This is a genomic window from Paenibacillus sp. MCAF9 (genome assembly GCF_052114265.1).
Taxonomy (GTDB): Bacteria; Bacillota; Bacilli; order Paenibacillales; family Paenibacillaceae; genus Pristimantibacillus.
The window spans coordinates 346,029-403,699 of sequence record NZ_JBFREL010000003.1; the positions used below are offsets into that span (position 1 = coordinate 346,029).

General features: G+C 45.2%; 40 protein-coding genes (1 of these 40 only partly in view). 10 read left to right on the top strand and 30 right to left on the bottom strand.

The window, feature by feature from the left end; genetic code table 11:
• Positions 1 to 547: 547 nt before the first annotated feature.
• From AB4Z45_RS07040 to AB4Z45_RS07055, 4 genes are all read right to left on the bottom strand, one after another.
• Positions 548 to 1,792 (bottom strand): MFS transporter, encoded by a 1,245-nt coding sequence (locus tag AB4Z45_RS07040; protein ID WP_441908471.1) that lies wholly within the window; start codon positions 1,790 to 1,792, stop codon positions 548 to 550.
• Between the two features lie 34 nt (positions 1,793 to 1,826).
• The gene (locus tag AB4Z45_RS07045) at positions 1,827 to 3,182 is read right to left on the bottom strand and encodes a DUF2087 domain-containing protein (RefSeq protein WP_441908472.1); all 1,356 of its coding nucleotides are present in this window, start codon (positions 3,180 to 3,182) and stop codon (positions 1,827 to 1,829) included.
• Positions 3,183 to 3,326: 144 nt separating this feature from the next.
• A complete protein-coding gene (locus tag AB4Z45_RS07050) occupies positions 3,327 to 4,553 on the bottom strand; it encodes an MFS transporter (protein ID WP_441908473.1) in 1,227 nt (408 codons plus the stop codon).
• Between the two features lie 70 nt (positions 4,554 to 4,623).
• Positions 4,624 to 5,721, bottom strand: a complete 1,098-nt coding sequence (locus AB4Z45_RS07055) for a lactonase family protein (RefSeq protein WP_441908474.1) — start codon at positions 5,719 to 5,721, stop codon at positions 4,624 to 4,626.
• 167 nt (positions 5,722 to 5,888) lie between these two features.
• Here AB4Z45_RS07055 and AB4Z45_RS07060 point away from each other — a divergent pair, with 167 nt between their 5' ends.
• From AB4Z45_RS07060 to AB4Z45_RS07075, 4 genes are all read left to right on the top strand, one after another.
• Complete coding sequence (locus AB4Z45_RS07060; RefSeq protein ID WP_441908475.1) at positions 5,889 to 6,251, top strand: LytTR family transcriptional regulator DNA-binding domain-containing protein; 363 nt, start codon at positions 5,889 to 5,891, stop codon at positions 6,249 to 6,251.
• 144 nt (positions 6,252 to 6,395) lie between these two features.
• Positions 6,396 to 7,394: an aldose 1-epimerase gene (locus AB4Z45_RS07065; RefSeq protein ID WP_441908476.1), complete on the top strand. Its 999-nt coding sequence runs from the start codon at positions 6,396 to 6,398 to the stop codon at positions 7,392 to 7,394.
• 176 nt (positions 7,395 to 7,570) lie between these two features.
• Positions 7,571 to 8,047, top strand: a complete 477-nt coding sequence (locus tag AB4Z45_RS07070; protein ID WP_441908477.1) for a hypothetical protein — start codon at positions 7,571 to 7,573, stop codon at positions 8,045 to 8,047.
• Complete coding sequence (locus AB4Z45_RS07075; protein WP_076268977.1) at positions 8,044 to 8,733, top strand: AIM24 family protein; 690 nt, start codon at positions 8,044 to 8,046, stop codon at positions 8,731 to 8,733. The genes AB4Z45_RS07070 and AB4Z45_RS07075 overlap by 4 nt, the downstream gene beginning before the upstream one ends.
• 50 nt (positions 8,734 to 8,783) lie before the next feature.
• Here the strand turns inward: AB4Z45_RS07075 and AB4Z45_RS07080 are convergent, their stop codons facing one another.
• The 6 genes from AB4Z45_RS07080 to AB4Z45_RS07105 form a co-directional block, all read right to left on the bottom strand.
• Entirely contained in the window at positions 8,784 to 11,891 is a 3,108-nt protein-coding gene (locus tag AB4Z45_RS07080) for a glycoside hydrolase family 2 TIM barrel-domain containing protein (RefSeq protein ID WP_441908478.1), read from the bottom strand.
• Between the two features lie 219 nt (positions 11,892 to 12,110).
• Complete coding sequence (locus AB4Z45_RS07085; protein WP_441908479.1) at positions 12,111 to 13,916, bottom strand: ABC transporter ATP-binding protein; 1,806 nt, start codon at positions 13,914 to 13,916, stop codon at positions 12,111 to 12,113.
• A 140-nt stretch (positions 13,917 to 14,056) separates the two neighbouring features.
• The gene (locus AB4Z45_RS07090; RefSeq protein ID WP_339204658.1) at positions 14,057 to 14,821 is read right to left on the bottom strand and encodes a response regulator transcription factor; all 765 of its coding nucleotides are present in this window, start codon (positions 14,819 to 14,821) and stop codon (positions 14,057 to 14,059) included.
• Between the two features lie 81 nt (positions 14,822 to 14,902).
• Positions 14,903 to 15,733 carry a carbohydrate ABC transporter permease gene (locus AB4Z45_RS07095; RefSeq protein ID WP_076268980.1) on the bottom strand — a complete coding sequence of 277 codons (831 nt, stop codon included), beginning with the start codon at positions 15,731 to 15,733 and terminating at the stop codon, positions 14,903 to 14,905.
• Between the two features lie 3 nt (positions 15,734 to 15,736).
• A complete protein-coding gene (locus AB4Z45_RS07100; RefSeq protein ID WP_076268981.1) occupies positions 15,737 to 16,627 on the bottom strand; it encodes a carbohydrate ABC transporter permease in 891 nt (296 codons plus the stop codon).
• A gap of 86 nt (positions 16,628 to 16,713) precedes the next feature.
• Complete coding sequence (locus tag AB4Z45_RS07105; protein ID WP_441908480.1) at positions 16,714 to 18,027, bottom strand: ABC transporter substrate-binding protein; 1,314 nt, start codon at positions 18,025 to 18,027, stop codon at positions 16,714 to 16,716.
• Positions 18,028 to 18,342: 315 nt separating this feature from the next.
• Between AB4Z45_RS07105 and AB4Z45_RS07110 the strand changes: the two genes are divergently transcribed.
• From AB4Z45_RS07110 to AB4Z45_RS07120, 3 genes are read left to right on the top strand one after another with little or no spacing between them, the layout of a single operon-like run.
• On the top strand, positions 18,343 to 19,317 hold the full coding sequence (locus tag AB4Z45_RS07110) for a glycoside hydrolase family 113 (RefSeq protein ID WP_441908481.1): 975 nt from the start codon (positions 18,343 to 18,345) through the stop codon (positions 19,315 to 19,317).
• Positions 19,314 to 20,525 carry an AGE family epimerase/isomerase gene (locus AB4Z45_RS07115; RefSeq protein WP_441908482.1) on the top strand — a complete coding sequence of 404 codons (1,212 nt, stop codon included), beginning with the start codon at positions 19,314 to 19,316 and terminating at the stop codon, positions 20,523 to 20,525. The genes AB4Z45_RS07110 and AB4Z45_RS07115 overlap by 4 nt, the downstream gene beginning before the upstream one ends.
• Positions 20,526 to 20,539: 14 nt before the next feature.
• Positions 20,540 to 21,709 (top strand): glycoside hydrolase family 130 protein, encoded by a 1,170-nt coding sequence (locus AB4Z45_RS07120; protein ID WP_441908483.1) that lies wholly within the window; start codon positions 20,540 to 20,542, stop codon positions 21,707 to 21,709.
• A 113-nt stretch (positions 21,710 to 21,822) separates the two neighbouring features.
• On the opposite strand, the gene AB4Z45_RS07125 is transcribed toward AB4Z45_RS07120, so the two are convergent.
• The gene (locus AB4Z45_RS07125) at positions 21,823 to 23,142 is read right to left on the bottom strand and encodes a DUF4179 domain-containing protein (RefSeq protein WP_441908484.1); all 1,320 of its coding nucleotides are present in this window, start codon (positions 23,140 to 23,142) and stop codon (positions 21,823 to 21,825) included.
• A complete protein-coding gene (locus tag AB4Z45_RS07130) occupies positions 23,069 to 23,671 on the bottom strand; it encodes an RNA polymerase sigma factor (protein WP_441908485.1) in 603 nt (200 codons plus the stop codon). The genes AB4Z45_RS07125 and AB4Z45_RS07130 overlap by 74 nt, the downstream gene beginning before the upstream one ends.
• Positions 23,672 to 23,962: 291 nt before the next feature.
• On the opposite strand from AB4Z45_RS07130, the gene AB4Z45_RS07135 reads away from it, so the two are divergent.
• Positions 23,963 to 24,475 (top strand): acyl-CoA thioesterase, encoded by a 513-nt coding sequence (locus tag AB4Z45_RS07135; protein WP_441908612.1) that lies wholly within the window; start codon positions 23,963 to 23,965, stop codon positions 24,473 to 24,475.
• A gap of 13 nt (positions 24,476 to 24,488) precedes the next feature.
• On the opposite strand, the gene AB4Z45_RS07140 is transcribed toward AB4Z45_RS07135, so the two are convergent.
• The 11 genes from AB4Z45_RS07140 to AB4Z45_RS07190 form a co-directional block, all read right to left on the bottom strand.
• The gene (locus AB4Z45_RS07140) at positions 24,489 to 25,691 is read right to left on the bottom strand and encodes a benzoate/H(+) symporter BenE family transporter (RefSeq protein WP_441908486.1); all 1,203 of its coding nucleotides are present in this window, start codon (positions 25,689 to 25,691) and stop codon (positions 24,489 to 24,491) included.
• Between the two features lie 1,030 nt (positions 25,692 to 26,721).
• The gene (locus AB4Z45_RS07145; protein WP_441908487.1) at positions 26,722 to 28,908 is read right to left on the bottom strand and encodes a hypothetical protein; all 2,187 of its coding nucleotides are present in this window, start codon (positions 28,906 to 28,908) and stop codon (positions 26,722 to 26,724) included.
• A gap of 15 nt (positions 28,909 to 28,923) precedes the next feature.
• Positions 28,924 to 30,600 (bottom strand): extracellular solute-binding protein, encoded by a 1,677-nt coding sequence (locus tag AB4Z45_RS07150; RefSeq protein WP_441908488.1) that lies wholly within the window; start codon positions 30,598 to 30,600, stop codon positions 28,924 to 28,926.
• A 54-nt stretch (positions 30,601 to 30,654) separates the two neighbouring features.
• Complete coding sequence (locus tag AB4Z45_RS07155; RefSeq protein WP_339204670.1) at positions 30,655 to 31,551, bottom strand: carbohydrate ABC transporter permease; 897 nt, start codon at positions 31,549 to 31,551, stop codon at positions 30,655 to 30,657.
• Positions 31,552 to 31,564: 13 nt separating this feature from the next.
• Positions 31,565 to 32,476: an ABC transporter permease gene (locus AB4Z45_RS07160; RefSeq protein ID WP_076268992.1), complete on the bottom strand. Its 912-nt coding sequence runs from the start codon at positions 32,474 to 32,476 to the stop codon at positions 31,565 to 31,567.
• A 5-nt stretch (positions 32,477 to 32,481) separates the two neighbouring features.
• Positions 32,482 to 35,556, bottom strand: coding sequence for an alpha-mannosidase (locus tag AB4Z45_RS07165; protein WP_441908489.1), 3,075 nt, complete (start codon positions 35,554 to 35,556; stop codon positions 32,482 to 32,484).
• A 254-nt stretch (positions 35,557 to 35,810) separates the two neighbouring features.
• Positions 35,811 to 36,968 carry a GntR family transcriptional regulator gene (locus AB4Z45_RS07170; RefSeq protein WP_441908490.1) on the bottom strand — a complete coding sequence of 386 codons (1,158 nt, stop codon included), beginning with the start codon at positions 36,966 to 36,968 and terminating at the stop codon, positions 35,811 to 35,813.
• 312 nt (positions 36,969 to 37,280) lie between these two features.
• Positions 37,281 to 38,354, bottom strand: a complete 1,074-nt coding sequence (locus AB4Z45_RS07175) for a LacI family DNA-binding transcriptional regulator (protein ID WP_441908491.1) — start codon at positions 38,352 to 38,354, stop codon at positions 37,281 to 37,283.
• A gap of 12 nt (positions 38,355 to 38,366) precedes the next feature.
• The gene (locus tag AB4Z45_RS07180; protein WP_441908492.1) at positions 38,367 to 39,656 is read right to left on the bottom strand and encodes an ABC transporter substrate-binding protein; all 1,290 of its coding nucleotides are present in this window, start codon (positions 39,654 to 39,656) and stop codon (positions 38,367 to 38,369) included.
• Positions 39,657 to 39,673: 17 nt separating this feature from the next.
• Entirely contained in the window at positions 39,674 to 41,524 is a 1,851-nt protein-coding gene (locus tag AB4Z45_RS07185) for a cache domain-containing sensor histidine kinase (RefSeq protein WP_441908493.1), read from the bottom strand.
• A 20-nt stretch (positions 41,525 to 41,544) separates the two neighbouring features.
• Positions 41,545 to 42,306 carry an SDR family NAD(P)-dependent oxidoreductase gene (locus AB4Z45_RS07190; RefSeq protein ID WP_076268998.1) on the bottom strand — a complete coding sequence of 254 codons (762 nt, stop codon included), beginning with the start codon at positions 42,304 to 42,306 and terminating at the stop codon, positions 41,545 to 41,547.
• 290 nt (positions 42,307 to 42,596) lie between these two features.
• Here AB4Z45_RS07190 and AB4Z45_RS07195 point away from each other — a divergent pair, with 290 nt between their 5' ends.
• The gene (locus tag AB4Z45_RS07195; RefSeq protein WP_441908494.1) at positions 42,597 to 43,529 is read left to right on the top strand and encodes an ArsR/SmtB family transcription factor; all 933 of its coding nucleotides are present in this window, start codon (positions 42,597 to 42,599) and stop codon (positions 43,527 to 43,529) included.
• Positions 43,530 to 43,596: 67 nt separating this feature from the next.
• On the opposite strand, the gene AB4Z45_RS07200 is transcribed toward AB4Z45_RS07195, so the two are convergent.
• The 7 genes from AB4Z45_RS07200 to AB4Z45_RS07230 all read right to left on the bottom strand — a co-directional run bounded on the left by AB4Z45_RS07200 (position 43,597) and on the right by AB4Z45_RS07230 (position 56,651).
• Positions 43,597 to 47,748, bottom strand: coding sequence for a DUF4855 domain-containing protein (locus AB4Z45_RS07200; protein WP_441908495.1), 4,152 nt, complete (start codon positions 47,746 to 47,748; stop codon positions 43,597 to 43,599).
• A 520-nt stretch (positions 47,749 to 48,268) separates the two neighbouring features.
• A complete protein-coding gene (locus AB4Z45_RS07205) occupies positions 48,269 to 49,543 on the bottom strand; it encodes a Gfo/Idh/MocA family protein (protein WP_441908496.1) in 1,275 nt (424 codons plus the stop codon).
• 89 nt (positions 49,544 to 49,632) lie between these two features.
• Positions 49,633 to 51,324: a response regulator transcription factor gene (locus tag AB4Z45_RS07210; protein ID WP_441908497.1), complete on the bottom strand. Its 1,692-nt coding sequence runs from the start codon at positions 51,322 to 51,324 to the stop codon at positions 49,633 to 49,635.
• Between the two features lie 13 nt (positions 51,325 to 51,337).
• Positions 51,338 to 53,071: a sensor histidine kinase gene (locus tag AB4Z45_RS07215; protein ID WP_441908498.1), complete on the bottom strand. Its 1,734-nt coding sequence runs from the start codon at positions 53,069 to 53,071 to the stop codon at positions 51,338 to 51,340.
• Between the two features lie 39 nt (positions 53,072 to 53,110).
• The gene (locus tag AB4Z45_RS07220) at positions 53,111 to 53,935 is read right to left on the bottom strand and encodes a carbohydrate ABC transporter permease (protein WP_372239007.1); all 825 of its coding nucleotides are present in this window, start codon (positions 53,933 to 53,935) and stop codon (positions 53,111 to 53,113) included.
• Between the two features lie 93 nt (positions 53,936 to 54,028).
• Positions 54,029 to 54,916: an ABC transporter permease gene (locus AB4Z45_RS07225; RefSeq protein ID WP_179089829.1), complete on the bottom strand. Its 888-nt coding sequence runs from the start codon at positions 54,914 to 54,916 to the stop codon at positions 54,029 to 54,031.
• A gap of 94 nt (positions 54,917 to 55,010) precedes the next feature.
• A complete protein-coding gene (locus AB4Z45_RS07230) occupies positions 55,011 to 56,651 on the bottom strand; it encodes an extracellular solute-binding protein (protein WP_441908499.1) in 1,641 nt (546 codons plus the stop codon).
• Between the two features lie 376 nt (positions 56,652 to 57,027).
• On the opposite strand from AB4Z45_RS07230, the gene argH reads away from it, so the two are divergent.
• Positions 57,028 to 57,671 carry the 5' portion of an argininosuccinate lyase gene (gene argH, locus AB4Z45_RS07235; protein ID WP_441908500.1) on the top strand. Its footprint extends 868 nt past the window's final position, so only the first 644 of its 1,512 coding nucleotides appear in the window; it begins with the start codon at positions 57,028 to 57,030; its stop codon lies beyond the right edge, outside the window.

Below are 57,671 nucleotides of genomic sequence, written 5' to 3' on the forward strand. Positions count from 1 at the left end.
ATTTTTAACACATTTTTTTACAGCAACATCATAATCATTCTTCTTGCCCGTCTCTTTCCCCTTCTTTTCTTATCCCCTTTTCCCTCCAAAGTTTCCCGTATTTCGACAACATTCCTTCCCCCCATCAGCAGGCCACTCTCCCAAGAAACACTGCTGAAGCAACGCAAAAAAGCACGCCCCTCCCTCTATCGAGGGAATAAGCGTGCTTCGCTATCCTACATATCAACTACAGCAAATGTTACTTCACACCGGAGAATCTGTCAATATATAGGTTTAATCACTTCTATCGTTAATGTTTTTTGATTTTATTATATTCTGCTGCTTTTGATTCTTTTTATAATATTTCATAATAAAAGATAAATTTAACGCTTTGAAATTCACACATCTTTTATAGATTACCAATCAACAACGAAAATAGATTTAGTGTTTTCCGAAATCTATTTTGCGTACGCACATTTTTGCTTTAACAAAAAAATACAGAGCAATGAGGTTTATTCCCCATCCATGCTCTGTATCCCTATTCATTATGAATATGCTTTCTCTCCAACTAAGAACTAGACTGAACAACAAGCGGTTTATGCTTGAACAACGGAACTAGGAGCAGCATTCCCAAAAACATAATCGATCCTGCGACGCAATAAATGCCGACGAGCGGAAACACCGTTTTGAGCTGTCCGGCAACAAGCGTCATAATAACCATCATCCCCATAAACATCGGGGTAAGCACGCCATTTACCCGTCCCGTATAGGACTCCTCTGAATATTGCAAAATCATTGTGCTAATACCGATTTGAATCATCGGGAAACCTAAACCGCTAATAAATTGCAGCACTAATGTAATGGGTATGCTTGTTGATAAGCCTACACCAATCATACAAAGCGAGCTCATCAATAGGCCAATTGCGAGCAGCTTTTGCGGAGCTACTTTTTTTGCTATAACCATGACAGCCCCGCCGCCAACCAGCATCGCTATCCCGTTAACCATCAGAATATATTGCAAAAACTCCTTAGGCTGACCCAGACGTTCAAGCACGATGAACAAGCCAAGCGTCTGGGCAATTCCGACCGCCGTACCCGCTAATGCAAACGTGCCTCCAAGTGCTTTCAAGACTGGACTGCGCCATACATACTTGAATCCATCCTTGAACTCTTTCCAAAAATGTTTCTCCAATGCAGCGTCCGTTTTCTCCACTTCACGATCACGCGGAATTCTGAACAAAACGACAGCGGAGAGCAAGAACGCTACGCCCATGACTCCAATGGAAACTTCGATGCCGAACTTTTGATACGATATGACACCAAGTGACGGACCAAGCACCATGAATATCGCCATAAGCGATTGGAACATCGCCATCGCCGATTGCAATTGCTCTGCCGGAATATGCTGCTTAAACAGCTTCATAGCAGAGGGCTGTGAAAATTGCGATAGGATTGCCGATACAAACGTTGCAAAATACACCATATGCCATGAACCGTAAAGCAATGTAATCAGTACAACAAACACAGACAACGCTGATAAAAAGTCACACCAAATCATCGTGAGCCTCGGCTTCCAGCGATCTGCAAACGTTCCTCCGATAAACGAGAATACGAAAATCGGTAAAAATTCCACGAAGCCCATCAAACTAATCGCAAACGGGTCCTCGTTCGTCTTGTCTGTCACATACATCAGAATAGCGAAGTTCCTTACCCAAATTCCAATTTGAAGCAAAACGTTTGAAAATATAATCGTTTGAAAAAACTTATTCCGAAGCAATCTTTCTCCCGCTCCTGTTACTTCTTTAGCAGACATTGCAATCAGCACTCTCCCTCAACCAAAAAATGATTTATTTCTCCACCTTCTCGGCTGGGCCATGATAACCCTTTTCACCATAAGGCTGCAGCTTCTCGGCCCATATCTCCTTTAAATCGTTGACTTCTCTGTTGTATTGTCGCACCATGTCAACGGGTTGACGGCCTTCCGGGTCCAATACGTCTTTATAATCATAACGAATCTTTTGTTCCAATTTAACGGTCTCTAGAACGAGAAAAGAAAAGTTTTCACCGCCAAATTGCTTCCATTCCTTCTGCAGCTCCTTATTCGCATGTCCATTCATATTCAGTACAAACTGCTCTTTTCCCCAAAGGGCATCTAAATTTGTGGAGCTTCCTAAATAAATTTTTCCGTTCACATTATTTTTGATCTGAAAAACACCCATCTGCCGCTCACGCTCTTGGTATTCAGCTGTCATCTGCTTCCTCTTTGCCTTATCCATTTTTGGCTCACCCTTTCGTTCTTCCTCTTGCTCTTTAGCCTGAGCTTTCTGTTTGTCCGTTTTTCCTTGCTTGCCTTTAGCAGATTTCTTTGCGGCTGTCATTTGCTCAAATTGCTCGGTCGACCCACTCTGTTCAAGCTCATTTTTCTTAATTCCCGAACCCTTCACCCAATACACTTTGCCATCATCCTTACGATCCAAGTAGCCATAATCGATCAGATAGCGGCGCAGTGTTGCATAATCCTCTTCCCAAAAAGAAATTAACCGCTCATTCACTTCTTTCTCCGTATAGCGAACTCCGCTTTTGAAATAAGAGGCGATATGACGCAGCACTGCTACTTTACGTTTCTCCTTGCGCGGAAATGAAGCGAGCGGACCTTCAGGACCATCGGGAAAATATTGCTTCAAAAGATCTGCGTATTCATCCTCTGTAATCGCATAACGTTCATCTATTTGTGTAGCCGTCCGATGTACAGGCACGAATCGCGGAGCCGCAGTGTTGCCATGGTCCATCATTTCAATAATCGCAAGCAGCAGCTTTGCTTGCTTGGCCTTCTCCTTCAGCACGAAACGATGATTCCGAATGGTCGAAGCGCTGCCTATTCCAGTACGGCTCATCATTTCGTTGTCAGTCAGTTGATCGGCAAAACCTTGAATAAGCTCCTTCTGCAAGTCGGTCAGACCCGTCTGCCGCTTATCCAGCTCAAGTAAATAATCAAGCATGGAGCCATGCTCCTGCTGGACATGATAGGCTGCATATTTACGCGCCTCATACCAGCGTCCTGACTGCTCATCCCGGAAAATCTCTCCGTCCTCAAAACGTTCTCCGCAAATAAGGCAATAATAAAATTCTTCGGCTTCCTCATATACATAACCCTGCTTCAGTTCTTCTACCGACGCCGACCAAAAACGCTCTTCAGCAACCATTTATCCAAACACCTCTCAATAACGTCTACTTATTTTATAAACATTATATAATTACGTTTGGTTTTTATCAAATATTATTTTCAACAAAAAAAGTCGCCTTAAGGAAATATCCTTAAAGCGACTATTCTGTCATTCCTATTCAAGTTACACCGATTCTTTCCTATCCTTTGGCAGCATAAGCGCCAGCAAGCCCATCAGCGGCAACACGCTGCAAGCGACCATAACAAAGCTGAGTGAACGGGCATCCGCCAAATATCCGAGAACAACCGCACCAAGTCCACCCATGCCAAAAGCAAGACCTGTTATAAGCCCTGAAGCCGTGCCTACCTTGCTGGGCATTAGCTCCTGCGCATACACGACGCTGACCGAGAATCCGGATTGCAAAACAAAACCAAGCACTACGATTACTGGATATACCCAGGCTAGAGGGAGATGCGGCAGAATGAGAGCGAATGGTGCTGCACCTAGAATGGAGATCAGCATCATTTTTTTGCGTCCGATCCGATCCGCCAATATACCGCCAAGAAAGGTGCCGGCAACACCAGCTGCCATAAATAGAAATAATGGAATCTGTGCTTGCTTAATCGTCAAATGATAGGCTTCCACCACATAAAACTGATAAAAGTTACCGATCGCTGCCGCATACCAGGATCGTGCAAATACGATCACGAACAAGATAGCAAGTGCAAACGCAACAACCTTGGGTGCAAGAGCGGGCTTCGCGCTGCCTGCCGCTTTGCGCTGCATTTTGCCATCATGTACAGCTAACTGCGTCTTATACCAAGGAACGACTTTCGTCAAAATAATAATGGCTGTAGCAGCAAGCAGTGTCCCCCATATAGCGCCCTTCTGTCCAAACGGCAGGAAGATCAGCATCGTCATCAACGGACCGAGCATTTGACCAAAATTACCGCCAACCTGATAGATTGACTGGGAGAATGCTCTGCGATTGCCTGCAGCCAAATGAACAACCCGAGAGCCCTCAGGATGGAACACGGCTGAGCCAAGCCCCACAAACACAACCGCGAGCAGCACCAAGTAGAAGTTCGGTGCGAAAGCTAAGCCAACCATCCCGAGCATGCTGGCACACATCCCGACAAGAAGCATCCAAGGCGCAGGCCTCTTATCCGAGATCAAGCCCACAACAGGCTGCATAACGGATGAAGTCATATTGAGTGTAAAAGCAATCCAGCCGATTTGTGCCAAGCTTAACCGCAGAGATTGCTCCAATACGGGAAACAGCGCGGATACAACCGATTGCATCATATCATTCATGAGATGAACGGAGCTGATACAAATCAGTATCGAGTATACAGTAGCAGATTTTATCGCTTCTTTATTGATTTTTCTCGTATCTTGCTGTGCAGACATGTTTAGTAGGACCTGCCTTTCTTAACGAAAAACACTCGTTGCCCTCAACGAAGCGTGCAGCAAGCATGAACTAAGCTATTGCAAACTTCATGCAAACAGGACTAGGCAGCTCAAGCTCCGAATCCAGCTTGGACAGCAGCCCGCTTTCCGCATCTACTGAAAATACAGTAATATTGCCAGTCTTCTGATGAGCAACGAGCAAATGATCGCCGCTTGGCGTAAGGACAAAATTTCGCGGCGACTCTCCGCCGCAATCGATATGCTGAATAAGCGAGAGCTGTCCGTTTCCTTGATCCACTGCAAATACAGCAATACTATTATGACCACGGTTAGAGCTGTATAAATAACGTCCCGAAACTCCTAAATGAATATCCGCTGAATCGTTATATCCATTGTAGTCCGCTGGCAATGCTGATATCACCTGGTTTGCTGTTAATGCGCCCAGTTCCGCATCCACATCAAATTGTGTAATCGTCGAATCCAGCTCATTCATCACGTAGCCTGCTTTTAAATGAGGATGGAAAATCAAGTGACGTGGACCAGCACCGCGGTGGACCTTGCTAATCCCATGAGGAATAAGCGAGCGCCGTTCCTCATCAAAGCGATAAATAACGATCGCATCGATACCCAAATCGACTGCACATACATAAGAAGAACCAAACGGAATGATGCAATGAGCATGCGGTGCATCCTGCCTTGCAGCGTTTGGACCGAGCTCACCGGCATTTTGCTGAACAGATGTTGCCTCCTCCAGCCCGCCATCAGCCTTAATCGGTAATAATGCAACGTTTCCGCCTGTATAATTGGCAGCTAAGAGCACCTGCCCCGCATTGTCCGTGCTAATGTAGCAAGGATGAGCGCCATATGTAAGCAAGCGGTTGCCTGTAGTTTTCAGCAATCCCGTTGCTTTATCAATCTCAAACGAAGCGACTGAGCCGCCGCTAGCATCACCGGTTGCTTCAGTTTCACTAGCCGCATATAAGCTGCCGCCATTAGGATTTAAAGTCAAATAAGAAGCGTTTTCGAGCCCGCTAAGTCGCTGCAATATAGATAACTCGCCTGTCGTTTCGTCAAACGTACACACATGAATCGTTGATTCCTCCGCTGTTCCATATGACCCGATATAAAGGACGTTTATGGGTGTCCGTAGTTCCTTTAAATTGCTCATTTTTAACCCTACCTCTCTGACTTTTTGGCTTTACAGTGACCATAGCATAAGCGGCTTCATCAAACAATGTCTTTTTTTTATAAAAGACTTCACAAATACTATTGTGACATGTTACAATGTAAGCGCTAACAAATTCAGCGATTCACATTTCTAAAGGGGGAATTGAGATGATGAATGTTGTAATGAGCGAACGGAATGTGTATGAGGATTTCGAGTTGGAGACAGACGTGCTCTATTTCAAGCTCGGTATGCAAGGACTCGTAAGCTTCCATGGCAGAAACTATAATATAAAGAGACGAATGACTGCCGAACAGATCCGCCAGTTGACTAACGAACGCAGCTTCTATCAAGTCAGCTCTAATTGCTACATCAATATCGGAAAAATCAAGACGATTGATGCTGGTACGATTTATTTTGACTCCGAAATAACAGACTCTAAGCAAGTAACCGTAAATCGCCGCAAGCAATTCGTCATCCAACAGCTGTTCTCACAGCGTGCTTCAAGCAAAGAATATCGGATAACAAAATAGTTGTACATACAACCGCCCCATTTTCCGCTATTATCGGAATAGGGCGGTTGTTTGTTGTCTACTGTCCTGCTATTCTAAAGTTGAATATTAATATATTTTTTGCACAAATGAAGTCAATTATTAATCACTTTTAGGAGGACTACCATGTCTACGCAAGGACAAGCATTTGAAAAATTATTTCATGATGAGCAAGCTGTATGGCTGCAATGGGGCGCATATGAAGCTGCTGTATTGCCTGCTGTTGGTGCCAATCTTATTGCGTTTCGCGATAAAGCAAACAACTATACCTTCCTTCGCGAACCATCCCTAGAGGAAATGGATAGCTTCAGAGAGAATCCGGGCATTCACGGCATCCCAGTTCTGTTTCCCCCAAACCGTTATGAAGATGGTACTTTTACATGGAACGGCAGAACGTATAACTTTCCAGTTAACGAAGCAAAAACGGGCAACCATTTGCACGGATTTTTCCATACAGCAGCTTGGAGTGTCGAGGATTTTAGCACAAACAAAACGGAAAGCTACGTATCGCTCAAAATTTCAATCGATGAAAGCCACCCGATCTACACGTATTTGCCGCATCGCTTCACTATTAAACTTCGTTATGCGTTAAATGATACTGGTCTACTGCAGCATGTATCGGTACATAATGAAGGAACGGACGTTATGCCTTGCCTGATCGCTTTCCATACAACGATCAATGCACCGTTCGCAGCGAATAGTACAGCAGATGATTACCGCTTCACGCTAACAACCGGCAAACGCTGGGAGCTTAACGAGCGGATGCTGCCAACAGGCAATTACCAGACGCTAGTTGCAGACGAGGAAGCCATGAAAACAACAGGCATCTCTCCGTTCTGGGAGCCGATGGACAATCACTATACAACCGAGCCGCAAAATGGCCGCAACGCGATGGAGCTCACCGATACACGCAATGGCGTAACGCTAGTCTACGATATCGGAACGGCTTACAAGCAGTGGATGATTTGGAACAACAACGCTACGCCAGGCTTCTTCTGTCCGGAGCCGCAGTTGAATCTCGTCAATGCGCCAAATGTGAACTTGCCAGCTGAGCAAATCGGGCTTGTCTCACTTGAGCCAGGCGGCATTTGGGAAGAAACAAGCCGCTTGTACGTTAGAAAATAGGAACTGATCAAGGATAGCAGCCATTTCGCTGCTATCCTTTTTTTTATGTAGAAATAGATTTTTAACGAAGCCGAATCATTTTTTCCATCCAAATACAGGACAGGAGTGACTATTGTCGAGAAAGGCTGTAAAATGTAAGCATTAGCCCCTCTTATGTCGAAAACTGAAGGGAGAATATGATGCGGCAATCATTATGGAAAGCACTTGTCATTACAAGCTTCTTATCCTTTATTCTCATCATCATTCCACAATCAACTGTCCACGCAGGTTTAATTGATCGAATCAAAGACATTTACAATACACCTGAGAAAATAAGCGAGCTCCAGCAGCAGTATATTGAAGCTACAGAAGCACTTGCTAAGCAGCAGCAGCAGCTTGAGGAATCCGCAAAGGCTGCGGCAGCGTATGCAATGAAGCAACAGGAGCTGCTTGAACAAAACAATCAGCTTATCGCGCAAAATGCCGAGCTGCAAGCTGAGATGGATCGCATGAAGCAGGACAAACAATCCTTTATCAGCAAGCTTATTAATACTGTCATTATAATCGCAGCTGTTTTTGTTGCTTATATCGTATCCCTGAGAGTTTGGCGTTATGTCGTATGGCGCAAGCAGCGCAGCACAAGCAGTAGAGACAGCAGAGGAATTAGCGGATGAAAATAACCGTTCCTGCCCAAGTCGGCCATGTGCATCTCACCCTTGATACTGCGGACAAGCTTCATGTTCTGCATCCAAAATCAATCATCGCCTTTCAAGGCGATCCGCAAAATCGCGAGGATCGCTTCATGGATTTAGCTGGCATGTATCGCAAGAAACGCTGGATTCGCTCCCTTATTTCTGGTCCGGCCGAATTCATTGTCGGCTTGCCTGCAGGCTGCTCGCTCGAAACGCTGCACATCGATGAGAAAAGCGACTTGCTGTTTGATTTCAGGCATATTATCTTTTTCTCGGACGGCATGAAGCTAAAGTCTGTCGTGCAGAAGCTCAAAAACGCATGGATTACGAAGGAATTTGTGCGAATGCGATTTTCCGGGCCGGGCTTGCTCGGAATCATTACCGCTGGTGATGTGAAATCCATTCAGCTCCATCCGGATCGTCCTTTGTATGTTGAGACTGGAGCACTCGTCGCATATCCAGAGCATGCTTCCATCCAGCTTTCTGTTTACGGCAACAAGCTCGCAAGCCAGCATATGAATGTGCAGTGGGAAATTCGCGGCACCGGCCCAGTACTTATCCAAACAGGCTCCCGCGACGCCGAGCTTGAGGAGCAGCTGCAAAACGGCGGTTTTATCAAAAGAATTCTTCGCGAAGTGCTGCCGTTTGGCGGCATCTATATCAAATAAAACAGAGGCCAGCCGACCGTCAGCAGACGGAAGACAAGCCTCTTTTTATTTCAAACCCCTTTAATTGAAAACTGATGAGAGTAAGCTTGGTTCGCAAACAGGATGTATTCCTTCTCCGGAAGCTGTCCCCAGCTGTCATGTCCGCCCACGCCGGTTTGCTTATGGTTGACGCGTACAACCGTTTTGTTGCTTGGCGGCAGCAGATGAATATGATCATGCGCCTCCAGCTCCAATGGCGTATAAGGCAGTACATTTAATTCAAAATGTGGCGCACCCTTCAGCACGATACCCTCGCCCTTTGCATTCGTAACCGCAGCATGGCGAACGTCCATCTTATTGCCGCATTCCTGTGGCCTGATATATGGTACGAGCTGATCCTGAACGCTGCCAGCGTAAAGCCCAAGCTTGCCTCCCGTCTGGCGATCCCAATACGTCTCGTCTGGACCTTTGCCATACCAGCTTACTTGATCAAATGATGCCGGCATCTGGAAGAGCATGCCGATTTCCGGAATTTCCGGTAAATCCGCTCCAGGCTGCAGCTTCTCGTATACATTGATCTCACCATCTCCACTTATTGTGTAAATTAACGACAGCATGGATTCCGTTGTAGTAGGCAAGCTATACTGCACATGAATTGTTACACTGCTTGCCTCAAGCTCCCAAGTCATCGCTTGCAGAACGCGCTCTGTCCCCGCTTCACGCCATGTTGCACAGCGCATATGCTGCTGATTGCCGCGATCATTATCCGTGTAGGCACGCCAGAAGTTCGGAGTCAATCCTTGCAATAACCGCTCTGAGCCATTCCATTCGTAGGAAGTAAGGCTGCCATTTGCTAGATCAAATTGCGCAGTGAAGCATTCACCGCTAACGAGCAGCGCCGCTGCCGATTGTTCAACACGAACAGCAGGCTTAGCTGGCGCAAGACCAATAATCGGCTCAATAGGTGCAGGCAGCACGAATTGCTCAAACGCGATTTCATGACCCGCTTCGGCCCACAGAGTTTGCTCCTTCAGCAGCAGCTGTACCGTTAATATAGCCTCTTCCGAAATGGAAGAAAGCTTAGGCAGCGTATAAGGAATCGTTATCGTTTCCTCACTCTCAGGTTGTGCGGTCGCTTCTACCGTGCCTGCTTCCACAGAAACTCCGTTAATCGCTACTTGCCAAGCAAGCGTAAAGCTATTTAAAGCACTGAATAGATGACGATTGGTCACCTTAATGGTGCCATTCTTCAGATCAATCTCTTCAAACTTAGCATTTTGGTATACCTTCTTCACCTCTTGAAGCTTAGGCGACACTGTACGATCTGCGAAAATAAGGCCGTTGCCGCAGAAATTGCCGTCATGCGGCGATTCGCCAAAGTCGCCTCCATACATCATTTTCACTGTGCCGCTCTCGTCTGTTACTCGAATGGCTTGATCAATCCAATCCCATATGAATCCGCCCTGCAACACAGGATACTTCTCAAAAACCTCCCAATACACATGCAAGCCCCCGCAGGAATTGCCCATCGCATGACTGTATTCGCATAAAATATAAGGTTTTTGCGGATTGCTTCTCGCATACTGTTCAACGCCCTGAGGGCTGGTGTACATATGGCTTTCGATATCAGAAGCAGCATCCGATTCGCGGTAGTGAAATGCTCCCTCATAATGAACGACGCGCGACGGGTCAGCTTCACGTAAAAAATCATGCATTTTTATGAAATTGTCTCCGCCAAATGATTCATTTCCAAGCGACCAGATGACGATAGACGCATGATTTTTGTCTCTTTGCAGCATCGAATTGCAGCGATCGAGCACAGCCCCTGTCCATTCCGGTCTGCTTCCAGGCACCGTAGTGCCAAGTTCCTTCTGTCCATAAGTCCAAGAACCATGGGTTTCCAGATTCGTTTCATCAATGACATACAACCCATATTCATCACAAAGCCTATACCAGAGCGAGTTGTTCGGATAATGTGAGGTGCGGACGGCATTGATATTATATTGCTTCATCAGTTCAATATCTTTGCGCATATCCGCTTCATTAATCGCACGGCCTGTATCGCATGAGAATTCATGACGATTTACCCCTTTGAACATGATCCGGCGTCCATTGATTTGCATCAGGCCATCTTTGATCTCAAACTTGCGGAAGCCGACCTTGCAGCTTATCGCTTCAAGCAGCGTGCCGTCCTCTGATTTCAAGCTTAGTATCAGTGTATATAAATTCGGCTGCTCAGCACTCCATTTGAGCGGATTAGAAACAGCGGCGCGCAGTTGAACAGAAGTGAGATCCTCTCCTTCCACCTGCGTCTGGATCGTCAGCGGGCTTGGAAATACGGCAGCTCGATTCACATTATATAGCGCTGCCTCCAACGTTATTTTGCCAATTGGCCTTACAAAATAGTTAAGCAGCTTCGCATCAACAATCAGCTCTGCGTCAAGGCACTGCTCATCAAGCTCTGTATGTACAAAATAATCATAGATATGCGCCTCTGGAGTGGAGTACAAATAGACATCTCGGAAAATACCGCTCATTCGCCAAAAATCCTGATCCTCCAGCCAGCTTGCGTCGCTCCAACGATAAACCTCTACGGCCAGCTTATTCTCTCCGACTGCAAGGTAAGGGGTTAGATCGAACTCGGAAGGTGTAAACGTATCTTGGCTAAAACCAACAAGCTCTCCATTCAGCCATACGTAGAAAGCCGACTCCACACCTTGGAAGCTGATAAATACAGGTTTACCATCCCACTCGGTAGGTACTGTAAAAGTACGAGCATATGAACCAACTGGATTATATGCAGTAGGGGCAAACGGCGGCTTTATGTCCTCGTTGCCATCCCAAGGATATCTAACATTCGTATATTGCGGATAATCATAGCCCTGCAGCTGCCAATGCGCAGGAACCGTAATGCTGTCCCACTGGCTATGATCATAATCGGCTTCATAAAAGTTGGCGATTCGTGATTCGGCATTCGCTGCAAACGCAAATTTCCACTGGCCGTTCAGCGACAAATAATTCGAAGACTTGTTATGATCGCCACCCCATGCCTCCTCTATCGTATTGAAGGGCATTAATGAAGCATGCGCATCCATACGGTTCAACCGATAAATTTCAGGGTTATTGTTCCACTCCGGGTAACCGTTGGCCGGCGGCGTATATACTAGATTTTTTCGCATAAAATCAAGCACCTCATCACTATTAATGGATATTATATTCACATTATAAGGCATTGCTATTTCTCATATCATAAAACAATTTTCATATCCTCTATAAAAATATGAACATTACGATACAAACGGTGCTCGTGATTGGAAGCGTAAAACAAAAAAAAGCTGACCGAGGTAAAAACACCCGATCAGCCTTAACCGCCATATCTAGAAGCAGACCCGCCTCTCCTAGAGCTGCAGCTGCTTCAAATTATAAAACTCGCCTTTGCTTGCCATCAGCTCATCGAAAGTGCCGACCTCAACAATACGTCCATGCTTCATGACGACAATACGATCTGCATCACGAATCGTGGACAGGCGGTGAGCGACAATAAATGTCGTCCGGCCTTTAATTAGCTCCTGCATCGCCTTCTGAACATGAAATTCTGACTCGTTGTCGAGTGCAGAGGTTGCTTCATCCAAAATAATAATTTTTGGCTCGCGTACAAGCGCACGTGCAATCGCAATCCGCTGACGCTGGCCGCCAGACAGCTTGCCGCCATGTTCGCCAACCATTGTATCGAGGCCGTCCGGCAGCTGCCCGATAAACTCGGATAGATTAGCCATCTCAACAACACGATTCACCTGCTCATCGGTTATATCGCGAAGGCCATACGTAATATTGTCTCGAATTGTACCTGAGAACAAAATATTCGTTTGCGGCACGACCGCCAAATGCTTGCGATAGCTGCGCAGATCAATATCTGCCAAATCAATGCCGTCCATCATTACTTTCCCGCCCGTTGGCTGCAGGAAGCCGATAACTAGATTGAGCACTGTTGATTTGCCTGCGCCGGATGCGCCAACAAATGCAATGCATTCGCCTGCTTCAACTTCGAGGGTAACATCCTCAAGCACATGATGTTCACTGCCCGGATATGAAAGCTCTACACCCTCGAAAGAAAATTCGCCTCGTACATCGGCAACTTTTCTTTTGCCGCTATTATTTTCAATATCGGTCGATACCAAAATCTCTTTAATGGAATGAATTGATTCAAGACCTTTTGCAATTTGCGGATAAATGTTAATGAGGCCAGTAACGGAAGCCAAAATCATCGCAAAAAAACCTTGGTACATAACGACGTCGCCAACCTGAATTTGCCCATTGTAAGCTAAGTATGCCGTAAAAATTAAACAAAGCACCTGAAAAATTTGAAACGTCACCCAGTTTGTTGAGCCAAAATACGCCTCCACCAAATCAAGCCGATACCCTTTGCCTTGAATGTTGTTCAGCGTCTGGTCAATACGTGCGATCTCAACCTTCTCCAGACCGTGTGCGCGCGTAATCGGAATCATCTCGACCATCTCTGACACGCGAGAGGACATTTGTTCTATTTCTTTACGGAATTCCTTGTTCGACTTACGGATTTTACGCCTGAAAATCGTTACAATCGTTATGGACATTGGAATGGTCAGTATAAAAAATAAAGACACAATCCAGCTGCTGTTCAGCGTTATAATAAACGATACGATAATGTTAACGACAGCCGGCGCCAAAGCAATCATGAACTGCTTTGACATCATCTCAACCGCTTCGACATCGCGCAGCACCTTCGATTGCAGCTTGCCGGCAGGCAGCTCCCTATGTTGATTAATGGACAACTGCTGCAGCTTGCGCACAAGCGCGCTGCGAAGTCCCGCTTCTACATATCTTACTGCACGGCTCAAAAAAGATATGTAAGCGGCGTGGGTTGGTATGTTCTGCAGGATGACGATCAAAATAATAACAAAGTTAATCCAAATGCCGCTTAGCGGATACTTTGCTGGATTCGTCGCAATGTTGATAATATTAGCTGTTACAATCGGCAGCACATAAATGGGCGCGCTTTTGATGAACAAAAATAATAATGAAATCAATAGATTGGCAAAGTTGCCTTTGTATAATGACAATAAAAACTTCAACGGGCTGGCATTTTCCTCTAGTGCCGCGTTTTCAAATGTGCTCGCTAGTCCTTTTGCAGCACCAAGCTGAGTTTTTACAACCCTCTCTGACATTTCTCTCTCCATCCTTCTGCAGCTCTGCATGCTGTCCAACCATTCTTAATTCGGCAAGCTACCGCATCATCTTACGCTCATTCCACCTTCCTGTAAATGTGCGATATTGCACTTCTTATATTCAATTTTGTTCATCGGCACTAGTGGTGCTTGGCTTTATAATCCTTAGGCGTTTCACCGACCATTTTCTTAAAAAGCTTGTTAAAGTAAACTGGATCACTATAGCCGACCAGCTGAGATATTTCGTAATTTTTCAAATTTGGATGATCGCTCAAAAACTGCTTTGCCTTCTCTATCCGAATGTCGATCAAATAGTCTGTCAGCGTCATGCCCGTCTCCTGCTTAAATAAGCGGCTCAAATAATTGGCGCTCATGCCGACGGTGTCAGCGATACGCTCCATTTCAAAGTTTTTGCCGTATTCTTGCTCCAAAATCGTTTTCATTTGCTCAATAACATGATGCTCTTTTTCCTTCGAGATTGTCTCTTGTGCTGGAGCAGATACCGTTGATTCCGATGTTTGCCCATTTTCGCTGCGCTCCTGCTCAATCTTAACCAGTATGTCGTACAAGTTCGCCTTGTCCACCGGCTTGAGCAAATAATCCCGCACGCCCGAGCGAAGAGCCTTGCGCGCATATTCAAATTCACTAAAACCGCTGAGCACAATCGTATCAATCGACTTATCGCGCAAGTGCTCAATAAGGCGCAAACCGTCCATCATCGGCATCTTTATATCGGTAATCAGCACATCCAGCTCGCCTTCACTGAGCTTCGAAATTTGCGCCCAAGCGTCCATTCCGTTGCTGTAGGAGCCGATAACTTTAATGTCCAAATCCATTTTCGTTAATATTTTTTCTAGACCCAGCCTTATGAATTCTTCATCATCCGCGATCATAATGTTCAACAATCCTGCTCGCTCCTCCCCGCGTGTTCCTCATCTAGTTTGTGCTAAAATCAGTACATCTGCAATGAAAAGAAAGCGGACGGTTTATTTAACCGCACCGCTTGTCACACCCGCGAAAATATATTTTTGCAAGAACACATAAAGAATTGCGGTAGGAATCATAATGATAAGAATGGCTGAGGATATCATTTGCCAGTCCCCGCTGTTGACCCCGAAGAAGCGCATGAGTGACGTTGATACGACAACATGTTCGGCTCTAGGCAGATACAGGAGCGGAATAAACATGTCATTATAGATGCTGATTGTTTTCAAAATAATGATTGTCGCTGTCGCTGGCGCAAGCAGCGGGAAGATGATGGAGCGGAAAATACGAATCAATGAGGCACCTTCGATCATCGCGCTTTCATCTAGTTCATAAGGGATATTTCTAATGAATTGCAGATAAATGTAGATTTGCAAAATATCTGCGCCTACATAGATTAGTACAGGTCCCATCAAATTATTCGTTAAGCCAAGCGCCTGAATCGTTTTGTAGTTGACGACTTGCGTTGTAATAGCTGGAATAATCGTGGCGAATAGGAACAAGCCGACCAGCGGGCCTTTAAATTTGAAATTGAAGCGCCCGACGGCATAACAGAACGCCGATCCGATCAATATGTTCAAGATTAGCGTAATCGCGATAATGAACAGCGTATTCCCGAACGCATGGAGCATATCCGCCTGCTTGAAGGCTTGCGCAAAGTTTTTAAAATAGAGAAAGCTATCCGGCATGGCGATCGTCGATTTCGTGTGAAATTCATCCTTCGTCTTAAAAGCATTGACGACGATGATATAAGGCGGGAACAAAATCGCAAACGCAGCCAATAGAAGGCTTAAATACTTGATTGTGTCCCAGAGCTTATTGGATTTATTCATCGATTATTCCCCCTTTCCTTTCAACAAAAACCGCTGAATCGATAATACAATAACAACAAAGAGTAACAAGACGACGCTCATTGCGGATGCCAAGCCATAGTTGTTGAACTGAAAAGCGGTCTCAACAATTTTCATAACGAAGGTTTCACTCGATCCTGCCGGCCCGCCCTTAGTTAAAATATAAGGCAGATCAAACACCTCTAAAGCGCCGGTTACCGTTAGGAACAAATTGAGCTCGATAATTTTGTAAATGTTCGGCAGCGTGATACTAATAAATTTTTGCCAGCCGTTTGCCCCGTCAATCGATGCCGCTTCGTAAATATCACTTGGAATCGATTGAAGCGCCGCCAAATAAATGACCATATTAAATCCCATAAAGCGCCAGAAGCCAATAGAAGCAAGCGTATAGTTTACAAAAGAACCACTGCCGAGCCAGCTTGTTTTGGAGAGTGCATCAAAGCCGAGCTGTCCTAGCAAATAGTTTAATGATCCGTTTGTCGTATCGAATACGTAACCGAATAAGTATGCTACAGCAACGCCATTTAGGATGTACGGTAAAAAAAGCAGCAGCCTGAAAAAGTTTTTCCCCTTCAGCTTGCTGTTCAGCACCACTGCGAAATAAATCGCGGCGATATTTTGTACGATTCCAACAGCGAAATAGGCAAAGTTATGTTTGAAGACGCCAAATATAGCTGGATTTGAAAATACTTCTTTGTAGTTCGACCAACCGATCCATGGTTTGTTTTGACTTAAGCCGTCCCAGCTCGTAAAGCTTAATCGGATGAGTTCCATTGCCGGATAATAGGCGAATGTCAGCAGCAGCAGCAGCGGCAATGCGACGAAGCCAATAATGACATAGTTCTTCTGTGTTTTAAAAGGCAATCTGCTAAACATGAGACAACCCCATCCTCCCTGCGTCTTTCTAATCGGAAGGTGCAGGATAGACAACCGTTAAAGGTAATCCATCCTGCACGCAGCCCTTACAATCCTAAATCTTTTTTCGCTTTCGCCCACGCTGTATTCACTTTATCCAATACCTTTTGCGGGTCTTTAGCTAATACGAATTCTTGTACAACTGCAGCTTGATCAAGCTGCGCTTTGTTTTGAATTTCTGTCGCTGCATCTACTGGTGCAGCTGGCTCGAAAAATTTAGGGGTAAAGCTGTTGAATTCCGAAAGCTGTGGAAGCTTCGATTCTTTGGCTTTCAAAGTAGGAATGAAACCTGCGAAATCATCATAACCGGATTCTTCGATCATCCATTGTACGAATGCTTTGCCTGCTTCAACATTGCCGTTTTTGTTAACTGCATAGAAGAAATCCGGGTTAAGCGGTGCTTTCGCTTCGCCAGTGTTGTCGACCGGGAATGGGAAGAAGCCAATGTCCTCAGCAGGAGCGCCGTTTTCGATTACTTGGTTAATTACCCAGTTGCCAAGGAGATACATACCGAATTTGCCGGTTGCTACGTCTTTTTTCGATTGCTCCCAGTTCGTCGAGTTCACGTCTGTTTCCAGGAAACCTTTTGTGTACAGCTCACGAAGAATTCCCCATGATTTGCCGTAAGCATTGTCAAGCGTATACGGTGTTTCGGATTCAGCACGTTTGTTTTGGTGATCAGAAGCTCCGCCGATTAGCGTTGGAACATCGTATACCCAAGTATCAAGCGGCCATTTATCTTTGAAGTTTGATGCAAGCGGCACGATGCCTGCGTCTTTAAGCTTTTGCGATGCAGCTAGAAATTCGTCGTATGTTTTTGGAAGAGCTGTAATGCCTGCTTTCTCGAATGCTTTCTTGTTGTATACGATACCGACAGTTGATCCGCCGGAAGATACACCATACATTTTGCCTTCTTGCGCTTTCAAATCTTTGAAGTGAATTTCACCTGAGAATGCAATGTCATCAAGCGGAGCGAAATAATTAGGCAGCTCTGCATTTGGAATCGTTGGTACAAATACGACATCAGGGAAATCTCCGGAAGCAATGCGGATTTTCAACGTCTTATCATAGTCCGTAATCGCTTCAAATTTAAGATCAACGCCAGGGTATTTGTCTTCAAAACGTTTTTCGTAATCGACGTACTGTTTGTCAATCATGTCGGTACGGTTTGTTAAGAATACAACCTCACCTTTAATGTTTGACGCTTCCTCTGTTCCACCGTTCTCCGGTTTGTTCGTTGCGGTGTTATCCGTGCTCGGCTTGTTCGTAGGTGAATTCGTGCTTGCGTTATTGCCACCACATGCAGCTAACGATGTTAGCATAACTACAGAAACAAGTGCTAACGAAATGACTTTTTTCATTTTCTAAATCCCCCTCAGCTCGTTTTGATTCCGCTTACATTTCGATAATACCTCATAAAATGTGGTTCTAAAATGGTTTAAAATATGATTTATAGTCTTCAACTGTCATTTTGTGAAAACGCTTTTTTACGCATATTCACTCATTATTGTGCATACGCATGCCGCTTTCCGTGTTATTAAATGAAGCAATTTTATAAGGTTGCCTGCTGTTCAAGAAAGGTATTGCAAACAAGACTAGAATCATGTTTACTTGTTATATAACAAAAATATTATTAGCAATAACAAAAATACCAAATATAAAGTGAGGCGACTCCAATGACAACTAAAGCAGCCTATATAGGCGGAATGACATGGGGCTGGACAGGCATTCGAGGTACATGGACTGGCGAAAAAGCGGATCGTTCGATGGAATTAATGGCCGAGCGGTTAAGCGTGAACTGGACAGCTATTGCACTTGGCGCACTTCAAGATAATGCCCACTCTACCGAAATTAAGTTTCGCGAGGCGCCTACGGTTACCGATGAGGAAGTTCTTAGTGCCATTCACAAAGCGAAAGAACTAGGCCTTAACGTTTGTTTGAAGCCGGTCGTCAATTGTGCGGATGGCACATGGCGTGCACATATTAATTTCTTTGATCTCGATGTGCCTTGCGAGCCAAAATGGTCTGATTGGTTCGCTTCTTATACAACATTCATCTTGCACTATGCCAAAATTGCTGAAGAAACAGGTTGCGAAATGTTTTGTGTTGGATGCGAAATGGTTCAAACCGATCGCAGAGAAACGGAATGGCGTGAGCTCATCGCAAAAGTTCGCAAAGTTTATTCCGGCATCGTTACGTACAACTGCGACAAATATCAAGAAGGCCAAATTAAATGGTGGGATGCTGTTGATGTCATTTCTTCAAGCGGCTATTACCCTATCGATGCTTGGGAAGAGCAGCTGAACCGAATTGAAAAGGTCGTATCCGAATACGACAAGCCTTTTTTCTTCATGGAAGCTGGCTGCCCTAGCCGCGAGGGCTCGCAGTATATTCCGAACGATTGGGGACTTGCCGGCGCGCCTAGCGAAGAGGTTCAGCGTCAGTTCTACGAGACGATGTTCTCCCATACGGACAAGCGTGATTGGGTTGGCGGCTTTATGCTTTGGGATTGGCCGGCGAGACTATATGAAGAGGGCGATGCGAGTGCCAACGACGATTATTGTATGTATGGCAAGCAAGCAGAACAAACGGTTCGTCAATATTATGCAGCCAAAATAGCTGAATCGAGTGACGGAGGTTTGGGCGAATGAACGTAAATAACGAGCAGTGGCTGGCAAGCATCAAGCAGGAGCTGGAATCTAACATTCTCGACTTTTGGATGAAGCATACGATCGATGAGCAAAAAGGCGGTTTCTACGGCAATATCAGCAGAGATTTAACCGTTAACGATGAAGCTGGCAAAAGCCTGGTGCTTAACACACGAATCTTGTGGACCTTTGCCTCCGCTTATCGCATGACTGGCAATGAAGCTTACCTCGAAATGGCTGACCGTGCCTATCGATATGTAAATAAATACTTTGTAGATCAAGAATACGGCGGATTATACTGGATGGTCGACGCAGCTGGCAGCCCAGCCGAAACGAAAAAGCAGGTATACGGTCAAGCCTTTGCTATTTATGCTTACTCCGAGTATTACCGCGCTACCGGGAATGAAGCTGCGCTTCAGAAAGCGATCTCATTATTTCATACGCTTGAGAAATATAGCTACGATGAGCAATATAAAGGTTATTTCGAGGCTCTTACACGCGAGTGGCTGGAAACCGACGATAATAGCCTGAGTGAAAAGGATTTGAATGAGAAGAAATCCATGAATACTCATCTCCACATCATGGAGGGTTATACGAACCTTTACAGGGTATGGAAGTCGGATGTGCTGCATGCCAAGCTGAAAGAACTAATCGAAATCACAATAAAACATATTATTAACCCAGATAACGCGCACTTTATCCTTTTCTTCGATGAGAAATGGAACGGCAGATCTGAGCACATTTCTTACGGTCACGATATCGAGGGCAGCTGGCTGCTGGTCGAGGCGGCTGAGGTGCTTGGAGATGCAGCATTGCTGGCTGAAGCCAAAGCGATCGCCATTCGAATGGCAGAAGCGACGCTGAATGAAGGCGTTGACGAGGACGGCGGTCTTCTTAATGAGGCAGGTCCAGATGGAATCATCGATTCGCACAAGGATTGGTGGCCGCAAGCAGAAGCTGTTGTTGGTTTCTATAATGCTTATCAAATGACGGGCGATGAGAAATACCTTGAGGCTGCCTTAAAATCTTGGCAGTTCATTGAAAATTTTATCGTCGACAAACAGTTTGGCGAATGGCACTGGAGCGTAACTCGCGATGGAGCTCCAAGCGACAACTTACAAAAGGTCAGCCCTTGGAAATGCCCTTATCATAATGGTCGTGCATGCTTTGAAATGATCGAACGCTTGTCTGGTACAGCAACTTCACACTAATGGAGGTTTATTCAATGAGTAAATTTAATGAACGCAAGCAAATGCTAACGGACCGTTATGAGGCACTAGTACAGCGTAAAAACGAGCCTGCAGAAGTTAGCAACGGCGTTTTTGATCGTTACGTACACCCCGTTCTAACAGCAGAACATGCTCCGCTGATTTGGAAATATGATTTTAATCCTGAGACGAACCCTTATTTCATGGAGCGCCTCGGCGTTCATTGCGTATTCAATCCAGGCGCAATCTTCTTAAATGGCAAATTCCATCTCGTAGCGCGCGTTGAAGGCAATGATCGCAAATCATTTTTCGCCATTGCAGAGAGTGACAGCCCCGTTGATGGTTTCCGCTTCTGGAACCACCCTATTTTGCTTCCTGAAACAAGCGATCCCGATATTAACGTCTATGATATGCGCCTCGTTCAACATGAGGACGGCTGGATTTATGGTCTGTTCTGCACAGAGAGGAAAGATCCTTCCGCTCCAAAAGGAGATCTGTCGAGCGCGATTGCACAATGCGGTATCGTAAGAACAAAGGATTTGAAGCAATGGGAGCGCCTTGCTGATCTAAAAACAGCGTCCAACCAACAGCGCAACGTCGTGCTTCACCCTGAATTTGTTGACGGAAAATACGCCTTCTATACGCGCCCACAGGACGGCTTTATCGATACGGGTTCAGGCGGCGGTATTGGCTGGGGACTATCCGATACGATCGAGAACGCTGTTGTAGAGCGTGAGATCATTATTGACGAACGCCATTATCATACAATTAAAGAAGTGAAAAACGGTCAAGGTCCCGCTCCAATTAAGACGGACAAAGGCTGGATTCATATTGCTCACGGCGTTCGCAACACCGCGGCAGGCTTGCGTTATGTACTTTATGCATTCCTATCCGACTTGCAGGAGCCTAACAAAGTAACGCATCGTCCAGGTGGCCACTTGCTTGCGCCAGAAGGCATTGAACGTGTCGGCGACGTATCGAACGTAGCTTTCTGCAACGGTGTTATCGCACAAGATAACGGCAACGTTTATATTTACTACGCTTCCTCCGACACACGCTGTCACGTTGCTGCAACTACCGTTGATCAACTGCTCGACTATTGCTTAAACACACCGGAAGATACGCTTCGCTCCTACGCATGTGTAGAGCAGCGCATCGCTTTAATTGATCGCAACTTGCAGCTATAATCCTCTTCGCCATAACAAGGTACTTTAGTCGTTCCAGCCTATAAGAAAGGGCTTCCCAGAGAGCAGCATTTCTGCTTTTGGGAAGCCCTTTTACATTTATTGTTTGATACAAATTACTTTTTGATTTCCATAGGAATAGAGATGGTCTTATCGTAGGTTTTAATATAGGAAAATCCGTTAAGCAGCAGCTGTTCGGGTTCCTCCTCCGTGTTAAAAGAAAACGTCTGCTCCCACAAGATGTTGCCATTTTTCAAATCCCACGGGCGTGATGAGGAAATGGATGAGACAGGAACTACAGTATCACCCGATTGAACAGATAAGTTTTCCGTTTCCAAGATTGTAAATTGTTTTCTGGCGATAACGATATCATAACCTGTATCGGTTTTTGTGACGCTGCGAATCCATAGCTTTTCATCCCCAATCTTTATGGACAGATCTGATGGTGAAGCTAAGGAAATCGGTTCTTCTATTTTCTGATAACCAGCAAAATTTTCAAGTACGAGCTCGATGGTTTCCAGCTTGTCTGTCGGCAGCACATCAAATTCAAGTTCAAATGCCGCCTTGCCCTTTTCACCCGAATAATCCGACTGCATTCCCCATGATTTCACTTCCGTTCCATTCACATAAAGTTTTGTTTTGCCGGAGAACCTCGGGTATCCCCCATCATTCATTTCATAATGTCCCTTTACGATGGTAGAAGTAGGTGAAGCTGTGATGGAATCATAGTGGACCGTTCCCTCATCGACCGAAACGGATTTTGAGATGTTCTCTTTAAGCATGCTTTTCATCGCTTTATTCGCTTCAAACTTGAAGGAGACTGGGTATGATGCCCGTTCCCCATTTTCAAGCCACTCACTAAATGTAACGGTTAAAGTTCTAGAGAATGGACTAACCGGTTCAAATTTATAGACGCCCTCGTACTGGGTCTCGTCTTTGCTATAATTGCCGCTTCCTTCTTTGGGATCGGAATCCGTCAAGAATCCTTCCATTTGACCCACGTTGTAACGCAGTGAACTATTGTCAGTAAATACAGAGCCTTCGGGTCTATCAATGCTATAATACATAAGCAAAGCGTTATCGTCCGCAATAACCCCGTTGATGGTTATGACAGTACCGTCCTCTAGCGTTTTGCTTTTGTTGACCGATTGTCCGTAGCCTTGCTCCGCTACTTCAGAGAAGCTAAGAGAGTTCAGCTCAATTTTGTTAAACAGCTTGCCTCCGTAATAAGCGAATGCAGGATATTGATAAGTTCCGACAATCAGCAGAAATGCTGCAGCTGATGCTGCGACCCATGACATCGCTCTATTCAGCTTTCTTGTCTTCGTGGGAACATGCTCAAGTGCATTGCGAAGTCTGTCCTCAAGTCCTGACGGTGCCTGCACGATATTCAAGGTCTGTTTGTGCTCCTGCAATCTCTCCTCGATCGTTTTCATTACGATCCCCTCCGATCATCGCTTTCAATTTTTGAATACCTTGCGAAATTCTTGATTTGATTGTGCCAATCGGCGAACAAGTCATGTCCGCAATCGTCTGATACGGGAGATCATGTACGTAACGAAGCTCGATGGCTTCCCGCTGCTGTGCATTTAGATTCGAGAGCAGCACCTGCATGTTCATCGCAGACTCCGTATTGCGATAAGGGTTATCTTCAGTTAATCCAGTAAAGCATGACTCACCCTCGTCTCCCAGTGGAACAAATCGTTCTTTTTGGCGGAGTAGTTTTTTGCAACGATTGACGAGAATGGTTTTGCTCCAGCTGTAGAAGGCTTCGCTCTTTTGCAATTGATCCAGCTTTTCATAAAGCGTAACAATCATATCTGCCATGGCATCCATCGCGTCATGCTCATTTCTTAAATAGCTATAGGCAAGACGATAATAAGCGTCCTGATCGGCTATGATTAGTTGTAATAAAGCTTCTTTGTTGCCTTTTTGAGCTTGTTTGACAAGACGGCTTACATTCATGTTCTCACCCCTTTCATAGATAAGAGATCGCAGAGGCTATTAAAGTTCATTTTGCGCAAAAAAAAATCTCAACTACCACTTACGTTTGTTATTACGGGGGATTCAGTACCGAAAATGTTAATGTTCAGTTGTTAAAGCTCAGCCAAGAGTAACTATATATAAAGGGTTGCACATACTAATCAAGCATTATATGTGGAACCCTTTTAAGTTTTATTTTAGAAGCATAACCTATCCATAAAGGGGAGAAAATACCCAAAGATCAGCCACTTTGTAGAAAGTTGTGTGAATGCTTTGGAAAATAAATATGTCAAAGAAACGCGATCCTTTAAGGTTTCGAGAGTATTCCCAACCGATGTAAACAATCATAATACGTTGTTCGGCGGCAAACTTATGTCTTATATCGATGATATCGCTTCGATATCCGCTTCCAAATTATGCAGAGTTACCGCGGTAACCGCTTCGACGGATTCCGTTGATTTCTTGCATCCAATCCGGCCAACAGATTCCGTTTCCCTAGAGTCCTTCGTTACTTGGACGGGCAAAAGTTCCATCGAGGTTTTTGTGAAAGTAATACGAGAAGATTTAAGAAGCGGCGAGCGAAAAATAGCAGCAACCTCTTTTCTTACTTTCGTTGCCCTAGATGAACAAAATAAGACAATACTTGTACCTCGTATTGTCCCTGAAACGGAAGAAGAAATTAAATTATATGAAACGGCCGAGCATCGTACGGCAATGAGGAAGCAGCGCAGAGAAGAGAGCAAAAAGTTTGCAGAATTTTTGCTGACGAAGTTTCCATGGGAATAATCGTCCCCTTTTATTACTGTTTATTTTGACGAACAGCATCCTTGCTATTGCGGCGTGTTCCCTCGCCCAGCAATTTCATCGTAACCATACCGATTGCCAAGCACCAAACAGGGGCAGAAACGCCGAGAAAGGCGACATTTGCTACCGCAATCGCAAATGTAAAGGCCGTTGAGTAGCGGTAGGCAGATTCCGAAAAAGCTGACTGAAGGCTTTGAATGAATACCCCCATCAATGAAAAACCCGTTAGAAGCCAAATAAAGGAAGACGGCAATATATTAATAAAGGCAATAACCTTCCAAGCAAATAATCCAAACAGCGCCACCAATGTACCCGAGACAATCGCTGCATAAGGACGAGATTCCTTTGCACCTGCTTCTTCGCTGCTGCACAGCATACTCATCATTCCGCCAACATTTACACTATGACCGCCAAGAAATGCTACAGCAGTCGTGGCAAAACCAGTTATCGTAATCGTCTTGGAAGCGGATGGCTCATAGCCATTTTTGCGAAGCGCTGCCAAAGCTACAAACAAATCGTTGCTAAGCACGAGTATCGACAAAGGAATAGCTAACGATAACAGCCCATTAATCGAAAACTCAGGGCTAACCACATGCGGCAGCGCAAACGGCAACACCTCCATTGGAGGCAAATCGTAGCCAATCCATAGAGCAAGCAGCCCCATGCAAACGACGCCGAGCACGGGCGGAAAGCCCTTGAATAAACGGGGAAATAAGAAAAAACCGACCAAGGCCATGAACCCGACAAAGGGAGCATCCTTGACCGCGGGAACGATTTTTACTATATGGTTGAATATTAAACCAGCAAGCATCGCATCCATCAGAGGCTTAGGCAGGAAAGCCAGCAGCTTATCGGACAGACCAGATAAACCAAATACAGCGATAATAATCCCGGAAATAATGCTCGCACCAGCTAACTCCTGCACGGTAAATTGTGTCGCAGAAGTGCTTAAGAAAGCAACGGCAGTTATCGAATGAGCGCCGCCAAACGGAATCTTATAAATCAATGTCAAAGCTATGTTCAGCAGTCCACCAAAAAAGTAAACGGCGAACAGCCACGCGACGAGCTCTAAGGTTGAAAAACCTGCTTTTTCAGCGCTGCTAACAATGAGTACGGCTCCGCCTGTACATGCTAGCATCGCAGATAATATACCAGTAAACACATTTTGCCGATTGAGCTTGGATTGGGTTTTTATCATCAAATCGCTTCCTAATCGTATAATAATATAGCTTCCGTGTTGTTCAAGTGCTTAAGTATAACCGTTTCTATGCGATTTGTACCCATCCACTGCTCAAACTTTTTTCAGCCATTTCTGCGCATAACATATCAAGGCATCCCAAGACATCCCAAGATCAACTCTCTAACGAACTGTATTATTCTTATTGTGATGAAAACTAGCTTGTTTAAGTTTTAACGAATCATATGAACGCTATAGCATGGTAAATTGGGTGTCATAAGCTATTTTTCTCGAAATAACGATTCTAGAGTTCGTTAAACTTTTAATCTATTACGAAAGGTTAAAATAAGAGCCGCTAGGTTCGTAAGTTATAGGTCCGAAAACGTTTACTCTGTCTGAGCTCCAGCTCCATTTCCTACCTCGATCATACGCCGCCGCTACTCTATAAGCGCATATTTGTGCTTACAGACAACAAACCTAGCTTATTCTCTCCCTGTAAGAACATATATGTGCTTATTGCTCCATTTCCCACCTCGATCATACGCCGCCGCTACTCTATAAGAGCATATATGTGCTTACAGACAACAAATCTAGCCCTTTCTCTCGCTGTAAGAACATATATGTGCTTATTGCTCCATTTCCTACCTCGATCATACGCCACAGCTACACTATAAGCGCATATTTGTGCTTACAGACAACAAACCTAGCTTTTTCTCTCGCTGTAAGAACATATATGTGCTTATTGCTCCATTTCACACCTCGATCATACGCCGCAGCTACTCTATAAGCGCATATATGTGCTTACAGACAACAAACCTAGCCCTTTCTCTCGCTGTAAGAGCATATACGTGCTTATTGCTCCATTTCCCACCTCGATCATACGCCAAAATTCGCTTGTCCACCATTTGCTTAAGCAAACATCAATAGACCAAAATAGAAAAATGGCGTCACAGGGATAAATCTCTGTGACGCCATTTTTTCATATCGAGCTATCTCTCCAGTGAGTTCATCACTTTGGGACAGCCCCTTCAATCGTTTGTTTGTTATCGCATTACCATTCCACGCTTACCGCAATTCCTTCCGGAACGCCTGGATAGCGAAGAAGCACCGTTCCTGACTCTCTATCATACTCGTATGATGCCGCTTGATCACCAGCTGTGACGCTGCTAGGCTCACTTGGTACACGCAGGCGCGTACTAACCGTGATGTCCAGCGGTGACTCTGAAACAAAGGAAATTCCGTTTTCAGCCGACAGCTCCTCACGAATGCGTGAAGAACTAACAAGAATACTTGTTTCCCCCTGCTGTTTATCCGAGTAGTTCAAATCAAACAACAAGCTGTCCTCGCCCGATTTGATTTCCACGGAGTGTTTCACAGGCATGCTCGCTTCGAACAAATCAACGAACAGACCTTCCAGAACGATTGAATCATCCGCGTCCCTCTCATCCAGCACATGAGTAATGACATAAGGCCCCCGTTTAATATGCAGCGAGGTGCTTTCCTTATAGTCAGCCATTTCTCCGCGGATCTCGAGCGACCTTTTTACAGCACTCCGTATAAGATCTGCACCCGCTTCAGAGCGGGACAATTCCGCTGGATTCTCACGGTAAAATAAAACAGCACCGCTGCCTACCGTAAACTCTCCTTGCTCCGGGTTTCTACCTAAGCCAAGCGACTCGAATAAATGTTCTTCCGGACGCATGTAAAAGCGGCGGCTGTTCTCACGGTTCCACCATTCCCGCACTTCATGATAGGGGTCCGAGCCGTCACCGACATAGATGAGTATGCCGCCCTCCCTCACCCATTGTCCGATAGCTTGATGAATGCCCGGATGCTCCGGCTTCATAAATTCGTAGCTGAGCAGCAGCACCCGGTAATGATCCAAATATCCTGGGAAGGTCAAAATATTGTCCAGCTGTACCGGTCTTAGCGGAATGCCTACCTTCACGAGCGGAAGCGCGAGTCCGTAAAAGGATGACCAGTCAAGAAGCTCCTTCTGCTCTGCACTCAGCTCTTCAGCTGAACTCGTTCCGTCATATTTGGCGGCTTCGCCTTCCTGCTCGCCTTCACGGATAACGTCCCCGCGTTGATACATCGCAGAGTTGGATAAACAAAGACCAATGCCAGCTGTATAGGAGTCGTCTCCAGCAACCTCATCATGGTTATGCATGTCGCGCAGCACATTCATGACCGTCAGAAGCACGGTCGCATAGTCACCCGGGATCATTTCCTTTCCTTTCCCGTCCTCAGTCGGGTAGCTGCCCTCGAATACACGGCGCGGCCATGGGCATACCTCGTATTGCTTCACCTCAGGATGCAGTAGGGAAGCCACAACAGTAGAACGATAGTTTTTACGATAGTCGCTCCAGCTGTATCTAGGGTTATCCTCTATCGGATCGTGAAGGAACCACATTTCACGCCCCGTCCCCCGCGTGAGCTCCTGCATAATTCCATATTCCAAATATGCCGTCTCGAAGGTTCGCTCTCTGCGCAGTCCCTTATAAACGTTCGGAGTACGAGCCGTTCCCGTCCAGATTTGAGCAATGAAACCGTCACAGCCAGGCATCGACACGAGCAGCGCCTCAGGACTTATAATTCGCCACTGCGTATAATTGATCAAGCTGTGAGTTGGGACATAGAAACGCACCGTTCTACCGTAGGTTACTAAGGAATATTCCTTCATTTGACTGCAAAGCCGGTCAAGCGCACGATAGTACATTGCCGCCTTCAGCTTGGATGCTCTGTACTGAGCGTCCGGCGAGGAGTGGGGAGGAATCCAATCCTCCCCGTAATAGTTCAGCCACTCCCGCTTGAACGCATCGGAATAACCAGATGCAGCCCAAAATTCCGGCTCTTCCAAATGAATCGCTTCTGCGCCAGAGTCGATTGCCCGTTTAATATGAGAAGCCAAATATTCAGCGAAGGCAATGGTCGGAACCATATAAGGAACATCCTTGCCATGAAGCAGATGATTTCCGCTGCGGTCCATTTGAGCTTCATCCCAGTGCTCCCGTCCGTCGAATCGACCGTACAAGTAGTCCTGATACTCCCCCCAAGATACACCTGTCATCAAATGAATCTTGTAGCCGGCATTTCTCCAGCCTTCGATTCGCTCAGGCAAATCATCGGATATTCCGTATACCATGACAAAATCGGTCCGCAAATCATACTTCGGGCCATACGGCCTTGATTCCTGAAAACCGGTCCACTCTGCTCGTTGTCCCAAACCCTTCGTCAAAGCGAGAAGCCTCCTTTAGTTTGCCATTCCAAACAAAGCAACTTCCTTGCCTTTCAAGTTGTCATTAGTAAACTGCATTGCTTCTTTATAGCCTGTTTTATTCATCTGACCGCGAAGATCATTAATGATTTTTAGTGCCGCTTCATCCGATTTCGCATAAATCGCTTCTTTCCAGACGTCGCCTATTTTGTCCATGGATGGCTTCAGCATTTCCCACTGTGGAGACTTAATCATAACGTCGCCAGGATTGTATGCCGAAATAACACTAATACCGTTAGGACGTAAAATTTTACGCGCATTATCCATTGCTGCCAGACGATCCTGATCAGACCAGATGTCTCCAGCGCCAACAGAGTTGATGCGGTCTTGGCCAGACATGCTCTCAAGGCCAATGCCAATTCCTTCGTTTTTCTTCATCTTGCCAGTTGTATCCGCTGAGAATTTATCAAACCATTCTTTTTTGGCTACAGGCTTGCCGTTTTCCATATCCCAATGTTCGCCTTGAATGCCGTAACGTACGAGAAGGAAACCTTCATCAGAAGCAAGATAGTCCAGCAGGCGAAGCGCTGCATCTACGTTTTTCGATTTTTTCGGAATAACGGTTACGTTGTTGCCTTGAATAGAAAGGTCAGCAGGACGGTCTGCAGCAGCGCCAGCACGCTCAAGCGGGCCAACTGGAATATAATCACTGCCTGGATGCGCTTTCACATAGTCCTTGGAAGCATCGAGAATCGCTGGATAGTGAGCAGCCAGCACTGCAATACGGCCTTGCTTGATTTTCTCATTCGCGATTGGATCGGTTTGCGTAAACGCTTCAAGATCAAGCAAACCTTCGGAGATCAGCTTGCGGTAATACAGCGTATAATCCTCGTATTGTTTCGAGAAGAAGCTGTTTTCCAGCGTTCCATCGCCTTTATCTACATAACCAGAGCCATAGAACATCGTATTGCCGATACCGACAGCCCAGCCGTTATGGAAGCCTCCGAGAGGAATAACAGACATGCCATTTTCCTTCAGGTCAGCGTCCTTGATTTTTTTCAGGAAGCTGTAAAGCTCTTCCTTTGTACGTACGGATTGTGGATCTACTCCAACCTTCTCAGCAATATCCTTGCGGACGTAGAAGCCATAAAGCCAATCCATTGCATCCTCAGGTGTTGCAGGGTGGTTCTGGTAAAGCAAGAACTGCTTGCCACCGTACACATCAAAAGCTTTCTCATAAAGCGCTGGCGGAACATTGTCTTTCTGAATCGCTTTTGCTAGATTTGGATATTTGTCCAGCTTATCCGAAAGATCGACCAATTGGTCTTCCTTCGCTGCTTTTATAATGCCATCTAGCTCTCCGCCCCAAGCTGGACCTGTGTAAATATCAGGCATATCTTGAGTTGCAAAAATGGTGTTCACTTTCTCAACTTCACTGCCCTTTGTATATTCCCACTCGATCGTAATCCCCGTTTTTTCTTTAATAACCTTCTCGATCGCCGTCGTGTCTGTGTCGCTGCCGCTGGAGCCGTTCCAGTTGTGAAGAACTTTGAGTTTCACCTCTTTTTGCTCTGTACCGCTGTTAGTTGTGCCTGCGTTGTCCGAAGGCTTATTGACGGCGCCACCGTTGTTGTTGCTGCAGCCAAACAGCGTAACCGCCATCAGAGTTACTGCGAGAAACAACGAAGTGCTTTTTGCTCTTTTGTTCTTCATAAAAACCCTCCCGTGAACTGTAATGAAATATGATAAAGTCCCGAATGCGGACGATTATCCTTTGACCGAGCCAATCATAACGCCCTTGACGAAGTAACGCTGCAAAAACGGGTAAATACACAAGATCGGAAACACCGTGATAACGAGCAAAGCCATTCGAAGCGATTCCGGTGTTGCCCCAGCCACATTGACACTGACGGTCTGACCGCCTTGCTGCGCCGCCCTCTGCATGGAGGATGATAGCGCTTCCGCTTCGGTCAGCAATTCTTGCAGCAGCGTTTGAACCGGTATCAGATTTTTATCCGACACATAATAGGCGCCTGTAAACCAGTCGTTCCAATGCGAAACCCCGATAAACAAAGCGATAGTCGCAAGAACTGGACCCGATAACGGTAAAATGATTTTAAGGAATATTTGAAAGTCACCGTAGCCGTCAATTCGTGCCGATTCTTCAAGCTCCTCCGGTATGCCTTGCAGGAACGTTCGAAGAATGACGATATGCATGAAATTGAACAGCATCGGAATGACATATACCCAAAAACTGTTGATCAGATGCAGCTTCTGCAAAGTGATGAAATACGGAATGAATCCAGCGCTGAATATCGTTGGCAAAAAGATGTAATACGTAAAAAATGTTCTTCCTGGCAGCGTTTTTTTGGAAAGCGCATAAGCCATCAGCGTACAAAGCCCTACGTGCAGGAATGTGCCGAGCACAGTGCGTAGCAGCGTGATTTTGTAGGCCTGCCAAATGCGGGCATTATCAAAAACCTCTACGTAATTGTCGAGTGTAAATTTACGAGGGAAGAAATAAAGCGCACCCATCATCGAATCTTTTCCGTCGTTGAGCGAGTAGACCAGAATGTAAATAAACGGGTAGATCATCGACAATCCGAACAACGTTAAGAAAATATAATTACAAATGCTAAATATAGAAAATCGGCTTTTCGCCATATCAAACCACTCCTTAAAACAGGGATACGTCGCTAACCTTGCGAGCAATTCGGTTGACAGTCACGATAAGAATGAGTGCAATGACACTCTGGAATAATCCTACAGCAGCCGCATAACTTAATCGGCCTTCACCTATACCTGAGCTGATAACATGCACATCGAGTACGCTGCCGATTGCGGCGGTAGCCGGACCGTTCAGCAGGAGCAGCTGCTCATAACCAGCGCTCATTAAGCTGCCGGCCGAGAGTATGAACAAAATAACGGCAATGTTGCGAATACCAGGAAGCGTTACATGCCACATTTGGCGAGTGCGCCCAGCGCCGTCGATCTTAGCCGCCTCGTAAAGCTGCTGGTCAATGCCGGCGATTGCTGCCATATAGATGATCGAGTTCCACCCGATGTTTTTCCAAATATCCGAGCCTACAACAATTTGATAAAACCATGTTGTATTGTTCAAGAACTGAATCGGTTCTACACCAAACACGCCAAGCAATTCATTGATTGGACCTCCAGATGGAGTAAGAAGACGCTGCATCAGCGTAACAACGACAATCCATGAAACGAAATACGGTAAATAAGAAAGCGTTTGCACGGTTTTCTTAAATTTAATGTTTCGAACCTCGTTCAATAGGATTGCGAGACATATAGGCATTGCAAATCCGATAAGAAGCTTCATGAGACTGATGATAATCGTGTTGCGGATCAACTCGAATGACTGATAATAGGAGAAAAACTGCTGGAAGTATTTCAGTCCTGCCCAGGGGCTTCCAGTGAAGCCCCCAGAGAACATGAAATCACGAAATGCCACTTGTACGCCAAAAAGTGGAACGTAGGAAAAGAGGAAAAACCAGATGATGCCGGGCAGCATAAACAAATAAAATAGTTTGTGCCGCCAAATTCGTTTCCACAATACTGACTCTGTCATATGCTCTACCTCCTTGCCAAACGGATCGTTTTTATTTCAAATGGAGTAAAGGCCAGATGGTATGCCCCTTCCTCCGCATGGATTCTATCGATGGGTGTTTCCATCAAATCAGTAAGCCAAGCATCCGCTTCGTTCATAGCTGCAATGAGTTTTGCCTTAAGATGTGTTCCTGCGGTTTCATATAAACGGATGATGAGATCATCTCCGTCCTCTGCCTGCTTCACCGTTTCAACCATTACATTGGAATGGTCAACGCTGAAAAATGATTTTGCTGCTGGCAAATGCTGTGCCTCGTCGCTTGCTGTCATGCTTACCGAACGCAGTGGTACGTTAAGCTCATATCCACGCTTATAAACCTCTGCCTGAACATGATCACCTTTGTGCGGGTACAAGGAGTACGTAAACTGATGCTCTGCTTGATCGGCTTCTGGATCTGGATACGATGTACTGCGCAAAAGATTTAAATCCAGCACATTCTGCCAAGCACGATGTCCGTATTTGCAATCATTGAGAAGTGCGACGCCATAATCCGACTCCGAAAGATCGATCCATTGATGAGCGCAAATTTCATCCTTCGCATAATCCCACAGCGTATTGCGATGTGTAGGGCGTTTCAAGTAGCCGAACTGAATTTCACAGCTCGCGCTGTCCGAACGAATATTGACAGGGAAGGATGTACGCAGCATCTTCGCTGATTCCTTCCAATCAACGTCCGTAACGAAATCGATGCGGCGGCTGCCTTGAGTCAGGATGACCTTCTGTGTCATTGTTGATTGACCAAACCGATATACAAGCAGCAAGCCTACCGTTGGACCATCTTGGAAAGCTGATGATTCAGACGGCTCAATCGGCACTCCTCCCGAGAGGCGATAATCTTGTTTAATATCCCATGCATCGCCCTCATCATGATACAGGCTGAGTTCATTCGCCTTCTGGCCATGCGGGATGATTTCCCGGCCAAGCTCTTTATCAATGATGGATATTATCGTGAAGTCTTCAGCGAACGTAACCGATAACATATCATTTTCCATTATCCGATCGATAGCCGATGCACTCATATCAGGAAAGAGGTTATTTGCCGCTGTTTTCTCTTGCGTCCGGGCAGCTGCAATTTCCGCTTCAGCTGCTGCCGTCTCAGCAAGCGCTAGTGAACCATTTGCAACGGCATATCCCATAGCAGGAATACGAACCCGCTGCCATGCGCCATTGTTTTCATACCATTCTTCCCGATCCCATGACAGGGAGTTAAAGATTACCTCAGAGCCTTTCTCAGCAGATACGGATTGTGCAACCGCTTCGTAAGCTTCGGAAATTAATTGCTCGACACGGTCAAGCAGTATCGCGTATCTCTCCAGCGATTCATCATATACGCGCTTGATAGAGGAGCCTGGCAATATATCATGGAATTGATAGAGCAGCACTTCTTTCCATATCGTTTCCAGCTCCTGCGCAGGATAAGGTTTGCCCTTTGTTCTTTCAGCCAAGACAGCTGCATATTCGAGCTCGCGCAAAGCTTTCTCAAGCTTACGGTTATACCGTTTATTGCGCGCTTGGCTCGTCAGCGTTCCTTGATGGCGCTCCAGATAAAGCTCCCCGGACCACACTTGATAACGATCAGAACCAACTGCAAGCTTCTCAAAAAATTGTGAAGAATGCTCTTGAACAACTGGGCTAAGGCCAAGTAAATTTTTCTCCCGCTGCAATCTCTCGAGATGCTCCTCGCCAGGACCGCCTCCGCCATCGCCGATTCCGAACAACATGAGACAATTCTCCGATACGTTTTTGTCCATATATTCATTCTCTGCCTTCACAATAGAACGAGGTGCAGCCGGGCTGTTATACGTATCCTCAGGCGGCATATGAGTCAAGACACGCGAGCCGTCGATTCCTTCCCAGTGGAATGTATGGTGGGGATGACGGTTGTAAATGCTCCATGACAGCTTCTGCGTCATCATGTAATCAACGCCTGATTTTTTCAAAATTTGAGGCAAGCTCGCTGTGTATCCAAATACGTCCGGCATCCAAAGCGACTTCATCTCTTGACCAAACTCGGCTTGGAAATACCGTTTTCCGTAAAGGATTTGACGAATCAACGCTTCCCCGCTAGGTACGTTAGTATCCGATTCAACCCACATTGCGCCTTGCAGCTCCCAGCGCCCTTCTTGCACACGCTCTTTGATGCTTGCATACAGCTTCGGATAATGGATTTTCATCCAATCATAAAGCTGTGGCTGGCTTGCTCCAAAGATGTAGTCAGGGTAACGTTCCATCATCCGCAGCACCGTTGAAAATGTGCGTGCTCCCTTACGGATCGTTTCACGGATAGGCCATAACCAAGCCAGATCCATATGCGCGTGGCCGACGGCACTAATAGTAAGCACTGGATCTCCGCCGCGTTTATCAAGCTGCTCGCGCAGCAGTTTTGATGCCTTAGCTACTCTTTCTTCACTCAAAGATGTAAGGATATGAGAGGCTTCATACAAAGACTGCAAAATGCGTGCTCTGCGTGCTGAACCTTCAGGCAAACGATCCGCCGTCTCAAGCAGTACCTCAGCGTCATAATAAAGCTGATGGATGTTCTCGTGGCAGATTGCGACTTGGGCTTCCTTCAAAGTGCCACTGCGGAAGCGACCGAACAGGTCGTTGCAGCCTGCGTCGCCCCACAAATCAATTTCTTCATCTCCCTGCGCGCTTTCACTAATGTGTACAACACGTTTGCCAGGAAGGCCAAGGCTATAATCAAACTCAGAATTTATATTCGTTAAACCCTGAGTAGGTGTTCCCTCTTCATCTACTAAACAAAGCTCACCATTCACATCAATAAGAAGCACAATTTTGGAGCCCTTCGCCTCTTGCGGTACTTTTCCGCTAAAGTGAAACCAAGCGCAGTCCCAAAGATTTCCCCAGCGGTCTCCCGCAGCGAGTTCAATCTTCCGGCCTGACTCCCTATCCTCGTAAGAAACCGGCTCCTCAGTAACCCAAGCAGTTACTTTCAAATCCGTAAGCGGCTTGTAGATTTGTTCCTTCAACCGGTCCAACAGCGACTTCAACTGCTCCGTTCTCACTTTTTCGTATGGCATTTGTAGGTCTCCTTTATCATCCAGTTCTATATTTCATACAGGCTTTTTCCCATACATGCCTATCGACTTCAAAATGTTAGCGTTTTCAGATCGTACTCGCGAAACTATTCAAAACTTCGCTATGAATTTTGCAACCAAGCTTTATAAACATTCGTCTTATTCATAATATAATATATAGATTCAATATATTCAATATATAAATAAAAAAATCTTTTCCTTAGCGGAAAAGATTCTCAATTTTATCGCTTATTCAATTATTGAACAGGTCTTGGTCCAGTCGTTTGGCGGATAACCAGCTCAGGATTCAGCAGCGTTTTGCTATATCTATTGCTTGGGTCTACCCCATTCTCAATAATGTCGATCAGCGTGCTTGCTGCACGATAACCCATATCATGCTCAAACTGATTGATATGTGTAAATAAGCTGAACTCATCTACGATAGATGTCGGGTCATCGAAGCTGATAATAGACAAATCCTCAGGCACGCGAAGCCCCGCTTGCCTAGCCATTTGATAAATTCGAACAGCCAGCCTTCCGTTAAGCGTAATATACGCCGTAGCCATTCGGTTGCGAATATAGCGGTATAACGGGTGCTTCTCCGCATCCTTAAGGCTGCCAACATTAAAGTCGGTAATAATATGAGCCGGATTAATGAGTGCGCCCTTGTTTTTCAAAGCGTCCATATAACCTTCAATCCGCTCCTGTACCGTAACCGTTTGCAGCGGAGAATCTGAGCAAATCGCAATTTCCCGGTGCCCAAGCTCCCACATATATTCGACTGCAAGGCTTGTTCCAAGCCTTCCATCCGCAGCGATATAATTGGTTTCTACGCCAGGCAGGAAACGATCGATAAGTACAAAGGGGTAGCCATTGAACTTCATATTTAATATTTCCTCGTTATAATTCTCTTCATCTACGGGAAATACAAGCAAACCGTCCGTACCGAATTCCTTGAGCGTCTTAAACGCTTCTTTCTCTTTATCGACATCTCCCTCAGACAGCAAAATCATGCTTCGGTAGCCTTTTTCTCTTAGCGCCCTCTGCACTCCCTCAACTAAACGGATGGCAAAATAATCATAAATAGATGGCATAACGAGACCAATCATACGCGTTTTATTCTGGGTTGCCGAACTTTCTAAACCAACTGTCGGCGTAGCCGGCACAATCTCATCAACTTCTACCGGTCCATCATTGCTGACGAAGCTGCCCTTTCCCGGTACCCTTGAAATGATTCCATCGTTGGCAAGTCCGACCATCGCATTCACTACAGTTATTTTACTGACGTTAAACAACTTCATTAGATCTTTTTCGGTCGGAATGCGGTCCCCCGCCTTCAAGCCTTCCGTAGCAATCAACTCGCGGATATAATCCTGGATTTTCTGGTAAAGCGGCGTACGGACTGTTGAATTCATTTGCTATCACCAAGCTCCATATTAATATTTGTAATATATAATATAGGTTAGCCTCTTTTTAGGCAATACCCACATCTTTGTCGAATGAAGTAAATCACCCTTCTTTAGAACTAAGGAAGACGCTAATTTATAGCTTTTTTCCTACACATCGAGCGTTTTTAACCACTTTCCTTGTCGAATATCGCGAATTTTGTATATGTAATATATACAATATATATTTATAATTGTATTCGAAATCGTTATCAATATGACAAATCATAAGCAATTCATCCATTTAAACTTCATTGTTCATACATCAACCTATGTCATAAGTCATGCTTTCACCTGCGCTGTTGACTCTCGGTACAAGATCTCTCCAGCTACAAGCAGCTTCTCCATCGGCTCCTGCTTGTTCGCTATTCTGCTAATCAGCCTCTCTACCGCCCGCTTGCCAAGCGCTTCCTTAGGTACATGCACCGTCGACAAAGAAGGTGTCATGCGATAGGAATCGTCAATGTTGTCATAGCCTGTAATGGACACCTCTTCCGGAACCGCAATACCTAGCTCCTTCATGGCATCAATCGCACCGATACCGATCATGTCATTTGCACATAGAAGCGCCGTTGGCATCGTTTTTGCCTTAAGTCTTTTGATTGCCCACTGTTTTATCGGCTCTTGAAACTGCTCATGCTCAAAACCTTCAACGGGAAGATAACAGTCATTGCTCATTTGAAACTTAGGCTCTACCAGAGCCTGCTCCTCCAATACACTTCGGAACCCAAGAAACCGATCCTTAAAGCTCCGCGAATAATTCATATCCCCAATAAAGCACAGCTGCGTATGTCCTTTACCAATCAAATGTTTCGTCAAACGATACATTGAATCATAATTGTTCGTAAACACCGTATCACTAGGAATCAACATATCCTCATGATCCACGAGCACCATTGGCAAGCCGATGCGATGCACCTCTAGCAGCAGCGGAGTTGAAATTTCTCCCACGCCGATAAGCCCCAATATGCCATTCGGGTTCAAGAAATGAAGGAAATGATCGACGCTTTGCTCTGACACAATGACCATGCCATAACCATCTTCTTCCAATCGCGAAGCAATTCCATCGAGGATTCTTCCCCAATACAGCGACTCCTTCGTTTGGAAGCGAATATTAGGCATAAGCACAAGCACCGATTGTTTGTGGGCGGCAGTCGTTTTGGGAAGCTGCTCAAGCTTCATTGTTTTCACATAAGCATTCTTTTGCGTAAAATAACCCAGCTGCGATGCCGCTTGAATAACCCGCTCCTGTGTTGCCTCACTTACGCCGCCTTTGCCGGAGAGCGCCTTCGAGACAACAAACTTTGATACGCTTAAATAATCAGCAATTTGCTGCATGGTAACCTTGTTTGACATCGGTAGTCCACCTTAGCTTTCAGTAATGGTTCGCGCTTCTTTCCAGCGCCTATTGTATTCGGTAAACACCTTCTGCAAATCTGGAGAGGCAATCCACTCTTGAATATAATCGCCGGACCAAAATGCAATTTGAGCTGTATTCGCAATTTCAAGCAAGAGGTCGTCTGGCACTCTGCGCTCCAGAAATTCGATGTTGAACGATAAAAACTGTTGAAATTGCGGCAAGGAAGGCTGCTTATCCTCAATCACAGGCAAGAAGCCCGAATCATCAACATAACCAGATTCGTTTACAAAAAATTTGACCCACGCCTCGGCCAGCTCTTTATTCTCGCTAAATTTGCTTACACCCACAAACCAATCCGGGCTTAGCGGCGAGAAGCGCTTCTCGCTATTGTCGTAAGGGAATGGGAAAAATCCGATATCTTCCGATTTCGCACCCGCTGCAATAACTTGATTAATGACCCAGTTACCCATTAAATACATGGCGGCTCTACCGTCAGCAAGCTCTTTTTTGGATGTTTCCCATTGATTCGTGAGCAATTGGTTTTCCACATAACCTTTTGATATTAATGTTTTGACGATGGAAATTGACTGTCCCCATGCATTATCAATAGTCCACGGCTCGTCCGTGTTGACCATATTATTTAAATAGTCGGCATTGCCAGTCATATAGCTGACTAGATCCTCGCCCCAAGTCATAAGCGGCCACTGAGCGCCATAGTTCAGATAGACGGGCACAATGCCGGCCTTCTTCAGCCTCTCGCATGCTGCATAGAACTGCTCCAAGGTCGTTGGAATTTGTGTAATGCCTGCCTTTTTAAAAGCTTGCTTATTATATACGATCCCTGTCGTGGAAGCGCCGGTAGCAATGCCAAAGCGTTGTCCAGCATAGGCTTTAAAGTCTGCAAAATGAATATGCTCAAACAAGCTGTCGCTTAGCGGCTCAAAATAATCAGGCAAATCTTCATTTTTAATATTGTTCGGAAGCAGCAGCACATCGCCTAAGCTGCGAGTGGATAAGCGCAGCATAATATCGCTGGCATAATTGGTTATGCCCTCAAACTTGACCGTTACGCCAGGATTCAGCTGTGTAAATTGATCGGCATATTTTTGAAACACGCCATTCTCGATCAGATCAACGCGATTAGTCATCACGTTAAGCGTCACATTTTGATTAGCTTGTTCCTCTTTGCTAACGGGCTCCTTTTCCTTTTCGCTGATGCCTTGTGCCTTCTGGCATCCAGTCAAGCCTATGCTGGACAAAAGAACAATAAGCAGCAGCATACAAATGTATTTGTTCATGCAGCGTCTCTCCCTCATTATAGTGGAAACTGTAAAATAACCTCGGTGCCTTTCCCCCGTTCACTGGTCACCTTCAAGCCATACGCGTTTCCGTAGTGGAGCTTGATACGCTCGTTTACATTTTTCAAGCCGATTCCGCCTGATTTGCGCTTGACGACCGCTTCCTCCGATCCTGCAAGTGAACGGTTTAAGCGATCTAATGTATCCTCATCCATGCCAAGCCCATCATCTTTTATGCGAAGAAGTACACCATGCGGCGTACGCTCGCTGCTCATCACAATTCTCATCGAGGCCTTATTGTCATCCATGCCGTGATAAATTGCATTCTCGACAATGGGCTGCAGCACAAGCTTAATCATAGGATACTTCAGCATGTCATCGGTTATATGCGTTTCTAAATGGAAGCGGTTCGGATAACGATAATTAAGCATTTCCACATAGTTGCGCATATGCAGAACCTCATTCTCCAGCGTTACTTCCTCATGCAAATCGCTTATGCTGTATCGCAGCAGCTTCCCGAGTATGGCAATCATGTCGGCTGCGATCTGATCGTCGTTCAGCTCAGCCGCCATTCGTATCGATTCGAGCGTATTATACATGAAATGCGGATTGATCTGGCTTTGCAGCGCGTGCAGTTCAGCTTCCTTCTTCTTTGTCTCCATCAAATAAATATCCTGAATGAGGTGATCGATTCGGACAATCATTCGGTTGAACTGATTGCCTAGCTGGCCTACCTCGTCCCGATATTTCACTTGAAACTGAACGTTAAAGTCACCCTCCTGCACGTTCTTCATCAATCGCATCATTTTGCGGAGCGGATTCGTTAGTGCAAAGGAAAACACAACCGATATGAAAAGCGCGACGATAATCGTAATAATTGTAGCGATCCAGGTTACGTTGCGAATGACAACGGCATCTTTCGTCAGCTCACTGTCCGGAATGGAGGTCATTACCTTCCATTTCGTATTGGGCGAGGTCGTATAAATGTATAATCGATTAACACCGTCACGCTCAAAATAAAAGCTCCCCCTCGTGCCCTTTGCCTGGGCTACCGTAGGATCACTCATAATGTTTGTGGCCATTCGCTGCTTGTCGCTGTCATAAACGACATTGCCAAGCTCATCGATAATAACCGATTTTCCATTTGTCACCTTATCAAGCTCACTCATTTGATCCTCAATGACGCTAATATTCGCATCCACCGCAATCATGCCGATAGGCTTAAGCGATTTATCAATCACCTTGCGAACGACGGTAAACGCATATTTGATGCTCTGCAAATTGCTCGTATATTTTTGCGTGCTGAACAGCCTCGCTTCACCGCCGGAAGTATTGATGAGCTCTCGCCATTTCTCATAGCTCTCCTTCACGTTCAGCCGAATGCCGCCGCCTGCTGTAGAATAATAGCCATTGCCGAACTGATCAAATATATAAACCGAGTTGGCGCCGCGTTTTATCGTATTGATGAACGAAATATTTCCCTCAATGCCTCGCTGAATCAAGAGCAGAAGGTCAAAATCGTCAGGCACCTGATTGCTGTTGTCTATCGACGTTTGCTGCCTTTTCTCGTAATAGCTGTTCGAGAGAATCAGGTTTTGTTTGATATCGTTCTGGTACGCAGGAATAGAGGAAATACGAATCATATCCTCGATATAATCGTCAACACGAACCATCATGTTCTCAAGCATCTTGGTCGAATAGACAATCGTTTTCTCCTCAATCGAACGCGAGTAATTGCTATATGAGATGTAGCCTATAAACGATAACGGCAGCGTGATTAGAAGCAGGAAAACGATAAACAGCTTCCCCTCCATTCTCATGCTGCCTAAAGCTGCCCATATGCGCCACAATCGTTTTCTGGGGCTCATCCTCTTAACTCTCCCTTATTCTAGATGGCAGGCATAACGTTTCCGCCGTTTACAGGAATGTAAGCGCCAGTTATAAAGCTTGCTAGATCCGATGCTAGAAAAGCAACCGTATTGGCAATCTCTTGGTCCGTTCCTCTGCGTTTAAGCGGAACGTTTTGTGAATAAGCAAGGTTCTCCTCCGTACCGGTGGCACGATCGCGATCGCTGATGGTCCACCCTGGCGCCACCTGATTAACCGTAATTTGATGCTCCCCAGCTTCTTTGGCTAACACACGATAGACGCCATCCATCCCGCGTTTCCCAGCTGTATAGGCTGATTGTCCCGCGAAATTTTGCATCGCGCATTCGGTGTTGATGCCAATGACTCTACCCCCGCCCCGCTCGATCATCGCCGGCACAAAAGCTTTTGCTAAAAAGACGCTTTGCAATACGCAGGATTCGAATTGGCTGACATAATCAGCAACAGGCTGTTCTAGTATGCTTGTCCATTGGTACTGAATGACCGCGTTAGCGACAACGATGTCTACATGGCCGAGCTCCTCTGTTACCTTAGCTTTCATTTCATTAATATGCTGCTCATTCGTTACGTCTGCCTGTACGATCATCGCTTTTCTGCCCATAGCTGTAATTTCCGTCTGCAATTCTTTGGCCTTTGCTTCGTTATTATTGTAGTGCAGAACGATGTTAGCGCCGCAGCTTGCCAGTGTACGTGCCATAACCCGTCCCAAATCTCCAGTGGCTCCTGTAATTAACGCTGTTTTATTAGAAAGATCAATTTGCATGAATAAGGTCACCTTTCCTTGTGGAAACAGATTTGTTAGATCATTTGCTAATAATTATGCTACCAAAAAATATTCATTTTATAAAGCTTATCCAAAAAAAATGAATTTGTACACACAAGTAAACGATACGGCGAATTAATTTACAATATGGTTATCTTCTTCATGGCTTACAGCGGCTATTTCAAGCAATATTCCTTGTGATTTCGACTATTTTCATGTATATTACAGACTATAGCCTACTCTAAACATTCACATATGTATTAATAATAACTCTTATTCGGAGGTAACCCTTGAAAATCGAGCTATCAGAGCAAAGCCTGCCTATATTTGAGGCTATATCGAGTAATGTACGCATTCAAATGATTCACCTGCTCTCCAAAAAATCAATGAACATTCGAGAGCTGGCAGAGGCTTTAGGCTTAAGCAGTGCAATCATGACAATGCACGTAAAAAAGCTGGAGAAGGCCGGAATCATTAAATCCGAAATGACCCCTGGCAAAGGCGGTGCCGCTCAGAAGGTGTGCTCGCTTAGCATGGATGGACTTGAAATAGCATTCCCCCGCAAGGACGTCGTACAGCGCGAGTCACGCAGAACCGAGGTTTCCATCGGACACTATACCGATCTCAACATCGTTCCTACTTGCGGCATTTGCACGACGGAGAAGGTTATCGGTATTTTCGACGACCCCCGCTACTTTCTTGATCCCGATCGCGTGAACGCCAAAATATTATGGTTCTCGCAAGGCTATATCGAATACAAAATTCCTAACTTCCTATTAACGAGCGAGAGTCCAGATGAGCTCGAAATTTCGATGGAAATTTCGTCTGAAGCGCCGCTCACCAATATGAACTGGCCTTCGGATCTTACGTTTTTCTTTAATGGTGTAAATGTTGGCATGTGGACGAGCCCTGCCGATTACGGTGGAAAAGGCAAGCTTAATCCATCTTGGTGGTTTGATGATGTCAACCAATTCGGTTTATTAAAGCGGTTGATTATTAAGAAGGACGGTACTTACATGGACGGCCTTAGGCTCTCGGATGTAAGTCTCGACCAGATTGATATTAGCAACAGCCACTGGACGTTCCGCATTGCGATTTTGGAGGATGCTGAGCATATTGGCGGCTTTACGTTATTCGGCTCTGGTTTCGGAAACTATAATCAGGATCTCATTTTCAAGCTGTATTATACGAAGCTGGCGCAAGAGGATCGGACAACCGTCTAATCTGCTATATACGAAAGAGAGGAGCCTCGCTTGGGGCTCCTCTTTAGCTTGGTTAAGCTGATTCCTGTCATTCTGCCTCGTTAAACTTTTCTTTCGCTGATAGCAAATTCAATATCCGGTAAAGAAACACTGCTGTTTCAGCACGAGTAGTCTGGCTGCTTGGTTTGATCATGCCGCCATCGCCTTGAATGAGCCCTAGCTCAATCATGCCTGCTATGCTGCTGGCTGCATAATCTGGCACCTTATCTGCATCCTTGAAGCTGCTGAGCGATGTAATATCGCTAGGTAGCTCTAACGCTTCCGCTGCCTTTAATGCCCGCGCTGCCATAACCATCATATCTTGCCTTGTCATCTTTGCTTGCGGCTCAAATCGTCCACCTTCCATGCCGGTAACGATACCTAGCTTCTTGGCAATAGCCACTGCATCATAATAATAATCCTGTGGCTGAACATCTGTAAATGTATCGCTTGCCTCCGCTTTCAAGCCTAGTGCTCTTACAAGCATTAGAATAAAATCTGCTCGGCTTACCTGTACAGCCGGGCTGAAGGTTGCAGCCGATGTTCCTTTTACGATACCTAAGGCAGCCAACTTCTCAACCGCTTCCTGCGCCCAAGAGTATTTGCCGAGATCTGTAAAGGCTACAACGGGCTGTTTATAAAATACTGCATAAGTACCCATACGGTCTGTTTGAAACCTGATATGCTTATCCGAGTCGGAATAGGCTGCTGCCGCAATTGCTGATGCTGTTCCTTGTTCATTAATGGACAATATACCGATGCTTGACGCTGTCTCGCTGCCTGTTAACAAATACGGAACCGTAACGGTAATCGGTGCCTTTGCATTGTTCCATGTATAAGCCTTTCCGTCCAATAGTGCCGAAAGCTCAACGACTGCTCTTTCACCTACCTGGATTTGTACATCCTGCTTCAACGTTTTAAGGTCCCGCTCGCCAATGATAAGCCGCAGCTCCTTGCCAAGCTCTGCTGACTTCACCAGCATCTGTCCAGAAAGCAAGATCGTTGCTTTAGGCGTCGTTACTTCAATAAGCAAGTTAGGATGGTCAGACAAGAAGGATACAGGAAGATCCAAGGCATATTTCGCTGCCTCGCCGTTTTTCTTAAGCACAATCGTTGCTTTCAGCTTTCCGTCTTTATCTGCTTTCGCCCGCGCTATCGCCTTCTGCAGGTCTTGTTCACTGACCACACCGACAGCCATCGTTCCGCTCGGATCAAGCTTAGTGCTCATTTCCGTTTTGACAGAACCATCTGATTGCAGCTGGAACAAGTCAGGAGTGGAAATAACCGAGTCACCGCCTCCTCCGCCAGTCGATGCTTTCTTGTACTCAAAAGTAACCCGTTTAGGCTCGCTCATATCATCTAATGCTAGATATGCCTCATAGATACCCTCTACATCACCTGTCAATGTAAAGGCGAATTGAAAGTTTCCAGCTTCTGTACTCGTCGTCTCGGCTGTGTAATTCACTTTTCCTTGTGGATCGACAACTTTCAAACTTACGTTTGCAAGATCGCCATTCATCACTAGACCGTCTAAAGTTACTTTTTTTGATGCCAGATCTATAGTAGTTTTAATACCTTCAATAGGCTTGGCTTCCTCTGCTCCCGATAAGTGATAAACGCCAAATTCATAGAACGAATATCCGTAAAATGTTGCTCTTTCGATCCCTTCAAATTTAATATATCTAGCCTTTATAGGGTCAAAATGAACCGTTTCTTTGCCGTCTTTCGCCGTAATTATACCATCATTTTCCTTGATAACACTCTTCCAATTTTGCTTATCATCGGAGACGAGTAATTTATAGGTTTTTGCGCGAGCGTATTCCCAATCAATCGTTACAGTGTCCATCTCCGTCACTTCTCCGAGATCGACCTGGAACCATGTATTGTTCAGCAGTTCACTTGCCCATCTTGTTGAAGGGAATCCATCAACTGCTCTCCCCGGAGCATAATTTGGATTATCGGCTTCTACTGTAGATGCTTCCGCGGCCTTATTCTGTGCCAAATTTCCAAGCAGGTAATAGACGTCTTCCTTCAGCGTGCTGTACGCCCCGTCTGTAATCATATGCTCTTTTTTCAGAAGCTCCAGCTTCGCATTAAAGCCTTTTAAGTACTTGGTAAACTTCGACTTGTCGTTTCCTTCGAACCGGCTCATCATCTCCAAATAATTGTTCAGCGAGCGAGCTGCTTCGTCATTCGTGATTTGTTTGGTTTCCTTGTAGCTTTCAATTAATGTTTTCAAATCGGATGCGCTGGTACCCGCTTCAATCACATAAAATGTTTTCTCCGATTTGCCTGCTGCTACGGTTATGACAAGCTCATGTTTTCCTGGCTTGCCTGCCAAATTTACAACCGTTCCTTCTGTGTAAGGCTTGCCATTAAAGGTAGCTGTTACTTTATTCAATCCGCTTCCATCATCATTGATTAATTTCCATGTAAACGAAACGGGTTCTCTTTCCGAAATAGCCACTCCGCTTTGAAGCACTTGGCCATTCATTTGTACTTCTGCTTTTGGAGGGGCAGCGTTGTTCGCTTGATACGTTCCATTTATAAATTGATAGAGCCAATCGTACAAAATGCGTGTTGCAGGATCAGCACTTACCGCCGTATCAAATACAGCATTATTACCTTGGTAGTAGGCTTTAAAGGCTGATTGCATAAAGCCGGTTTGGACGCCGCTGTTTAAATAATCAACATACCGCTCCCTAAACACGCCATCAGTCACCATACGATCATCAAACTCAAGCTCAACGCCCATCCCATACTGCTTCGCTATGTTCGTGGCGTCTTCCAGACGATCCTCATCCAATGGCTCGAAAAAGTAGTTTGGCTGGAAGGCTACTGCATCTATCCCGACATCCTTCCACATATGGCTTTTGTAAGCTAAGAAGTGCGGTATCCAGAAAAGCTTCAAGTTCTGAGCATGCACTTTATTACTCGTCGAACGAATTAAATCCGGCCCTGTCGCGCTTGTACTGATTTGTTCCTCCAGCCAGTACATGCCGGCAAGCTCAAGATGAGAGTAATGGTTTGATGCCCATTTTTGTTCGGCTTCATTTAACCACCACTGTATCGCTTTCTCTCTATTTGCATACGCCTTCATTTCTCCGACTTCAGAAGCATTAAAGCTTTCAGATATACCATCACCGTCAATATCTCCGAAATCGTTCACATACTCACCTGGGTCTGGAATCATTAAAACAACCTTTACCTTATGATCAGGCTGATTCAGCTTGCTTCCTACTTCCATCGCCGCTTCGTTTAGCTGCTGCATATCGCCTGTTTCTGCAAATGTTTTGTTCAGGTACCATTTCCAGTCCTCCAGTGTAGCTCCTCCGCCAAACGCATTTCCGGCCGGCGATGTAAGTCCAAGATAAAGAACGCCGTCAAAAAGCCAATCCACTGGTTCTCCGGCAAGGTCTACGTAACTGATATTAGGAATAATCCGATCCTTCGTCCAAGTTCCCTTATCATTCGCATATTGTCCGTTATAGAGCAATCCAAGATTACGAATGCCAGCCGTTGCTTCTCCCGGCTCTAAGTAGCTCGGCTGCTCAGCGGCAACTTCTTCTGCACCTTCCACTTTTCCATCTGCGCCCCATATTTCGATTTCATCAATGAAGGTCCAAGCTCTCGTATGCATCGAGAAGGTTACTTTCACATAACGGGCATAAGCCATCTCCGCATCAGAATTCCCGCTTTTGATGCCATCTCTGCTTCCATTCCATTCATATACCTCTTCTCTTGGCGGACCATCCCCCCAAAGCAGCTTGGTTGAATTGTGTGAAAGCGTTCCCCAATTTTCTTTGTCGTCGGAGACGTACATTGATACCGTCAACGGCACAAGCATCGTGTTGTCAGGCCAATCCTGCAAAAATCGCGCTTTAATGCTCGAGATAGATTTCTTCTCCCCTAAATCAAACACAACCTCGCGTGTCATCTTCTTCACATGTCCTACCCAAGCCGGGTCCGACATATCCAACTTGCCATAAATGCCATCCGTCAGCTTATTATGATCGTCGGGGTACTTAGCCTCCGGCGCTTCGGACCATTCATATCCAAGCCCCGCAGCAAGATTACGGAATGCAGACTGTCCCTGATCCTGTCCCTGATCTTGTCCCTCTTCCGCTTGTACTGCCGGAACCAGTGTCAATAACAGGGCACTTATCAATGCGATAGCTATCCAGCTTTTACTTCTTTTCATTAATGACAGCTCCCTTTCTATTCTCAAATAAAAAGACTACTAAACATGTGTACAATAGGTTTCATTTCAAGCCTGCTTTAAGTCTTTTGCAGCACTCAATCCCCCTTTCTAAGATTCCATCGCAACCGATGTAGAAGCTTGCAGCCATGTTCTTACTGTTACTTTAAGAAACTTGACCCGACTTTCAAAGAGATAACTTATGACTTTGATATACATTTGTTTACTTGTCTCATTTCACCGCCCAGATTGCCCTTGTCATGGACAAATAAATGGGCCTATCTCAAAAATAATTAGACCCAAATAAGGAATGGCGTCACAGAAAAAATTTCTGTGACGCCATTTTTTTCATCAGCTGCATGATTATTAATAAAATCGAGCTATCTCTCCAGTGAGTATATCTCTTTTGAGACTCGCCCTATTTCATCGTGCCTTGTATGGAAGCGATAGGTTTTATTTTACAACGCATTCTACTTTCGCATTTATGCGTAGAGACACCTTATCCCAACCCTGCCTATTTACCTTATGCAGGCAGCTCTTGCTTCTCAAGCATATCCGACAGTTTGATCGCAAGCCCCTCATGCAGCCTTGAATGCTCCGACGCAAATGCGATCAGATGGCTTTGCAGCGACGCCGTTGCAGAGGTCAAGCCATGTGAAGGATTGCTGTCGAACTGGCAAACGTTTCGCAGGAACGAGCTGACCATCCGATCATCTCCGCCTCCGTGGCCATCCCCTTGGACGCTGCAGCGAATTTCAAGCTGTTCTCCCGTTGCATAACGATACAGCGTAAAAGAACCTTTCTCCATATCGCCAATAATTTCACCTTTTGTGCCCATCATTTGAACACGGCGTGTACCGCTTTGCGTCAATCCTGACATAATGAACGATGCATTCGCTCCATTCTCGAATTGCATATTCACAACCTGATGGTCAACGACATTGTTATCGCAGCGGTATACACAACGTCCAAACGGTCCTTCCTTCAGTGCTTTCAGAATACCCTCTTGTGACAAATCATTCGTCATATATCTCGCCCAAGCGTGATCCGGCGCCTGCATATACATCTTTATCGCTGAGAAAGCACATTCCTTCTCGACGGCGCAACCATCAATGCAGCGTTCCGTTGAACCATCCGGAGCATTCTCCGATTTGAAATGCAGTAAAGAGCCGTACGAGCTAACGCTTGTACAAGGCTGATCCATAAGCCAGGAGATGATATCCAGATCGTGGCACGATTTGGCTAAAATCATTGGACTAGTCTCCTCTGAATTCCGCCAATTGCCGCGCACATAACTATGCGTCATATGCTGATAACCAACATTCTCCGTTAATTGAATCGTACCCACCGTGCCAAGCTCGCCGTCCTCGATACATTTTTTAATCCCAGACCAAAATGGTGAATACCGAAGAACATGCGTAACAACAAGCAGCCTTTTATGCCGCAGTGACGCCTGCTCAAGCTGAATGCATTCCGTAAGTGAAGGCGACATCGGCTTCTCAAGCAGGACGTGATAACCGAGCTCCATGGCCTTCATCGCCGGTATATAATGCATCCGATCGAGTGTACAGATGATCATGACATCTGCTATACGCCCTTGCTCAAATACTTTCTCCCAGCTGTCATACACATGCTCTTGGTTGATTTGATGGATTTCTGCAAACCGCTTTCTGCGTTCTTCATTTGGTTCAGCTACAGCAACCATTTTTAATTCATTCGGAAATTTCTCCGCATACGGCCCGTAAATGTATCTCCCTCTGCTGCCTGCGCCTAGTAATACGGCTGTTAATGTTCTCAAAATTTCTCCTCCTCTTGTGCGCTATCTATACCTCAATTGTAAGGGGAGCGTTCAGGAGGAGACAGAGATCGTTGTTTACAATCCATATACTATTGTTGACCTTGCATTTGCGACTGGCACCTTGCCATGCGGAAATCCTGCGGCGTCGTTTCATTCTGCTTCTTGAAAAACCGAATAAAGGCAAGCGCGGAATTGTACCCGAGCGCAGCCGCAATTTCGTTGACTTTCATGGATGTGTTCAGAAGCATGTCTTTGGCAACCAAATTCCGATAGTCGTTCACGTATTTCGATAAGCCTATGCCCGTTATTTGCTTATAAAGTCTGGACAAATAAGAAGGATTTAAGCTTACGTAATCGGCTAAAGCGGTTAAGGAAATATCGGTAGACAAATTCTCTTCAATAAAGCGATGTACTTTATTTACAACCTCAGTCGGCAATTGCGAGCCTCGCAGTGTATTCCATTCAAAAAAACAGTCTGCCATTTGCCTATAATACTGAATCAATTCCGTCCATGAGGTAGAGTCCCCGTAGCGGTATAACTTCTCCAAGTCGAGCTGCGTATTCATGTAATCCCGAATGTCCCGGTTTTTGTGTATATAGTAAAGAAACACTGCCGAGAGGGAATGATACATTTCTATTTTGCGCTCATTGGGCGTTCCTGGGACATTCCAAATGGCAGTAAGCTCCACATACAATTTATTGAACTGCTCCCGATTGTTATTTTCTAGACAGCTCATCAGCAATTGCACCCGAGCATGGTAAAAGCTATCATGAATGCTGCTGGCTTTATCGTCTGTCTCTTGATTCTGAATGTCCTTATCGGTCATAATGACCTCATTAAACAATCCATGCCCTTGCACAAAACCATATTTGTTCGCATGAAAACGATCCGATAGATCATTCCATTCCGTCACTTCGCTGCCAAGGAGAAAAGAAACGGTCGTTCCGAGCAGCCTCTTGCATGTGCCTTGAATCGTTTCCAATATGCCGCTCGTATAGCGATAGGCTCTAACAAAATCCAAATTGCTGGAACTGGTATCAGCAGATAACTCATCAGAGCTTTTCGGTTGAATCAGCCAGACGATCTTTGACAGCTCAAATACAACGGAATAGCTTCTTACCTGTGCAGACAAATATTCGTCGCCAATATTTTGCAGCGCATAAGTTAATAAAGCTTTATCCGGCGCAGTGAACATTTCCTTCCATACATCGACTCTGGCAATAAGTACATAAACCGGCAGGGCAGCATCGAGCGGAATATTTAATTCATTGAAGGCCTGCTTCAACTGATTCTCCGCTGCATGCTTGCCCTGCAAAAGCCCCCATATATACTCTTTTTGCAGTGAGGGCAATGCCAGTCTCATACTGGTTTGCGCTCTCGTAATCATCTGTACTTGATCCTGTTCCTCTTCTATTTTCTCGATGGCTCGTTCGACAGACTGGATGATTTTCTCGTCGCTTTCTATTTTCAGAATATAATCAAAACCACCGTAAGTAATGGCGTTTCTTGCATATTGAAAATCGTTATATCCCGTTAGAAAAATAACTTTGCAGGCAGGCCACTGTACCTTTATTTCCTGCAACAGCTCGATTCCTTCTATTCCCGGCATTTTAATGTCGGATACGACGATATCCATGCGATGCTGGGATAATACGTCCAATGCTTCTTCCCCTGAATAAGCTTTCATCACTTCGAGCTGCAAATGCTCTGTCTGCTCGAACAGCTCTACTAATCCATCAACAATAATGGGCAGGTCATCTACAATGAGCAGTCTGTACATGATGCTTCCTCCTCTAGCTTGCACTCAGTTTGATTGTGACCATCAATCCGCCTAAATCAGATCTTGACAGCGCAAGGCCGTAATCCTCTCCGTAACGCAGTTGAATTCTACGATGCACATTTATAATTCCTGTTGTTTCCTCGATATGATTTCTAGAATGCCGCAGCTTCTTCTGAAGCTGTTCAATCTCATTATCCGTAATGCTCTGGCCATTATCTTCTACATAAATCGTGAATTCATTTTCCGTTTGGTCACTGTGTACCTTCAATTCACCGCGCTGTACCATATTGCCTAAAGCATGCTTATAGGCATTCTCAATAATAGGCTGCAAAATAAGCCTTGGTACGTGAATAGCTGGGACATCTCCTGCAAAAGAAACCTGTATCCGTTCCCCGTAACAGATCGATTGCATGTCAACATAAGTACGCGAATGCTCTACCTCAAGCTCAAGAGGGATCTCATCCTCATCATCGCGAGTAATAAACTGAAAGTATTGCCCAATGTATAAACAAAATTGATAGGCCTTCTCCTTCTGACTGTCCAATTTAATTAACCGGCACAGAACAAAAAAACAGTTATATAAAAAATGAGGATTAATTTGCGATTGCAGTCGTTTCAGCTCCGAACGCTGATTCCGAATTTGCTGCTCGTAATTTTCCTTAATTAACGTATTGAGCGATCGTACCGTGTCATTAAAGGCTTTGTACAAATATCCGAATTCATCTCCTCCACGGTCAATCACAATCGGCTCCAGCCTATTCTGCTGAACACGGCGAAAGGCTTGCACCAGCTTCATTAGAGGCCGGTAAATAAAGCGCAATAGGAAATAGGTGAAAAATAAGACGATACCTACCGAAAGAGCACAAGCCCATAAAAATAATGTTCTGTACATTTGCAATGATCCAAGAACCTTCTCTTCAGGAATACAGGTAATCGAATAGGAATTCCAAAGCGTAGAATATTTATACACTGTAAGAAAGCGCTTACCATTGTAGATAACCGTTTCGTAACCTTCATTGGACTTTGATTGCTGCTTTTTAACAGCCAAAGCTTTCATTTGCCCCAGTAAAGCCGGGTCTACCCCGCTTTCAATTTCCCAGCCGCGTTCTAAATTAAGAAGCACGCTGTGTCCGTCTCTAGTTCCGCCAATTTGCGATAACGTTTCCTTTATTTTGCTCGTTGAGAGCTCAACCCCTACAATATATAGCGGATTTTTCACAGTATTAGTAGGATATTGCATCGTTATAAACAATCGGTTTCCCCAATAAATGAACGGTTCTTCATACAATTTCACATTAGCCTGCATCGCGGTATACTCCGATTCATTCAAAGAGGTCTCAAAGTCATTGCTCAGAATCGTGCGCTTGATTAATGGAATATACGCCTTTGCTTCTTTAATAAACGGACTTGAATTTTTCATAAGCTCAAGCCTTCGCTGGATATCCAATATTTTGCGCGAACGCTCATATGAGCTCATGTCATTGCCCGTTGTAGCAATTTCCATTAAATCTTTGTCCATCACATAGTTCGGCAAGTAACGGCTAATTCGATCCGCTTCCTTGTCGAGAGAGTCCATATAAAACCTAGTCGTATTCAGTATCGATTCTGAGATCTCGCTGCGAATATTTTCCGAGCCCTTCTCTATAATCATCCAAGTAATGGCCATCAGCGGCAGCAAGGCCGCCAAAAAGGCAGCCATAATTTTTTTGAAAATGGAGGAATCATGCAAAAAGAATAGGTTTTTCATCGTTTTTACTCCTGCTAGTAGTAGTAGACCCTTCCGGCACTATTCTTTTACGCTCCCCATTACGATTCCTTTGATGAAAAACCTTTGCAAAAAAGGATACACAATCAGAATCGGAAATGCTGCGACAAAAATTTGTGCCGCTCGGCTTGTGCGATCAGACAGCTTGAGCATTAATTCGGCATTCTCCGCTTTAATAAAGCGGAAATCCATCTTGATAATGACCGTCTGCAGAAACGTCTGAAGCGGATAATTCTCAGTATGATTCATATACAGCATGCCGTCAAACCAACTATTCCAATGCCCCACCATCGTAAGAAGTCCCGTCGTTGCCAAAGCTGGTAACGATAGCGGTACATATATTTTCCATAATGTAGTGAAATGACCTGCACCATCTATACGCGAGGATTCCTCTAGTTCTTTAGGCAAATTACGATAGAAGTTAAGCAATAAAATAACATTAAACACCGGAATAGCCGTTGGCAGGACGAGCGCCCACATCGTATCGATTAAACCTAGCGATTTTACAGTCAAATATGAAGGAATCAGACCGCCGCTGAACAAAATCGTAAACACGAATAACCATGCATATAAGGTTCTAAGCCGAAATTGACGGGGATCTTTGGATAATGGATAAGCGGTTATAATCATCAAAACCATACTAATGGAGGTTCCTAGAACAACGCGCTGAATCGATACCCAGAACGCACGCAAATATTCCGGTTTTCCAAATACATTATCATAAGCCGCAGTGGTGAATTCAACCGGCCATAAAATAACCTTCCCAGCAGCCGCGGCAGCTCCAGAGCTGAATGAGATCGCCAAAATATGAATGATTGGCATGAGGCATAAGAAGGATGTCAGCATGAGAAAAGTAAAGTTGCATGCTACAAATAGCCGTCTGCTAAATGATCGGTTTGTAATCACGTAATGTCTCCCTTCTGAATTACGAACGCATCGTTAGAAAATGCGGTAATTCGCTACACGATAAGCTAACAGATATGAAAGAGAAATGAATATAAAAGAGACGATAGATTTCAATAAGCCTACTGCCGTGGCGAAACCGAATTGCGCTTGCTGCACACCCATTCGATAGACAAAGGTGTCAATAATATCTGCGCTTTCATAGACAGGCGGACTATACAAATTAAAGATTTGTTCGAAGCCAGCGTTGAGTACATTCCCGATATTAAGCGTAAACATAAGTACGATAATCGGCATCATTCCAGGCAGTGTGACATGGAAGGTCTGTTTGATACGCCCTGCACCGTCAATTTCGGCTGCTTCGTAAAGCGAGGGATTGATGCCCGTCAGCGCAGCCAAATACACAATTGTACCAAATCCAAACTCCTTCCATACATCCGAGGCGACCATAACATAAGGAAACCAATCATTGCTCCCTAAGAAAAAAATAGGTTTTATCCCGAACAAGCCTAATATTTGATTGAAAACGCCTGAGGATGGAGAAAAAACATCAACGATAATTCCGCTCAGCAGTACCCATGATAGAAAATGAGGCAAGTAAACGAGCGTCTGAAACGTCCGTTTTATCCATTCTCTCCGCAGCTCATTAAGCAATATCGCAATCGTGATCGGTACAATGAGACCTACTATGATTTTCATCACGGCGATATAGACCGTATTAAAGAAAATACGCCCGATATCAGGGTAATCAATCAATAGCTGAAAGTTTTTCAGTCCAATGAAGGGGGACCCGAATAACCCTTTGTTTGGTACATATTTCTGAAAAGCCATCATGATGCCGACCATCGGGACATAGCTAAAAATCAAAACCAAAACGATTCCCGGAAGCAGCATCAGATGAAGAGGCCATTCCCTCTTCCACATCCGTGTCAGTACATTCAAGCCATTCACCTCGTTGTTTAAGGTTAATAAAAAGAGGGATTGCTTCAACCAATCCCTCTACTCATTCGTTTTGCAATTATTTCAGAGCAGCGTAAAACTCGTTTACTTCTTTTGTAATTTCATCGCCGCCAAGCTTTTTCCATTCCACGACGAATTTATCGAATTCATCCACCGATACTTGATTCATGATGATTTTGAAGAAAACTTCATCGCGCTTCTTGAGCAAAATTTCTTGTCGGTCTACCATAGTCGGAGTAGGCGCGCCGTAAAATTTATTTTGCAAATATTGCTTATTCTTCTGGATTTCCGGTACATGAGAGAACGCGCCGCCTGGGCCTGAAATCAAATACTCCCACCACATGCTCGTATCGCCGTCAACATACTTCATTGCCCGCTCATACCGCGTTTTATGATCCTTCGTCACCAACATGCTAGTGTCTTTATTGGCAATCGCTTTTGGCAGTATTTCGCCGTTGTTATCCAGTTGTTTACCTACGCGCAGCGGACTAAGCAGCCAGTAGTTGTTGCCCTTCTCTTTCAAGTCTTTACCGAATTCATATACCTTTTGCTCATCGGTTGGATGATTATCGACGGCAATCCACTGGTTCAGCAGCTTAATAACGCCTTCTGGATGCTTCGCCTTCTTGGAGATGACATAATATTCATCAACACCCAGCCCGATTTGGGATAATGCAGGGCTGCTGTCTACTGTTGGAATCGGGAATGCCCCCCACTCCTGAACCACTTTACCGTCCTTCACAGCACCTTTCACAAGCTGAGCTGGTGTCCAAGATGCGCCATAAACCATACCAATGCTATTGTTGTAAACGAGTTCTGATGCTTTCTCCACATCTTTTACAGCGAACTCAGGATCAATCAGCCCTTTTTTGAACATATCCTGCAGTGCAGCAAGCGCATCCTTTACTTGCGGCTGAATGTCGCTGTTAACCAAGCCGCCTTTGCCATCTTCGATCCAAATATTTTCATAGGCATGATAGCCATTGAGGAATGCACGCAGTCCCGTTACTCCTGTATCTATACTGAATGGATTTTTACTTACGGCAAGCCCGTATGATGTACCTGTGCCGCCTGGATCCTTGGCTTTGAAAGCTTCAGCAATCGCCATGAAATCTGCCATCGTCTTCGGCTCAGGCAAATTCAGCTCCTTCAGCCAGTCTGTACGCACATACAAAAACTGATATTGGTACGGATTGTATGAGCTCGGAATACCCATCAGCTTGTTGTCGAACATCGCTGTTTTCATCTGCATGCCGCCATCCATCGTCAAAAACTTTTTCGTTTCCTCCGTGGCATTCTCGTCATACACTTTGGTCAAATCCATAATCATATCCGCTTCAGTCAGCTCTTTCAATTGCGTTGCATTAACTAAGAGAAAATCGGGAAGATCATCGGAAGCGATCGTAATCTTTACCTTTTCCTTGAATTGGCTCGTATCGGCTACCCACTTGTTCGTAATCTTGACGCCAATGTCTTTCTCATAGGCATCGTATACGGAATTTTTCTCGAAGCTCTCGCCCTCATCAAACTTCAAATATTGATCGCTTGGCGAAACCGTCGATACTTCAATCACTTCATTTCCTTTTTCAACGGGCGTGTTAGTCGATTTTTCCGGTTCATTCGTGTTTTTGCCACATCCGGCAACGGCCAAGCTAAGAACCAATGCGATACTCAAGAGCGCCTTCCTTTTCTTCTTCATACTACCCCTCCACATGGTCTTCATAATAATAATGCGGCTGCTTTTATGCAGCTTTCCTTCTTAGTTCTAGTATAGAAAGGTGAGCAATGTTGATCCATATACTAGTCTTTACTTTCGTATACACCTCTTGACTCGAGCGAGCTCCTGCCTGTACAAAGCGATGAAATGCTGAAGATCTAAAGGACAATAAAAAGAGTTGCGCTCCAAATAAAACCGTGATACTATTCTAATCATACAATTCCACTAGGAATAATATGGAAAACGACCGGACAGCCGGAGAAATCGCTTTATGCGATAGCTCCGGCTGTTTTTATATTCTCATGCACATTCAACATCTGCCAAATGAAAAGTTATTTTACGAAGGAGGGCGTACACGATGACGATTAAACGGAGCGATTCAGCTGAAGGCAGCTCATTCCCTGGCAGAACCTATGCTGAAGCGGTACTTGCGCCAGCCTATGACCAAGCCAAGAAGGAGCTTCTGCTTCCAATGATCTCCGTGCATAAAGCGCATCTCATCATGCTGCTTGAGCAAGGGCTGCTCAGCAAGGAAGAAGGCCATAAAATCGCCAAATCATTATTTTCTGTTGATTTGGCGCAGTTAAACAGCGGTACCTATACCGGCCAATTTGAGGATTTGTTTTTTGAAGTGGAACACCAGCTGCTTAAATTATCGGATGAAGCCTCCGGCAGCCTTCATCTGGCTCGCAGCCGCAACGACATGGGTATCGCCATATACCGAATCACTTTACGAGAAAAACTGCTTAAAACGATCTCGTCTGCCCTGCAGCTTCATACTGAACTGCTTGCTTTCGCCCAGAAAAATACGGAAACGATCTTTATCGCTCATACGCATACCCAGCAAGCACAGCCGACGACAATCGCCCACTACATTGCAGCGGTAACCGACTCGCTCGCAAGGGATATACGCAGATTGCAGGCGGCCTACGCAAATTGTAATTTAAGCAGCATGGGAGCTGCCGCTCTGACAACGTCGGGTTTTGCCATTAGCCGGGAACG

Bases quoted from the DNA above. Each gene is read 5' to 3' on its own strand.
- AB4Z45_RS07040 (WP_441908471.1), bottom strand. From the start codon at position 1,792: ATGTCTGCTAAAGAAGTAACAGGAGCGGGAGAAAGATTGCTTCGGAAT.
- AB4Z45_RS07045 (WP_441908472.1), bottom strand. From the start codon at position 3,182: ATGGTTGCTGAAGAGCGTTTTTGGTCGGCGTCGGTAGAAGAACTGAAG.
- AB4Z45_RS07050 (WP_441908473.1), bottom strand. From the start codon at position 4,553: ATGTCTGCACAGCAAGATACGAGAAAAATCAATAAAGAAGCGATAAAA.
- AB4Z45_RS07055 (WP_441908474.1), bottom strand. From the start codon at position 5,721: ATGAGCAATTTAAAGGAACTACGGACACCCATAAACGTCCTTTATATC.
- AB4Z45_RS07060 (WP_441908475.1), top strand. From the start codon at position 5,889: ATGATGAATGTTGTAATGAGCGAACGGAATGTGTATGAGGATTTCGAG.
- AB4Z45_RS07065 (WP_441908476.1), top strand. From the start codon at position 6,396: ATGTCTACGCAAGGACAAGCATTTGAAAAATTATTTCATGATGAGCAA.
- AB4Z45_RS07070 (WP_441908477.1), top strand. From the start codon at position 7,571: ATGATGCGGCAATCATTATGGAAAGCACTTGTCATTACAAGCTTCTTA.
- AB4Z45_RS07075 (WP_076268977.1), top strand. From the start codon at position 8,044: ATGAAAATAACCGTTCCTGCCCAAGTCGGCCATGTGCATCTCACCCTT.
- AB4Z45_RS07080 (WP_441908478.1), bottom strand. From the start codon at position 11,891: ATGCGAAAAAATCTAGTATATACGCCGCCGGCCAACGGTTACCCGGAG.
- AB4Z45_RS07085 (WP_441908479.1), bottom strand. From the start codon at position 13,916: ATGTCAGAGAGGGTTGTAAAAACTCAGCTTGGTGCTGCAAAAGGACTA.
- AB4Z45_RS07095 (WP_076268980.1), bottom strand. From the start codon at position 15,733: ATGAATAAATCCAATAAGCTCTGGGACACAATCAAGTATTTAAGCCTT.
- AB4Z45_RS07100 (WP_076268981.1), bottom strand. From the start codon at position 16,627: ATGTTTAGCAGATTGCCTTTTAAAACACAGAAGAACTATGTCATTATT.
- AB4Z45_RS07105 (WP_441908480.1), bottom strand. From the start codon at position 18,027: ATGAAAAAAGTCATTTCGTTAGCACTTGTTTCTGTAGTTATGCTAACA.
- AB4Z45_RS07110 (WP_441908481.1), top strand. From the start codon at position 18,343: ATGACAACTAAAGCAGCCTATATAGGCGGAATGACATGGGGCTGGACA.
- AB4Z45_RS07115 (WP_441908482.1), top strand. From the start codon at position 19,314: ATGAACGTAAATAACGAGCAGTGGCTGGCAAGCATCAAGCAGGAGCTG.
- AB4Z45_RS07120 (WP_441908483.1), top strand. From the start codon at position 20,540: ATGAGTAAATTTAATGAACGCAAGCAAATGCTAACGGACCGTTATGAG.
- AB4Z45_RS07125 (WP_441908484.1), bottom strand. From the start codon at position 23,142: ATGAAAACGATCGAGGAGAGATTGCAGGAGCACAAACAGACCTTGAAT.
- AB4Z45_RS07130 (WP_441908485.1), bottom strand. From the start codon at position 23,671: ATGAATGTAAGCCGTCTTGTCAAACAAGCTCAAAAAGGCAACAAAGAA.
- AB4Z45_RS07140 (WP_441908486.1), bottom strand. From the start codon at position 25,691: ATGATAAAAACCCAATCCAAGCTCAATCGGCAAAATGTGTTTACTGGT.
- AB4Z45_RS07150 (WP_441908488.1), bottom strand. From the start codon at position 30,600: ATGAAGAACAAAAGAGCAAAAAGCACTTCGTTGTTTCTCGCAGTAACT.
- AB4Z45_RS07155 (WP_339204670.1), bottom strand. From the start codon at position 31,551: ATGGCGAAAAGCCGATTTTCTATATTTAGCATTTGTAATTATATTTTC.
- AB4Z45_RS07160 (WP_076268992.1), bottom strand. From the start codon at position 32,476: ATGACAGAGTCAGTATTGTGGAAACGAATTTGGCGGCACAAACTATTT.
- AB4Z45_RS07165 (WP_441908489.1), bottom strand. From the start codon at position 35,556: ATGCCATACGAAAAAGTGAGAACGGAGCAGTTGAAGTCGCTGTTGGAC.
- AB4Z45_RS07170 (WP_441908490.1), bottom strand. From the start codon at position 36,968: ATGAATTCAACAGTCCGTACGCCGCTTTACCAGAAAATCCAGGATTAT.
- AB4Z45_RS07175 (WP_441908491.1), bottom strand. From the start codon at position 38,354: ATGTCAAACAAGGTTACCATGCAGCAAATTGCTGATTATTTAAGCGTA.
- AB4Z45_RS07180 (WP_441908492.1), bottom strand. From the start codon at position 39,656: ATGAACAAATACATTTGTATGCTGCTGCTTATTGTTCTTTTGTCCAGC.
- AB4Z45_RS07185 (WP_441908493.1), bottom strand. From the start codon at position 41,524: ATGAGCCCCAGAAAACGATTGTGGCGCATATGGGCAGCTTTAGGCAGC.
- AB4Z45_RS07190 (WP_076268998.1), bottom strand. From the start codon at position 42,306: ATGCAAATTGATCTTTCTAATAAAACAGCGTTAATTACAGGAGCCACT.
- AB4Z45_RS07200 (WP_441908495.1), bottom strand. From the start codon at position 47,748: ATGAAAAGAAGTAAAAGCTGGATAGCTATCGCATTGATAAGTGCCCTG.
- AB4Z45_RS07210 (WP_441908497.1), bottom strand. From the start codon at position 51,324: ATGTACAGACTGCTCATTGTAGATGACCTGCCCATTATTGTTGATGGA.
- AB4Z45_RS07215 (WP_441908498.1), bottom strand. From the start codon at position 53,071: ATGAAAAACCTATTCTTTTTGCATGATTCCTCCATTTTCAAAAAAATT.
- AB4Z45_RS07220 (WP_372239007.1), bottom strand. From the start codon at position 53,935: ATGCTGACATCCTTCTTATGCCTCATGCCAATCATTCATATTTTGGCG.
- AB4Z45_RS07225 (WP_179089829.1), bottom strand. From the start codon at position 54,916: ATGTGGAAGAGGGAATGGCCTCTTCATCTGATGCTGCTTCCGGGAATC.
- AB4Z45_RS07230 (WP_441908499.1), bottom strand. From the start codon at position 56,651: ATGAAGAAGAAAAGGAAGGCGCTCTTGAGTATCGCATTGGTTCTTAGC.